Here is a 56,944-nt window from a genome sequence, read left to right as displayed (position 1 = left end):
AGGAAGTGTCCGCCCGGGCGCAGCACCGAAACCGCGAAATCGGCGGCGACCTCGCAGAGATGCGACGTCCTTATATGATCCGTGCGGCGATGGCCGGTGGTCGGCGCCGCCATGTCGGAAATGACGAGATCGGGCTGGCCGCCCAGCGCTTCGATGAGTTTGCCGGGGGCGGCGTCATCGAGAAAATCCATCTCGAGCAGGGTCACGCCCGGCAGAGGGTCGATCGGCAGATAGTCGATGCCGACGACGGTGGGCTCGTCCAGCGGCGATCCGACGATGGAAGCCGCAATCTGGCTCCAGCCGCCCGGCGCCGCGCCAAGATCGATGATGCGCTGCCCTTTCTTCAGGAGCTTGTAGCGGTCATTGATCTCGATCAGCTTGTAGGCGGCCCGCGAGCGATAGCCATCGGCCTTCGAACGCTGCACATAGGGATCGTTGATATGGCGTTCGAGCCAGCGACGCGACGATTCCTTGATCGTGCCGGCCTTTTTCTTGACCTTGGTGTGAAGGCCGCGCGTGCCCGCGCCGCCGCGTCCGCCGGTGGTGGTGGTTTTAGCCATGGGTGCCCCTGTTTTCTCCGCCATTGGGGCGGAACCAGCGATTGCGCCAGGCGCCGTCACGCGACATCAATTCGGTCAATATGCCTTCACGCAGGCCGCGATCGGCCACGCGCAGCTTCTGGCTCGGCCAGACATTGCGTATGGCATCGAGTATGGCGCAGCCCGCAAGAACAAGATCCGCCCTGTCGGCGCCGATGCAGGGATTTGCCACCCGCTCGTCAAAGCTCCAGGACAGCAGCCTGCTCGTCATCTCGGTCACGTCGTCATTCTCCATCCAGATGCCGTCGATCCTGCGCCGATCATAGCGCTCGAGGCCAAGATGGATGCCGGCAAGCGTCGTCACTGTTCCGGAAGTGCCGAGGAGGTGGAAATTGCGGCTCTTCACCAGGTCGCCGAGCTTGTTGCGCTCGCTGAATGCGCTGATGAGTTCGGACACATGCGCCACCATCACCGCGAAATTGTCGGAGGTCACGTCGCGCCCGCCGAAACGCTCGGCAAGCGTGACGACACCGACCGGCAGCGATGTCCAGGCGATGATATGCTCCGCCAATCGTGGCGAACGGCGCTCCGAAACATCGATCAGCGCGATCTCGGACGAACCGCCGCCGATATCGAAGAGGACGACCGCTTCCGTCTCGCGCTCGACCAGCGTGCCGCAGCCGGAAACAGCGAGGCGCGCCTCGGTCTGCCGGTTGATGATCTCGAGGTCGAGCCCCGTTTCCCGCTTCACCCGGTCGAGGAACTCCGCACCATTGGAAGCCTGGCGGCAGGCCTCGGTGGCGATCAAGCGGGCCCTGCGCACATCGTGATTGTGCAACTTGTCGCGGCATATCTTCAGCGCCTCTATGGCGCGGTTCATCGCGTTCTCGTTGAGCCGGCCGGTGGCGCCGAGACCCTCGCCGAGCCTCACGATGCGGGAGAATGCGTCGATGACGCGGAACTGGCCGGGTCTTGTCGGAGAGGCGACGAGCAGGCGGCAATTATTGGTGCCAAGATCGAGCGCCGCATAGAGCGGCGCGCGCGCCGGGCGGTCATCGCTTCGGCGGCGCTCATGATCGAGCCTCTGCGTGAGCGCCTGCTGCTCGGCAGGCTGTGCCGCCGGCTGCGCATGTCCGGCCGCATTGCGGCCACGGCGGCGCGAACGATTGCTGCGGCGCTTCTTCGCTGCTGCCGGCGCTGGATTGGTGGTTTCGGCGGCGACGGCAATGGCCTGTTCAGGCACGCACATGCCAGCGCCGGAAGCCTGTTTCGACTTGCCACGCTTGCGCCTGCGCGCTCGCTTCTTGCGATTTTCCTCGAAGCGTCCTGCTCCGGATTCGGTTGCGCTCGCCTTTGCTGGCTCCATGCCACGGGCCGACCGCTCCAAATCCTTGTCGGCAAGGCCGATCGCGCCGTTTGGCACGCTGCTATTGCCGGACGCCCCATCATGTGGCGCGGAATTCGCGCCGGGCCTGGGGTCTTTCACAACTTCTTCCTTCGGCGCCGCGCGAACCATCCAGGACGCAAGCAAGGCGCTTTCTCAATTAACGTTGTCCTTAATGTAACATGGATTGACGAATATCCAAGCGATCAAATTGACCTGCCGGGAGTCGCCGGGTCAGATGAGATCGGGCGCGATCTCCCGGATGCGGGCGAGCGTGTCCGTCGTGGCCGCCCAGCCCGTGGCCTCGAGGCGCGCCGGGCTCGCGACGAGATCACCGTTCATCGTCTGCCACTGCCTGCTATGTCCCGTTGCCCGCGCCAGGACGTCGAACAGCGCGGGCGGAAGCCGGAAAAGCGCCGGGGCCCTGCCCTGGCCTTCGCGCATCGCTGTCAATATGTCGGCGACGGTGACAGGATTGCGGTCCGAAACCAGGAAAGTCCCGCCATCGGTGCGACCTTCGCCAAGGCAATGCAATATGGCGCGGCAGAGGGCGGAACGATCCAATAGCGAGCGACGGCCCTTGATGGACGCGAAGGGCAGCGGAACGGGGAGCCGCGCCAGCCGCGCCAGAGCCGCGATATTGCCCTTGGCCCCCGAGCCATAGACGACAACGGGGCGCAGAATGGTGTGCTTCCGGGGCAGGAGGGTCCTGACCTCCATTTCCGCCTGGAGCTTGCTCCTGCCGTAATCATCCGTCGGCCTCGGCTCGTCCGATTCGCGCAAGATGCCGTCGCGCGCGCTCGCGGCCTGCGCCCGGACGGATGAGAGAAAGACGAATTTGCCCGGGATCGTCGCGCTGGCGCGCGCCAGTTCCGCCGTCAGCCGGTAATTGGCGGCGTGATAGGCGGCCGCCGCCTCGGCGCCGGGGAGGCTCGTATGGGCGATCGCCGCCAGATGGACGACATGATCGACATCCTGCAACAAGGCCGGGAACGCCCCGGGCGCCGCATCGGGTGCGGGCAGCTGCCGCGCTGGCACATTGCCGGCGGCCAGCATCGCCGGATGGCGCACGGCCGCGATCGGCTCGTAGCCCGCGGCGCGCAGATGCTCGAGCAGTTCTGTTCCGACAAAGCCGGCTGCGCCGGTGACGAGGACGGTTTGTGCCATCATGACCCCATGTTCAAGCCCAACCCCTAAGCGTTCCGGCGCCAATCATCAAGGCTCGTCCCCACGGAACGATATCCGAGCGGCCGCATTCAGTCTGCACATTCCTGCACTCCCGCCAACAGATGTTCCGATTGATAATTCACGTATAAGTTGTATTACACGGACCGAACAATTTTGAGACGAACCAGATGTATCATGACGATCCCCAGCCCAATAAATGGGTGCATCTGTTTGTCCTTGCGGTCTTCGTGATTGTCTTTCTCATCATCGTCTGGCTCGTCGGCGCCACTTTCGGACGCCCTACTCCCCGGCAGGATGCTGCGGAACCCATCGACCTCTCCCGCGTTGAGATGAGCCGCTTCGGCAGGAAGTCTTAATGTTTCGGCCATAGACTGGCCCGATGTTCGAGACCTTGCTGGCGCACAACAGGAGGCCGAAAATGTATTCGAGAACGACGAATTTCTGGATGAACCTGGCCATCTTCGCCGTGTTTCTGACGCTTCTGTTCATGCTGAACCCATAGGCCGCGGCAGCTGGCAGGGCGGCAATGAGCCGTTGCCCATGCCGGCCTGCCGCTTTCAGCCGCCATCATCAAACTAGAACAAAAGTAGAACAAAACTCTTTTCAAGCTTCGCGCGCTATGGCACTCTTATCCCGAAAGGAGAGTCCTGATGAACGCCATATCGAGACAGCCCGAAGACGAGATAGATGAAGCCCTTGCCTATCATCAGGGCGATGCCAGAGCCACGGTCGCAGCCCTTTTGGCAGAGCGGGATTATCTGCTGCGGGAGATCGAATATGCCTCCCTCGCCATGTCCTATGGCTTTGCCCGCGGCTGGAAGCCCGGGCGCGGCGAGCGCAGATAATCGCTTCCCCGGCTTGAAAAGCGCAAGACGCACCCCATATCAGGTTCAACACAGCATCATGCTGAAGTTCTCGTTCCGGCTTTGACCACGGATGTACTGGCACTGCCGAGAATGAAAGGAAGGTCGGGTTTTCCCGGCCTTTTGTTTTATCGGCTGTCGGTCATTTGCGCGCAGTGGCAAGATTGCTCTGGAAAGAAGCCGCGCGCCACTCCAAGATGCTCCCCGACGGCGCCGATGGCAAAGGCCGTTTTCTTTGAAGGAGTCTCCCCCGATGAAGGTTCTGGTTCTGGGTAGTGGCGTCGTTGGCGTTACATCCGCATGGTATTTGACGCAGGCCGGCCATGAGGTCACCGTCGTCGATCGTCAGCCAGGACCCGCACGGGAGACGAGCTTTGCCAATGCGGGGGAGATTTCGCCCGGCTATTCCTCACCCTGGGCCGGACCGGGCATTCCGCTAAAGGCCATCAAGTGGATGTTGATGCATTTCGGTCCCCTGGTGGTGCGGCCGAAGCTCGATCCCTACATGGCGCTGTGGCTCGTCAAGATGCTGCGCAACTGCACCAATGCACGCTATGCGCGCAACAAGGCCCGCATGGTGCCGATCGCCGAATATAGCCGCGATACGCTGAAGGCCCTGCGCGCCGAAACGGGCATTGCCTATGACGAACGGGCGCTCGGCACGCTTCAGCTCTTCCGCGACCAGAAACAGTATGAAGGCACCGCCGGCGACATCAACGTCCTCAAGCAGTTCGGCGTGCCCTATGAGCTTCTCGATGCGGACGGCTGCATCACGGCCGAACCGGCATTGGCCAATGTGAAGGGCAAGTTCGTCGGCGGACTGCGCCTTCCGGGCGACGAAACCGGCGATTGCCAGATATTCACGGAGAAGCTGGCAGCGCGTTGCGCCGAAGCCGGCGTCAAGTTCCTGTTCAATACGACGATCAACTCCATCAACACCAGCGGCAGCCGCATTGCCAGCGTATCGACCGACAATGAAGAACTCACCGCGGATGCCTATGTCATGGCTTTCGGCAGCTATTCGCCGTTCCTGCTGCGCCGGATCGGCGTCTACATCCCTGTCTATCCGGTGAAGGGCTATTCCATCACCGTGCCGATCAGCGATCCGGAAGGCGCGCCCGTCTCCACCGTCATGGACGAGACCTACAAGGTAGCGATCACCCGGCTCGGCGATCGCATCCGCGCGGGCGGCACGGCCGAGATATCGGGCTTCGACCTGACCTTGCGCGAGGCACGGCGCGGCACGCTCGTCCATTCGGTCGGCGATCTGTTCCCCAATGGCGGCGACCTGTCCAAGGCGAGTTTCTGGACCGGTCTTCGCCCGATGACGCCGGACGGCCCGCCCATCATCGGTGGCGGCACCAGATATTCCAACCTCTACCTCAATACGGGACATGGGACGCTCGGCTGGACCATGTCCTGCGGCTCGGCCCGCGTCCTGTCGGACCTCGTCTCCGGCAAATCGCCCGATGTCGATCCCTCGGCGCTGAGCATCGCCCGCTATATGTAACGGCGTTTGGCGGCTGTCCCCGGCAGCCGCTAACTTGCCGGATTCATTACAAATTGTTTAGGTTTTCATTCAGTTTTCGTTCATTTCCCAGGGCCTACAACTTAGGCGTGCTTTGCACCATGGCCTTCCTCCCCGGCCATGCCACCAACGAGGAAACGAAAATGAAGAAAATTGCTCTTGTGGCGATCGCCCTTTCACTGGCCGCGACGCCCGTCGCCTTCGCCCAGCAACGGCACGACAGCGGACGGCATTATGGCCATCAGCAGGAACGCGTAGTCAAGAAGCGGATCGTGACCAAGAAGGTCGTAGTCAAGAAGACGCGCTGGTCGCGCGGGCACAAGCTCCCGTCGCACTACCGCCGCAACGTCGTGCGCGACTATCATCGCCATCACCTGAAGGCACCGCCACGGGGTTACCAGTGGGTTCGCGCCGACAATGATTACGTTCTCATCGGCATTACGTCGGGCCTGATCTCCGCTTTGGTCCAGGCGCGCTGAGAACTGCCGGACAATCGTATGAAAAAGGCGGTGGCCCGAGCGGCCGCCGCCTTGAATTTTCAAAGCCCTGATCAGAGCCCCTGGTCGATGAATACGCGCACGCTCGCCGCACGGCCCGCGGCATCGATGACGGTGATGGTCGAAAAGCCACTGCCGTCCGGCACCCATTGATTGGTGCGGCGGCGCGAGGCCTGCGGCAGCGGCCTGCCATTTGCGAGCCAGCGGAACGGCGCCCTGCCGCCCTGCAATTTCAGCATCAGCGGGCTCGCAGCTTCGCCGCTTGCCGCGCCAAGTTCGACACGGGCACCTTCCGGCGGATAGACGATTTGCGGCGCTGGCTCCCGGGCAATGGCGACCGGCAGCCCGTTCGGGCTGGTGGAAAAGCGCCGCTGGCTGATCGGCAACTGCGCCTGCGACAGGCGCACCGCACCGGCCGGCGCCGATGGCAGCGGCGTTGCCGCCACGCCTGACTTGGCGAAAGCCTCGAACAGGATGGGGGCGGCCGTGCCAAACCCGGTTATGCCCGGGACGGCGCCATTGTCGGCACGCCCGACCCAGACGCCCAGAACATGGGAGCCGTCGAAGCCGACGGACCAGGCATCGCGATAGCCATAGCTCGTGCCCGTCTTGTAGGCCAGCATGCGGCGGCTCGCGCCAAGCGGCGGCATCACGCCAGCGAGAATGTCGGAGACATGCCAGGCCGCCACTTCATCCAGCAGCGGCTGGCCTTCGACGATGCGCGGCTGATCCCTCACGCCATCGCCGAGTTCCACCGCCCTGCCCCTGTTGGCAAGGCCGGCATAGAGCTGCACCAGGTCCTTCAGCGTCATGCCGACGCCGCCAAGGCCGATGGCAAGCCCCGGCGCCTCGTCGCGCGGCAGGACCGGGCGGACTTCCGCGCGCCGGAAACGCATCATCAGCCGGGCCGGGCCCACCGTGTCGAGCAACCGGACCGCCGGCACGTTCAACGACAATTGCAGCGCCTGGCGGACGCTGACATCGCCCTGGTAGCTCATGTCGAAATTCCGTGGCCGATAACCGAAGAAATCCGATGGCCGGTCCTCGATGATCGTCTCCTGGCTCACCATGCCATCCTCGAAGGCTAGGCCATAGATGAACGGTTTCAATGTCGAGCCGGGTGAACGGTTGATGCGTGTCATGTCGATCCAGCCGGACCGGCCCGCATCGAAATAATCGGCCGAGCCGACTTCCCCGACGATCTCGCCGGTGCGGATATCCGCCATGACCATTGCGACGGACACCTTGGGATCGAGGTGCATCGCTGCTTCGCGTGCAACCTGTTCCAGTCCTTGCTGGATGTCCAGGCGGATGGTGGTGCCATGCACGCGGCTGGCCGGCGCGCGCTTCACCGCAGCTTCGGCAAGATGGGCGGCAAGGGCGGGCAACTGCCGGCGAACCGACGCGATGGCGACGCGCCGTGCCCGGTCGGCCTCGTCAGCCTCTATCACGCGCGTTGCCGCAAGCCGGCCGAGCACGCGGTCGCGGGCAGCCTGCGCATTTTCGCGGTTGCGGTCCGGCCGCCGCCTTTCCGGAAGCTGTGGCAAAGCAACGAGAAGCGCGGCATCGGCTGCACTCAGCCGGCGCGGCTCCTTGCCAAGATAGGCAAGGCTCGCGGCGCGGACACCTTCGAGATTGCCGCCATAGGGCGCAAGCGTCAGATAGGCGTCGATGATCTGCGACTTGGACAGTCGCCGCTCGATCTGCAACGCGCGAACCATCTGGCGAAGCTTGGCGCCGATGGAGCGGCCTTCGCGCGGTTCGATCAGCCGCGCCACCTGCATCGACAGCGTGGACCCGCCGGAGACGATGCGGCCATGGCTCGCCAGCTGAAACGCGGCCCGCGCCAGCGCCAGCGGGTCGATGCCGCCATGCTTCCAGAAGCGCCTGTCCTCATAGGCGACAAGCATGTCGATGAACCTCGGATCCACTGCCGCCGCGGTCGTCGCTAGCCGCCAGCGGCCATCGGACGCCGCGAAGGCGCGCAACAGGCGGCCATCCGCATCCTTCACTTCGGTCGATACGTCGCCGGCCTTTTGCAGCGGCGGCGGAAAGGCCCGGTCCGCGGCATCAAGGCCAAAGGCGAGCGTCGCGGCCAGCACGAGATTGGCCGAAACACAGAGGCAGATTTTGCGCATGGACCACATTATCGTGCCGCCGTGACCTCCATGAAGCCGGTTGCCGTCCTTGCCGAGAATTGCGGGCGATACATGTCTTCGACGCTGGCGGCGGGATGGCTGTACCGGCCCGGCGTCACCGCGCGGACGACATAGGCTAGGGTGATGTCGTCATTGTCTTTCGCCACCCGGTCGAACGCGGCCACGAACCGGTCGTTGCGGAATTCCGTATGGGCGGCCTGCACTTCGCCGATCCAGTCGAAATTGGAAAGGTTGGCGCTGTTGACGAGGCCGGGATTGTCGATCTCGAAACCGGCAGGCAGCAGATCGCTCACCAGTACCCGCGACGGCCATTGATTGTTCTCCGTCACCTTGATCACGACCACATAGCGCTCGTTCTGCCGGGCCTCCGTCACGTTCGCTTCCTGGCCGTCGAGCGTGTAATAGGTCCGCTGTATGGTGAAGCCGTCGCCGCCGGCGGGCAGCGGCTGCACCGGCGATGCAACGCTGGTGACGATCGCCGACAGCGGTTCCGCCGTCGTATTGGTGACGGTGACGGGCGATGCCAGCAGTTCGTCTCCCGATACGCGCGAGACGTAGCCGCCGCTATGCGCGGTGCCGTTCACATCGAGCCGGATCGTGTCGTCGCCCTCCTGGATCGCGCGGGCGGCAAGCAGCATCCATGTCTGTTCCTGCGTGCTCGTATAGCGCTTGGCCTGCCATTTCTCCGCGACGATCCTGGAGAGCTGCGGAATGATCGGCGGGACGGGGCGGCTTTCCGCCGCCAGCGCCAGCACCGCTGCATCGTCGCGCAGGGAAGAACCATAATCCGAGCGCACGAGGCTGACATTCTGCACAAGGCTCGATTGCTGCAGCGCATCGGTGAAGATGCTCTGGGCGCGCTGGACATCGCCATAAAGCGACAGGGCCGCCGCCAGATGGGCGCGGGCAAGCGGGGTTGGAAACTCCGCCAGCTTCGTGTCCGTATAGTAGCGCAGGTCGCTGATCGCCGCCTTGCGGTTGCGGGCAAGCACGTAGAGCGCATAGGCGATCTCGTTGCCCTGATCCTTTATGTTCACGTCATAGCCGAGGGCGTTCTGCAGATTCTCCAGTGCCTGGACGAGCGAGGCTTCGGGCACGTCATATTTCTGCTCCCGGGCGCGGGTGAGGAAATCGGTGACATAGGCGTCCAGCCACAAATCTCCGGTGCCCGGCCGCCACAGCCCGAAGCTCCCCGACGAGGACTGGTAGGCGAGCACCCGGTAGATCGCTTCCTGGACGCGCTTTTGCACCTCCCCATCCTCTGCAATGCCGGATTTCTTCGCGAGTTCGCTCATATAGAGCAGCGGCAAGGCGCGGCTCGTCATCTGTTCCGCGCACCCATAGGGATAGCGGTCCAGCGTCATCAGCAGGCCGGGAATATCAAAGGCCACCGACCGCGTGACGTTGAGGCTGACCGACGCCCCTTGCAGGATGCTGCCCGCCAGAAGCTCGCCATCGAGCTTCAGCGCGGTGTTGGGCGCAATGGTGATCAGCTTGCGCTCCGCCATCGGCAAGGTCGCCGGGCGGACGGGGATGTTCAATGTCTGCTCCAGCGACAGGCCGCTGGCATTGGTGAGCTTCACCGAGACCACGCCGTCGCCGGGGATATTGCCGCTGATCGGCAGGACGACATCGGCCTTGCCGCCGACGGGGAGATTGACCGTCCGGGACGAACTGGCCTGATCGACGGACACTGCGGCATTGCCGGCGATCTGCAACTGGTAATCGCCCGCCGGAGCATCGGTATTGGCTATGTCGAAGCGCACCGATGCCTGGTCCTTCGGCGCCAGGAACTTCGGAACGCTGGCGGTGACGACGATCGGATCGCGGACGACGACGTCCTTGACCGCATGACCGACACCGGTCTTCGACCAGGCAACGGCCATCAGCCGGGCGGTGCCGTTGAATTGCGGTACGTCGAAGCTTACCCGCGCCTTGCCTTCCGCATCGAGCTTCACCGGTCCGGAGAAAAAGGCGATCAGCTTCTCCGTCGGCGGATTGCCCTGCATGGGCATCTGGGCGCCGTCACCGCCGGTTCGAAGCTTGCCGGTCGCGCCTTGCGAACCATCGATCAGCCGCCCGTAGAGATCCCGGATCTCCATGCCGAGCTGCCTCTGGCCGAAGTACCAGCCATCAGGATCGGGCGCCTCGTAGCGCGTCAGGTTGAGAATGCCGACATCGACGGCCGCGAGGGTGACATAGGCATCCTCGCCCGCGCCAGCCCCGGTCACCTGCAAGGCGACATCGAGCGGCTTGCGCGGCTCGGTCTTCTGCGGAGCATCGAGCGCAACATTAAGCTTGCGGTCGCCGGCATTGATCGACAGCCATTTGATGCCGATGGCGCGCATGGGCATGCGCGATTCCTGGGCGTCGCCCGGCCGGAACAGCGTCGCAGTGACATAGGCGCCCGCACCCCAATCGCCGGATACGGGCAGTTCCACTTCGCCGCCCTCCGCGCCGATGGTCGCGCGCGTCGTCGCCAACAGCGTCTCGGCGCCCACCGTAACGAGGAGTTCGCCGGCGAAGCGCGACGAGACCTTCAGTTTCGCCGTGTCGCCCGGCGCGTAAACCTCCTTGTCGAGCGCGATTTCGAGCCCGTCAGGAGTTTCGGTAGAGGTAGCGGCGACATAATAGCCCGCATCGAACTCGACGCTGGACGCGGGTCCATCCGCTTGCGATGTCTCGACTTCGAGCCTGAAACGGCCCCAGCCGACGGGAACGGAGATTTCCGCGCCATCGGCCGAAACGTCGATGCTGCCATTGGCGACCTGCTTCGTCGAAACGACCGGCTCATATTTCCACGAACTGCCATCGCGATACCATTGATACCGGCGCTCGAGGCTGATCAGCTTCCAGGAAAGCCCTTTCATCTCCTGCTTCGCCCCGGCGGCGTCGATGCCGATGACATTGAACTTCGCCACCGAGTTCTCGCTCAGATCCCCGGAAAATTCCGGCCTGATGCCGATCATCGACGTTTCGGGCTTCACCGGCAGGGTGAGCGTGCGTTCCACGGCACGGCCGCCAGCCTCCTGCATGCGAATGACGACATTGGCATCGAGGAACTGCGTCGTCGATGGAACCTCGGCAAGCGACACGTCGAACGTGCTCCGGCCCTGTTCGTCGAGATCCTGCAGCGTATCGAGCGGAATACGCGTGTCTTCGCTGGCCTCTTCGTCGGCAAGGCCGAAGAAATAGCCTTTGAAGGCCGGATTCTCGCGCGTCGGCTTCAGCGCGATCTCGCCTTCCAGCGCCAGACCGGCGGCGGGTGCGCCGTAGAGATAGCGGCCGGTCACGGTGACCGGCGTCGCCTGCCCCACCTCCACCGCCTTCGCCTCGCTGGCGAGATCGAACTCGACGCGGTCAGGCACGAAATCCTCGACGAGGAACTGCTTTTCCGCGATCGCCGTGCCTTTGGGATCGGTGAAGATCTGCATCGTCCAGGTGCCGCGCATGGCATTGGGCTGCAAGGCGAGAGCAAGCGCATGCCCGCCAAGGTTCGCGCCATCGCTGACCATGCGCCGGTCCTCGACGCCGTCCGGCCGCTTGAACACGAAGGTCAGCGGCAGTTTTTCGATGGCGTTTGCCGCATTGTCGCGCGCCAGCGCCGAAGCGTGGACCGTTTCGCCTGCGCGGTAGATGCCGCGCTCGGTCCATGCCAATATGTCGATCGCGCCGGGCGCGGCACGTCCCGTCACACCCCGATCCGACAGGTCGAAACCGGCTCTCGTCATGTCGAGGAAAACGTAATCGGCATCGCCATTCTTGGCCGTGATGGCGGCGGGAACCATGGCCGCGGAGCCGCGCAGCAGTCCGGCATTGAAGGTGGCCCTGCCCTCGGTATCCGTTATGGCGGTTCCAAGTATCTCGTTGTTCTTGGCGAGCAGTTGCAATTCCACGCCGATCAGCGGCTGGGCGGAGGCGAGCGAGCGTGCGAAGACATTCAGCCCGTCGGTGCCGGTATAGGTCGAAAGGCCGATGTCGGAGACGACGAACCATTGCGTCGCCTTCGCATCCCACTCTTCGGTCTTTGCCTCCGGCGCGGATGCCGTCAGCACATAGACGCCGGGCTTGCGCTGGGGCAGCGCTTCGTCGACCGGGAAGCTCGTGACCACGTCCTTGTTCAGTTCGGACTGGATGTCGATCTTGCCCTGCCAGACGAGTTCGCCCGCTTCGTCCTGCAATCGCTGCGCGCTGTAGCCATCGACCTGCGTCAGGAATTGCGAACTCGTCAGCAAAGGCGCGATACCGCGATCGCCGATCCGGTAAAGCTTGAGATCGGCGCTCTGCGTATTCACGGAGACGATGGGGATGCCACGCCGCGCCGTGCTCGGCAGCACGAAGCTGTCGCCAGTGAAGCGCACCATCGACGAGCGATCCTTCACGTAGATTTCGAGATCGACCTGCCCCTCAAGCGCCTCGCCCACCGAGGAAGGCAGCCCTGCCCGCAATGCCAGCTTGTAACGCTCGCCATGTTGCAATCCTTCCACGCATATTTCATTGCCCTTGGCTTCCATGGCCCGCGGCGCGGCACCATTCACGGTCACGAAGGGCGCGTAATCGGTTCCCATCTTGACGAGGGGCTCGGAGAACTGGACGCAGGCGCGCGGATTGGCGCTATCGGCATCGATCGTATGATTGGTGACCCGAAAGCCCTGCCGCCCCTTCAAATCCTCATAGGCGACCTTGACGGGGCCGGAATCGACGAGCGCAAGGCTCGCCTTGTAGGCGTTCAGCGCGGCGCGGTAATTGGCCGAGTTTTCCAGCGCTTCCGCCATGACCGCCAATGCGCCGGCGCGGGCTTCGGCGGTGCGGGTCAATTGATAGGCATTGATGGCGGCGAGCGCCGCCTGCCCGGCCATATAGCTGTTCTTGCCGGCGCGGTTGCCCATCTGCGCCATTTCAAGCCAGAGGTCGGCATTGTCGGGAGCGATCGCCAGCGCGCCGATCATGGCTTGCAGCGCCGGTTGCGGATTGTCCACGTTGAACTCGCGCCGGGCGGCGGCCAGCAGGCCGGCCAAGCCGATCGCCTCCTGCTCCCTGGTCACGGCGAGGTTCGCCTTTACCTGCCGCGCATCGCGGAGCATCGCATCGGAGACGAAAGCGAGTTGCGGCGGTGCGCCGATATCCGGCTCGCCCACCGTGGTCTCGACCACCTTGCCGGCGAAGGAACCGGGCGTCTGGCGCAGCTGGCTGAAATCCGATTTCAGGAAACACCATTTGGCCTTGGGATTGTAGGTGAAGGCCTTGCATTGCTGGTCGGCCAGGCAGACCGTCTCGCACTGGTCGAGCGTCAGATCCTCTTCGGTTCTAAGATCGAAGCCGAAATAATCGCCGTCTTTCGTGGTTACGATATCCCTGTTTATCTCGGCGGCGCCGATCGGGCCGGACAATGCAAGATAACCGAGAATAACCGCAGCGAACCGTATAGCTGACCGCATGGACATGTCGTCCTCCCACCGCATCTGACCTGATGGAGGGCACTCTTTAAACTTCGGCCATGATTGTCAACCGACCTCATCCGATGGCTGGGAAAAAGGCCCCTTTCGGGGCCTTTCGCAAGCACTATCGGAAGAGGATGACGGCCTGTTGCAGCGTTACCCAGACGCCCCACAGGATCGGTATGCCCACCGCCGCCCAGGCCAGCGCGGCCTTGGCGTCGAGACCGCCATGGCCGATGCCGAACGAACCCGACGCGCCGGCCTCCGCCGACTTGGTCTTTGCCTGCAGGGCAGCGACCTCGGCATCCGACATGAACCACTTGTCAGCGAGCGGCCGCACCAGCAGGTTGGCGATGAGGCCGAGCGCCAGCATCCCCGCCAGGATATACATGGTGCGGTCGTAGACCTGGTCGCGCGGCACCCCGGCGCTGATCTGGAATTCGCGGATATAGTTGACCACCACGGGGCCGACGATGCCGGCGGTTGCCCAGGCGGTGAGCAGGCGGCCGTGAATGGCGCCGACGAACTGCGTGCCGAATATATCGGCCAGATAGGCCGGTATGGTCGAGAAACCGCCGCCATACATCGACAGGATGATGCAGAAGATGGCGACGAAAAGCGCCTGGCTGCCGATATGGGCCGCTGTCGGCGCCAGGGCATAGAGCGCGATGCCGAGGACGAAGAATGTATAATAGGTCGCCTTGCGGCCGATCCTGTCCGAAAGCGAGGCCCAGAAGAAGCGCCCGCCGATATTGAAGAGCGAAAGCAGGCCGGTGAAGCCGGCGGCGATGGCAGCGACGGCGGTCTTCTGCGAGGCGTCGAGCTGGGTGAAGCCGACATCGGGCGCGCCGATCAGCCGTCCGCCGAAGATCTCCTGCAACATCGGCGACGCCATGCCGATCACGCCGATGCCCGCCGAGACGTTGAGGCAGAGCACGGCCCAGATCAGCCAGAACTGCCTGGTCTTGTGGGCGTCGCGCAGATGCACGTGACGCGTGGTGATCATCGCCTTCTTGCTCTCCGGAGGCGTCCAGCCATCCGGGCGCCAATTGGCAGGGGGAATGCGATAGCCGAAGGCTCCGCTCATCATGAAGATGAAATAGCCCGCGGCCATGACGACCAGCGTCTGCCATACGCCGACGGAATCCGGCGTCCTGAAATAATTCATCAGAAGATTGGCGAGAGGCGCACCGATCATCGCGCCGCCGCCGAAACCCATGATCGCCATGCCCGTGGCCATGCCGCGCCGGTCGGGAAACCATTTGATCAGCGTCGACACGGGCGATATATAGCCGAGCCCGAGGCCTATGCCGCCAATGACGCCGGCGCCGAGCCACATGAGCCAGAGCTGGTGCGTGACGATGCCTATCGCCGCAAGCAGCATGCCGCCGCACCAGCACAGCGCCGAGACGACGCCGGCCTTGCGCGGCCCGGCCCGTTCGAGCCAGCCGCCCCAGATCGCGGCGGAACAGCCGAGGAGAACGAAGAACAGCGTATAAATCCATCCGAGGTCGCTGACCCGCCAGTCGCAACTGGTGGTGAACAGGGCGGTCACCAGATTGAGGTCGGCGCAGGCAACCGATTGTTCCACGCCGATCGCCCGCGACAGGGGAAGCCAGAACACGCTGAAACCATAGGCCATGCCGATGCAAAGGTGGATTGCAAGCGCGGCCGGCGGCACCAACCATCGGTTGAACCCCGGCTTGGCGATTATTCTTTCCCTGTCGAGAATACCCGGATTGGCCAACGAGCCAGCCGTTTGATCAATTGCAGACATGCAACGCCCCTCCCAAGGTTGGCAGAACTGAAATGTGCGATGGGTTCAGGCCGGAACCGGCCCTGGTCTTCGAATATGATGGGCGGCCTGGATCACGAGCGGATCGAGGCCGTTATCTTCCTGCTCCAGGATCGCGAACAATTGCTGCCGCATGCGCGGCTCCCAGAACTGGTTTATGTGGTCGGCAACGGAGTCTGCCGCATGTTCCTGCGGCTGCGAGTGAAAGAAGGTTGCGATCTGGTTTGCCATGTAAACCAGCTTTTCGCCTGTGGTCTTGTGTGCGTCACTAGCCATATTGCACCAGTTTTACCGTTGGACTTTGCACCAGCGTCGAGGCCGCCGGATCAGGATTGTGCTTGTGATTGCCGCCGAGCTGGTCGTGGTCGTCGGGGCGGATCGGCCTGCCGTCGGGCGCGAGGCCAAGGCGGTCGGGCCGCGTGAACACGTCGAACTCGCTGGCGCGCACAAGCGCCACCAGCGTCATTCCGGCCTGCTCTGCCGTCCGTATCGCAAGGGCGGTCGGCGCCGAGACCGCGATGAGGACCGAAGCGCCGATGATCGCCGTCTTCTGCACCATTTCCACTGAAACGCGGCTGGTTATGACGACGGCCCCTGCCCGTCCGTCGATCCTTCCGCGGCAGAGCCCGCCCGCAAGCTTGTCGAGGGCATTGTGCCGCCCGACATCCTCGCGGGCCATGACGATGCCCTTGTCGGGAATGTAGAAGCCGGCGGCATGGGCGGCGCCGGTATCCTTGTGGAGGGGTTGAAAATCGGCCAGGAGGCGCGTGGCCTCGGCGATATTGGCTGCCGTCAGGTGCAGATCGGTTGCCGCGACGGTTGCCACCGGCTTGAGCGCCTGCTCTATCGACTCGATGCCGCAAAGGCCGCAGCCGACCGGACCTGCCATGCGACGGCGGCGGTCGGTGAAATCCTGCCCCGCCTCCCCGGCAAGACGTATCTGCACGTCGATGCCTTCCGCATGGTCCTCGACCTCTATGGTCTCGATTTCGTCCGGCCCACGGATGATGCCTTCCGAAAGGCTGAAACCAACGGCGAAATCCTCGAGATCGGCCGGCGTCGCCATCATGACGGCGTGGGTGGTGCCGCCATAGCTGAAGGCGACCGGCGTTTCCTCCGGCACCAGGCGCTGATTGCCGGCAAAGCCGCCGCCCGCCGCGTCTCGGCGCGTCACGCGCTTCACCGGGACCCGTGTGGGGCGCGATGCCATCGCTATTCGGCCGCGTCCAGCACGGCGATGCGCCGGCTCAGCCGCGCCTGTTCGTCATATTGCACCTGCCAGTCGCTCGGCCCGTTGGACGCGCCGACCTGGACGGCGGTGACCTTGTATTCCGGGCAATTGGTGGCCCAATCGGAGAAATCCGTGGTGATGACGTTGGCTTGCGTCGATGGGTGGTGGAAGGTCGTATAGACGACGCCGGGCGATACGCGATCGGTGATCAACGCCCTCAGCGTCGTTTCGCCGGCGCGGCTCGTGACGCGGACCCAATCGCCGGTCTTGATGCCACGGTTTTCCGCGTCATGCGGATGGATTTCCAGCCGATCTTCCTCATGCCAGACCACATTGTCGGTCCGGCGGGTCTGCGCGCCCACATTGTACTGGGACAATATTCGCCCCGTCGTCAACAGCAGCGGGAAGCGTGGACCGGTGCGCTCGTCGGTCGCCACATATTCCGTGCGGATGAACTTGCCCTTGCCGCGCGCAAATCCGTCGATATGCATGATCGGCGTGCCCAGCGGCGCCTTTTCATTGCAGGGCCACTGCACGGAGCCTTCCTTGTCGAGGAGATCGTAGGTGACGCCGGCGAAGCTTGGCGTCGTCAGCGCGATCTCAGCCATGATCTCGGAAGGATGGGTGTAGTTCCAGTTCAGCCCCATTGCCTTGGCAAGGTTCTGCGTGACCTCCCAGTCGGCGGCGCCGTTCAGCGGCGACATCACCTTGCGGACGCGGTTGATACGGCGCTCGGCATTGGTGAAGGTGCCGTCCTTCTCGAGGAAGGTCGAGCCGGGAAGGAACACATGGGCGTAATTGGCCGTCTCGTTCAGGAAGAGATCGTGCACGACCACGCATTCCATCGCGGCGAGACCTGCCGCCACATGCCTTGTGTCCGGGTCGGACTGCAGAATGTCCTCGCCCTGGATGTAGATGCCCTTGAAGGTGCCGTCGACGGCGGCATCCAGCATGTTGGGGATGCGCAGGCCGGGCTCGTCCTGCAGCTTCACGCCCCAGAGCCGGTCGAATATCTCGCGGGTGGAATCATCGGCGATATGGCGGTATCCCGGCAGTTCGTGCGGGAACGAGCCCATATCGCACGAGCCCTGCACATTGTTCTGGCCCCGGAGCGGATTAACGCCGACGCCCTTGCGGCCGATATTGCCGGTGGCCATTGCGAGGTTGGCAATCGCCATCACCGTCGTGGAGCCCTGGCTGTGCTCGGTCACGCCGAGGCCGTAATAGATCGCGCCATTGCCGCCGGTGGCGAAAAGGCGCGCGGCCTTGCGCAGTTCCTCGGCGGGAACGCCGGAAAGCTCCTCGGTCGCCTCGGGGCTGTGCTCGGGGCTGGAGACGAAGCTCGCCCAATCCTGGAACTCGTCCCAATCGCAACGTTCGCGGATGAAGGCCTCGTCGAACAGGCCTTCGGTGACGACGACATGGGCAAGCGAGGTCAACACGGCGACATTGGTGCCGGGACGCAGCGCAAGATGGTGCGAAGCCTGCACATGCGGCGTCCGCACGAGATCGATGCGGCGCGGGTCGATGACGATGAGCTTCGCGCCCTTGCGCAGGCGCTTCTTCAAGCGCGAGGCGAATACGGGGTGGCCGTCGGTCGGATTGGCGCCGATGACGACGACGACGTCCGTATGCTCGACACTGTCGAAATCCTGCGTCCCGGCCGAAGTGCCGAACGTCTGCTTCAGGCCGTAGCCCGTCGGTGAATGGCAGACGCGTGCGCAGGTATCGACATTGTTGTTGCCGAATCCGGCCCGGACCAGTTTCTGCACGAGGAACGTTTCCTCATTGGTGCAGCGGGAGGAAGTGATGCCGCCGACGGAATTCCGGCCATACTGATATTGCAGGCGGCGGAACTCGCTCGCCACATGCTTGTAGGCCTCGTCCCAGGTCACTTCGCGCCACGGATCGGTGACCTTTTCGCGGATCATCGGGTTGAGGATGCGGTCCTTGTGGGTCGAATAGCCATAGGCGAACCGGCCCTTCACGCAGGAATGACCGCGATTTGCCTTGCCATCCTTGTACGGCACCATGCGCACCAGTTCCTCGCCGCGCATTTCAGCCTTGAACGAGCAACCGACGCCGCAATAGGCGCAGGTCGTGACCTTCGAATGTTCCGGCTGGCCGATGGCGATGACCGACTTTTCGGTGAGGGTCGCCGTCGGGCAGGCCTGCACGCAGGCGCCGCAGGAGACGCATTCGCTCTCGATGAAGCTTTCATGCGCGCCGCTGGCGACACGGCTGCCGAAGCCTCGGCCTTCGATGGTCAGGGCGAATGTGCCCTGCACTTCCTCGCAGGCGCGCACGCAGCGCGAGCAGACGATACATTTCGCCGGGTCATAGGTGAAATAGGGGTTGGATTCGTCCTTCGGCAGCCAGCGATCATTGGCGACGCCATCGGCCTTGGCGAAGACGTGATTGTCGCCCTCATAGCCGTAGCGCACGTCGCGCAGGCCCACCGCCCCGGCCATGTCCTGCAATTCGCAATCGCCATTGGCGGCGCAGGTGAGGCAGTCGAGCGGATGGTCAGAAATGTAGAGTTCCATCACGCCCTTGCGGATGTCTTTCAGCCGCGAGGTCTGCGTATGCACCACCAGCCCGTCCATGGCCGGCGTCGTGCAGGAGGCCGGCGTGCCGTTGCGGCCTTCGATCTCGACGAGGCAGAGGCGGCATGAACCGAAGGCATCCACCATGTCCGTGGCGCATAATTTCGGAACGCTGATGCCGGCCTCCATCGAGGCGCGCATGATCGACGTTCCTTCGGGCACGGTGACTTCCACGCCGTCGATCGTCAGGCTTACCATCTTCTCCGAGCGGGAGGCGGGCGTTCCATAGTCTACTTCGTGAACAAGGGACATCGTTAACTCCTACTCCGCAGCGACGGCGAGCGGCGCCGGGCGAAAATCATCTGGAAAATGCGTCAATGCGCTCATGACCGGATAGGGCGTGAAACCGCCGAGCGCGCACAATGATCCGAACTTCATCGTGTTGCAGAGGTCGGTCAGCACCTCGATCTGCTTTTCCGGCTCCACATTGGCGGCAAGGCGGTCGACCACCTCGACGCCGCGCGTCGACCCGATACGGCACGGCGTGCATTTGCCGCAGGATTCGACGGCACAGAACTCCATGGCGAAGCGTGCCTGCTTCAGCATATCGACACTATCGTCGAAGACCACGAGACCGGCATGGCCGATCAGGCCGTCGCGGGCGGCGAAGGCTTCGTAGTCGAAGGGCGTATCGAACAGCGAGACGGGGAAATAGGCGCCAAGCGGGCCACCGACCTGCACCGCCTTCACCGGGCGGCCACTGGCCGTGCCGCCACCGATATCCTCGACGATCTCGCCGAGCGTCAGCCCGAACGCCGCTTCGAAAAGACCGCCATGCTTCACATTGCCGGCGATCTGCAACGGTATGGTGCCGCGCGAACGGCCCATGCCGAAATTCTTGTAGAACGCCGCGCCCTTGTCGAGGATGATCGGCACGGAAGCCAGCGATATGACGTTGTTGATGACGGTTGGACGGCCGAACAGGCCCTTATGCGCCGGAAGCGGCGGCTTGGCGCGGACGATGCCCCGGCGCCCTTCCAGGCTCTCCAGCAAGGCCGTTTCCTCGCCGCAGACATAGGCGCCGGCTCCAACCCGCACTTCCATGTCGAAGGCCCGGTTCGAGCCGAGCACGGCGGCGCCGAGAACGCCTGCCGCGCGGGCGACGGCGATCGCCTCGTTCATCACGGCGATCGCGTGCGGATATTCCGACCTGATATAGACGTAGCCTTTGGTCGCCTCGACCGCGATGCCGGCGATGACCATGCCTTCGATCAGGACGAAGGGATCGCCTTCCATGATCATCCGGTCGGCAAAAGTGCCGCTGTCGCCTTCATCCGCATTGCAGACGATGTATTTCTGCGGCGAAGCCGTATCGAGCACGGTCTTCCATTTGATGCCGGTGGGAAAGCCAGCGCCGCCGCGACCGCGCAGACCCGACTCCGTGACCTGCGCCACGATGTCGGCGGGGTTCATGGCAAGCGCCGCCTCAAGCCCCGCGAGGCCGCCGAGCCTGCGGTAATCCTCCAGCGAGACCGGATCGGTTATGCCGCAGCGCGCAAAGGTCAGCCGCGTCTGGCGCGCCAGGAATGGCAATTCTTCAGTCAGGCCAAGGGAGAGCGCATGGACGCCGCCCTCGAGCAGGCCGGAATCGAACAGGGCGGCAACGTCGGACGGCTTGACCGGACCATAGGCGACCCTGCCCCGCGGCGTTTCCACCTCGACGAGCGGCTCCAGCCAATACATGCCGCGCGAACCATTGCGCACGATCCGCGCATCGAGACCGCGCTCGCGAATGATCGCTTCGACCTTCTGCGCGACCTTGTCGGCGCCAAGCGCCAGCGCGCCCGAATCCCGTGGAATGAAAATCGTCACGGTCATAGGCGCACCTCGGCCACTATCTCTTCGAGCTTCTCGGCATCGAGACGGCCGATCACCTCGCCGTCGAGCATCGCCGCGGGGGCGCATGCGCACAGGCCGAGACAATAGACGGGCTCGAGCGTGACCGCCTCGTCGGAAGTGGTCTGGTGCCAGTCGATGCCGAGTTGCTGTTTGGCAAGAGCCGCAAGCGCATCGCCGCCCATGGACTGGCAGGCTTCCGCGCGGCAGAGCTTCAGCACATGCCGTCCCGCCGGATGATCGCGATAATCGTGGTAGAAGGTGAAAACGCCATGCACTTCGGCACGCGAAATATTCAGCGCCTGGGCAACGATAGGCAACGACTCGGGAGGCACATAGCCGAATTCCTCCTGCAAACCATGCAGGATGGGCAAAAGCGGACCTTCCAAATTCTTGAATTGATCGATTATACCTATCGCCCTTGCAGCGATTTCGGTACCTGCGCTTTGCATTTTTGCAGCGCCCTCCCTAATTGTCTCTCCCACTCCTTAGAACAGATCAAAAAAGAACCGGCAGATCAATATCGCAGTACCGTCGATCGATAGAAATTTTCTATCAACTCATATCCATGGTGGAAGCGAGCGCCCGGGCCTCGTGCAACAGGGCGGATACGAGCGGCGTATGGGGCTCGCGGTCGGCGGCGACGAGGCCGACGAGGTGCCGCGCATCGGGCGCAACGATGGGGATGGCGCGGATAGGCTCGGCGAAACCGAGGCTTTCGGCGAGGTTCAACGGCATGATGCTCACCCATTTGCCGGTGCGGATATGGGAGAAGAGCACGATCATGGAATTGGATTCGAGCGTCGGCTGCACGTCGACGCCGACCTCCAGCAGATGCTTGTTGATCAGGCGCCGGTTCTGCATGTCCTTGGTCAAAAGGCAGAGCGGCAGGCTGCCGACTTCCGCCCAGGTCACGGATTTCCTGTCCGAATAGGCATTCCCCACCGCCGTGATCAGCTGATAGCGCTCGCTGTAGAGCGGCACCGAGGTCACGCGGCCGAGCGGCTCATTGTCGAGATAGCTGATGCCGACATCGATCTCGAAATTGCTGAGAAGGGTCAGGACTTCGAGCGAGGTGCGCGAGATGATCGAGAAGGTGACATCCGGATGTTTCTCGCGAAAGGGCGTCGTCAGGCGGGACACCATCGCCAGCGCGGTCGGGATGGCGGCAATGCGCAAATGCCCGGCAAGCCCGGAATGCGCGGCGCGGATCTCCTCGCGCATCGTGCGCGCATCGCCGACGATCCGCCGCGCCCATTCCAGCACGCGCTGGCCCTCGGAGGTCAGCCCGTTGAAGCGGGAACCGCGCTGCACCAGGACGGCGCCGAGCGTGTTTTCCAATTGGCGGATGGCGGCCGAAAGGGTCGGCTGGGTGACACCGCATTCCTCGGCAGCGCGGCCGAAATGCTTGTGGTGCGCAAGAGCGATGAAGAACTCCAGCTTGTCGATCATTGTCCACCCTCTGCGCCGCCGCTCCTTGCGCCGGCTAGTCAGCATGCCTTTAAACTGGAAAGCGAAGCAATATGTAGTATGTTGCCTTCAACAATCACATTCCAAGGACAAAAAATGGATATCCGTCAGATCGACGACAATTATGCCGTGACCGGCCAGATCACGCCCGACGACGTTCGCGACATCGCTGCCGCCGGCTACCAGGCCATCATCTGCAACAGACCCGATGGCGAATCCGCCGACCAGCCCGATTTCGCCGAGATCGCGCGGGTTGCCGAAAAGGCGGGCATACCGATCCACTATGTCCCGGTCGTATCCGGCCAGCTGACGCAGGACGACGTCGATGCCATGGCTGCCGCGCTTGAGGAGACCAGCGGCCCGGTGCTCGCCTATTGCCGCTCCGGTGCACGCTCGACCAATATTTACGGCATCGTCCAGCAGCAGAAGGGCTGAGCGATAGCGCCCGGCCTGATGTAAAGGTCAGTCGAGCGGAATTACCAGGCCGTCCCGCCCTATGGTGAGACGGCCGTTCCATTCGTGCCTCAGAGCTTCCGTCCAGTCCTCGAGGCCTATCGCTGCGTCATCCGAAGGAATCAGATGATGCAGGACGAGATGGCCGATATTGGCGGCCGTCGCGATGCGCCCGGCATCGCCCGCCATCGTATGGCTGGCGACAAGATGCTGCCGCAACCGTGCGCCATTGCCGGTGCGGGCGACGAGCCTGTCGATACCCTGCGCCAGCATTGCCTCATGCACGAGGATCGAGGCATTGCGGGCGAAGGCGGCGAGCGGCGGAAAATAGGCCGTATCGCCGGAAAAGACGATGGTTCGGGACCCGGTTTCGATTTTGAGCGCGAAAGCCTCGGCGACGGGCGGATGATCGACACGCAGCGCGCTTATCCTGATCGGCCCGTCCTCAAATATGGTCCCTTCCGCATAGGTCCGGATGTCGACCAGCCGGCGCAGGTCGGGCCGGCCTTCGTCCTCGATGCGCAGGTCGATGTCATAGCGCATGGATTGCAGGAAGCCGGCCCAATAAGCGTCGGTTCCCACCGGGCCAAGCACAGTCACGCGCTGCGAAAGACCGGCGGTCCAGGCGGTGTGCAGAAGCGGCCCGAGCTCCAGGACATGGTCGGAATGGAGGTGCGTCACGAGGATCGTGTCGAGATCCTTCAGCGACATCCCCGCATCCACCAGCCCGCGCGTCACCCCGAGGCCGCAATCGACGACGATCCGCCTGCCGCAGCATTCGAGCAGTGACGACGTGGGCGAAGGACCGCCGGGGCGTATCGCCGGCCCGCCCTTCGTGCCAAGGAGAACGAGCCGTTCCGCCATTCTAGAAGAATGCCTGGATACCGGTCTGGGCGCGGCCGAGGATCAGGGCGTGCACGTCATGCGTGCCTTCATAGGTATTCACGGTCTCGAGATTCTGGGCGTGGCGCATGACGTGATAGCCGATCTGGATGCCGTTGCCGCCATGCATGTCCCGCGCCACGCGGGCAATATCCAGCGCCTTGCCGCAATTGTTGCGCTTGACGAGGCTGATCATCTCCGGCGCCATCCGGTCCTCGTCCATCAGCCGGCCGACGCGCAGCGATGCCTGCAGCCCGAGCGCGATTTCCGTCTGCATGTCGGCGAATTTCTTCTGGAACAGCTGCGTGGCCGCGAGGGGACGGCCGAACTGCTTGCGATCGAGCCCGTACTGCACCGTTCGCTGCCAGCAATCCTCGGCGGCGCCCATCACGCCCCAGGAGATGCCGTAGCGCGCCCGGTTGAGGCAGCCGAAAGGTCCCTTGAGGCCCGATACGTTGGGCAATAGCTGTTCTTCGCCGACGACCACGCCGTCGAGCACGATTTCACCGGTGATGGATGCCCGCAGCGACAGTTTCCCGCCGATCTTCGGCGCCGAAAGCCCGGCCATGCCCTTTTCGAGGACGAAGCCGCGAATCTGGCCGTCATGGGCATCGGATTTCGCCCAGACGACGAATACGTCGGCGATGGGCGAATTGGAAATCCACATTTTCGAACCGGAAAGCCGGTAGCCGTCGGCGACCTTTTCCGCTCGCGTCTTCATGCCGGCAGGATCGGAGCCGGCATCGGGTTCGGTGAGCCCGAAACAGCCGATCCACTCGCCGCTTGCGAGCTTGGGCAGGTATTTCCTGCGCTGCTCCTCCGAGCCATAGGCATAGATCGGATACATCACCAGCGAGGATTGCACGCTCATCATGGAGCGATAGCCGCTGTCGACGCGCTCGACCTCGCGCGCCACCAGCCCGTAGGCCACATAGGATGCGCCGGCAGTGCCATATTCCTCCGGCAGCGTCACGCCGAGGAGCCCGGCCTCGCCCATGAGGCGGAACAGTTCCGGATCGGTCTTCTCCTCCAGATAGGCTTCCTCGATGCGCGGCAGCAGCTCCCCTTGTGCAAACGACCGCGCGCTGTCGCGGATCATCCGCTCGTCTTCGGTCAGTTGATCTTCCAGAAGGAAGGGATCGGTCCACACAAAGGAAGGCTTCGAACTCGACATGTATCTTCTCCTCAATCAGTCAGGGAGAACTATCATCAAACCGCCCGCGATGGCCAGATCATGAGCATGGCAATATTGTTGGGATGTATGGATGCAACCGATTCCGGCGCGGGAGCGAATCCGCTATAGATCGGCAATGGCCATCAGACAGCTCAAAGAGACCATCATCAACCAGATCGCCGCCGGTGAAGTCATCGAGCGGCCGGCCAGCGTCGTCAAGGAACTCGTCGAAAACGCCATCGACGCCGGTGCGACGCGCATCGACATCGCCACCGCCGGCGGCGGCAAGAACCTCATCCGCATCACCGATGACGGGTCGGGCATCGTTCCGGACGAGCTGGCGCTGGCGGTTTCGCGCCATTGCACGTCCAAGCTGACCGACAATGTCCACGACATCAGGGCGTTGGGATTTCGCGGCGAGGCACTGCCATCCATCGGTTCGATTTCGCGCCTGTCGCTGAAATCCCGCACGCCGGATGCCGATACGGGCTTCGAGATCATGGTCGATGGCGGCCGCATGGCGGGGCCGCGCCCGACGGCCATGAATGGCGGCACCATCGCCGAGGTCCGCGACCTGTTCTTCGCGACGCCGGCGCGGCTCAAATTCATGAAGACCGACCGCGCCGAAGCGGCGGCGATCAGCGATGTCGTCAAGCGGATCGCCATCGCCTTCCCGCATATCCGCTTTTCCATCGCCGGCAGCGACCGCACGCCGCTCGAGCTAGCGGCGGCCGGCAGCGGCGCCGAGGGCGTCATGACCCGCATATCGCAGATTCTGGGACGGGAATTTCGCGACAATGCCCTCGCGATCGATGCGATGCGCGAAGATGTGCGGCTGTCCGGCTTCGTCGGCATCCCGTCTTTCAACCGCGCCAACAGCCTGCATCAGTTCGCCTATGTCAACGGGCGGCCGATCCGCGACAAGCAGGTCTGGGGTGCGATCCGCGCCGCCTATTCGGATGTCATGTCGCGCGACCGCCACCCCGTCGTGGTGCTGTTCATCAATATCGAACCGGAACTGGTCGACGTGAACGTGCATCCGGCCAAGGCCGATGTGCGCTTCCGCGATCCCGGCCTCGTGCGCGGCCTGATCATCGGCGCCATCCGCGATGCGCTCGCCCAGTCGGGCATCCGCGCCGCCACCAGCGGCGCCTCGGCCATGCTGCAATCGTTCAAGCTTGGCGGATCGTCGCCTGCACCCCAGCCGCAACAATTCCGGCAGGGTGGCAGCGCTGCGCGGAATGCGAACTACTCGCTCGAAACCTCCCCCTATCGGCCCATGGCGGAGAGCGCAGCGGCGCCGGAGACATTCGGCCTTGCCGAAAGCGCAGCGGAATTCCTCTATCGGCCGTCCGAGGCGCTGGCAGCGGATATGCGCGCCGGTGCCGGCGAGGCTCCGCCCGAATTGACGACGATGCCGCTCGGTGCTGCGCGGGCGCAGGTGCATGCCAATTATATCGTATCCCAGACGGACGACAGCCTGGTCATCGTCGATCAGCACGCAGCGCATGAGCGGCTCGTCTACGAGGCGCTGAAGAATGCGCTGCATTCGCGGCCGCTGCCGGCGCAGATGCTGCTCATCCCGGAGATCGTGGACCTGCCCGAGGAGGATGCCGGGAGGCTCGTCACCCATGCCGAAGCGCTGGCGCGGTTCGGTCTCGGCATCGAGGCCTTCGGCCCCGGCGCGGTGGCGGTGCGCGAGACGCCGTCGATGCTCGGGGAAGTCGATGTCCAGCGCCTGATCCGCGACCTCGCCGACGAGATCGCCGAACATGATACGTCCGACGGGCTCAAGGCCATTCTCGACCATGTGGCGGCGACGATGGCCTGCCATGGATCGGTGCGCGCCGGCCGGCGATTGAAGCCGGAGGAAATGAACGCGCTGCTGCGGCAGATGGAACAGACGCCCGGTTCCGGTACCTGCAATCACGGCCGCCCGACCTATATCGAGCTGAAACTGACCGACATAGAGCGTCTCTTCGGCCGGCGATGAAGCGGGGCCGGCGGCCCGGACTTGACCGTCCCCCGGCACAGGCCATAAATAACTGGAACTTGAACTGGAACGAATTCGATGAACCGATTTGAAGGCCCCGGCTCGCGCGAAGCCAAGATCCGCTACCTCGACGGCGATTTCCAGGTGCTGTCGCCGGGTGCCTATGTGCTTTGCTCCATCACCGCGGAGAAGATCCCGCTCGACGAGCTGAAATATTGGAGCGTTGCGCGGCAGGAAGCCTATGCCGACGCCCGCATCTCCTTTGAGCGCGAGCTGGAGACCAATCCATCGCTGCGCCAGAGGTCGAAAGGATGATACGCCGCGGCGCCATGCTGGCATTGGTGGGCATCGTCGCCGCCGCCTGTACATCGACGGGACCGGCCGAGCCGCCTTCGTTCAGCGGCCCCGCGAAAACCATCAGCGGCGATCTCGTCGGCCCGCCCTATTCCAGACTGTCGGCAAGCTCGGTGATCTTTATCACGGCCTATGACGTGGCCGGCGGCCTTGCCGATCGGGTGATCGCCAGGACGAGCTTTCGCAAGGGCGTCAGCGGGCATTTTCCCGTGCCCTATGAAATCGCCGTTCCGGCCGGTTCGGGCCGGGTAGCGGTCTATGCCGAAATCCGCGATGGCGGCCGGGTACACTTCACCAATGACCGGCAGTACAGCCAGACATCGGCAAGCCGGCTCGATATTCCCATGCGCGAGAGCCCCTTGCGCTACCGCAGCTATCGCGGCGGATTGTAGGCCCGCGTCTTTGCACGCGCGCACGTTTCGCGGATGATGTTCAGCGGCATCTGCGGCTGGCCGAACGAAAGCTCCACCTCCAGCACCAATATCTCATCTGCCAGCTTCTTCGCGGCCGCCCCGCCGCCGAGCAGCCGCACATGATCCTTGGCCGTGGTGACCAATTGCAAGCCCTTCTCCGCCGCCTCCCGCGTCAGTTCGGCGACATCGTCTTCCGTATAAGGGTGGTGATCGGGGAATGACCGGGTGGCGGCAACCGCCGCGCCGCTGTCGCTGAGCGTCGCATAGAACTTGCCGGGGTCGCCGATGCCGGCGAAGGCAAGGAGCGGCCCTTTCACTCCCGACAGCGCCACCGGCTGCAGGATGGCCTCGTGGATGGGCTTTGCCGCCCGCGCGGCGCGGCGCACCACCATGTCGCCGCCCTCGCCGCGGCCGATCTTCAGAACCGCATCGGTGCGCACCAACTGATCGACGAGCGGCGCCCGCAACGGCCCGGCGGGGAGGACATGGCCATTGCCTATGCCGCGCCCTGCATCGACGACCATCAGCGCATAGTCGAAATGCAGGCGGGCACTCTGGAAGCCGTCATCCATGATGATGAAATCGCACTGCGCCGCCTGCAATTGCTGCGCGCCGGCGAAACGGTCGGCCGAAACGACAACGGGCGCATGCCTGGCGAGGAGCAATGGCTCATCGCCCACCAGATGGGCTGAATCATGATCGGGATCGACCCGGTGCGCGCCCGAATAGGCGCCGCCATAGCCGCGCGAGACGATGCCCGGGCGCAGGCCGGATGCGGCTGCGGCCTTGGCGAAGGCTATCGCAGTGGGGGTCTTGCCCGCGCCGCCGACGGTGAAATTGCCGATGCACAGGACCGGCGCCGAAATCGCTGGCGGATGCGCCCGCCGGATACGGCGTCCGGCAACCGCACCGTAAATGCTGGCAAGGGGGCTGAGGGCAAGAGCGCGCCAGTCCGGCTTTTCCCACCAGAACGGCGGCGCTTCACTGACCATGGCGCCCCGCCTCCATCATTTCCAGGCGCCTTCGCGATTGCCGAGCCGGGCCTGCAGCACCAGCGGCTGGATGAAGGGCTCAAGCGCGGTCATCGTCCGCGCCAGGGCGCCGCGCATATCCTCGACGGTCTTGACGCCGGCCTCGATCATGACGCGGCGCTCGTCGGGATTGTTGAAGAGGTAGTTGACCGCCCCGGCCAGCATGTCGCGGTCGCGCACCAGCTTCGCCGCACCGTTCTTGATGAGGCGCTGGTAGGACTCGCGGAAATTCTGCACGTTCCGGCCCGAAAGGATCGCCGATTGCAGCATGGCCGGCTCCAGCGGGTTCTGCCCGCCCTGCGCCGTGAGGGAGCGGCCGACGAACGAAATCTCGGCCAGCCGAAGGTAAAGACCCATGTCGCCGATCGTATCGCCGAGATAGATGTCCGTATCCGGCCGAATGGCATCTCCCCGGCTGCGCAAGGCGATGTTCAGCCCGAGTTTCTCGATTTCGGCGACGATCTCGGGCGCGCGGTCCGGATGGCGCGGCACCAGTATCGTCAACAGGTCGCGGTGGCGCGCCTTCAGCATCTGGTGCACCTGCGCCACGATCTCCTCCTCGCCCTGATGGGTGGAGATGGCGGCCCAGGTCTTGCGTGGCCCGATCATGTCCCGCAGCGCTTCGAGTTCGGCTTCGTTGACCGGCGGAATGGCCGTGTCGACCTTGAGATTGCCCGAAACTGTGACGGGCCGTGCCCCGAGCGCGCGGAAACGCTCGCCATCCACATCCGACTGGGCAACGACATGCGCCAGGTTCTCGAACAGCGCTTCGGCGATCGAGGCGCGCTTGTGCCACGCCGCAAAGGACTTGTCCGACAGGCGGCCATTGACCAGCACCTGCGGAACACGGCGCTTGCCGAGTTCGAGGATCGTCATCGGCCAGATTTCGGATTCGCAGATGACCGCGAGATCCGGCTGCCAATGGCTGAGGAAGCGGTCCACCGCCGGTTTCAGGTCGAGCGGCACATATTGATGGATGACGCGGTCGCCCAGCCGCTCCTGCACCATTTTCGCCGAGGTTACCGTCGCCGTCGTCAGGACGACATGGATGCCCATGTCGGCGATGGTTTCGACCAGCGGCGTGACCGCCGACGTCTCGCCGACGCTGGCCGCATGCACCCAGACAAGCGGACCCTGCGGACGCGCCACGCTGGCGACGCCATAGCGTTCGCCTTGCCGTCCGCGCTCCTCCTTGCCCTTGCTCGCGCGGAAGGCGATGTAGGGACCGACCACGGGAAATGCGAGCGCACCGGCCCAACGATATGTGCCCAGCGCGATACGTGCCCATCTCTCACTCATGCGCACCATCCACCAGCTCATGGACTCTGGCCGTATTGGCATTCAAACTATTGGTCAATTCGATCCTTTTTGCTTCAAGCACGGCGTCATCGGCATCCTGGGGTACGAAGATCGGATCGCCCACGATCAGGCCTGACTTGCCGAACGGCAATGGAATTGTCGTCTTGTCCCAGCTCTTTTCCAGAACTTTTCGCCGTGACGTCAGATAGCAGATAGGAATGATCGGTCGGCCGGACAATTTAGCCAGCAACACGACGCCGATACCGGAATCGCGCGGCGTCCCATGGGGAATATCGGCGATCATCGCTGCTGTCTTGCCCTCCTTGAGGGCGTTTTTCAAGGCAAGCAGCGCCCGCGCGCCACCCTTCTTCGTCCCGCTGCTCCTGTCCCTGCCGCCCGATCCACGGATGATGTCCACGCCGAACCGTTCGGCAACGCGTGCATTCAGTTCCGCATCCTTGCTACGCGAGAACATGGCGGCGAAGCGCACGCCGTCCGGCATGAGGAAGGGCGCCATCAGGTGCTGGCCGTGCCAGGCGACGGCGATGAAGGGCTCGCCGCCGCGCTTCATGTCATCGAGTTGTGAAGATCCCGGCAATCGCGGATTGGTTGCGTTCACCAGCCGGAAGAACTGGGTGATCAGCCACACGATCATGGTGCGCACCAGCGGCGAGTTGGCAAGCGGGCCGCGTATGGACCGCCAGAACCGCTTGAGCAGTCCCGGCTTCTTGCGCCGCTTGCTGGTCACGACCGCGTCGTTGTCGATCATATGGCTTTCGGGTTTCACGCGTCAGCTCGGCTTGCCCGTTTCCGGGTCGAGCAGCCTGTGCATGTGGACGATGAAATAGCGCATATGGGCATTGTCCACGGTCTGCTGGGCCTTGGCCTTCCAGGCGCGGTGGGCGCTGTCGAAATTGGGATAAATGCCGACGATGTCGAGATCGTCGAGGTCGCGGAACTCCACCTCTCCGAGTTTCTTCAACTCGCCGCCGAAAACCAGATGGAGCAGCTGCTTGGGAGCCGATGTATCACTCATTTTTACCTATCCAAATAGTTGGTGAATTCAGTGCACTTTCTAGCCGAAGGTCGTCGCGGCGGCAACTTTCAACATGTCGTCCATGAACGAGGCGCCGGAAGCGACCAGCGCCCCGTGCCGATAATCGCCACGCTCCGCATCGTGCCGCCCGTAGGTGAGTGCTTCTCCCGCCGCTGTCAAGACGCGCCCGCCCGCCTCCGAAAGTATGAGATCGGCCGCCGCCAGATCCCAGTCATGCGAGTTGGGCCGCACGAAAGTGCCCGCCAGATCGCCCCGCGCCACCATGGCCAGACGATAGGCCAGCGACGCGATATGAGGCGCATGCTCGATGGCGTCCTGGAACTCGCGCGGCAGCTTCTTCAGGTACTGGCCCGGCGCCGCCACGCGAAACGGACGCGTCTGCGGCCGCGAACGGATGATGCCGCCATTGAGGCATGCGCCTTTCCCCGGCAGCGCCGTCATGACTTCCTCCCGCGCCGGGCAGTCGAGCACGCCGGCGACGGGGCGGCCATTTTCGATCACCGCGATACTGATGCACCAGACATTGCCGCCGCCGATGAAATCCCGCGTTCCATCGATGGGATCGACGACGAACAGGCGCTGCCAGGGCGAGGAAGAGCGCTCGTCCACCGTCTCCTCGGAAATCCAGCCATAATCGGGGCGCGCCGCCAGAAGCATGTCCTTCAGGTAGCGGTCTACCGCCAGATCGGCCTCGGTGACCGGCGAGTTGCCGGATTTCAGCCAGGTCTGCGGCGACTGCTGGAAGAACGACATGGCGATGCGGCCGGCGCCCATCGCCGCTTCGCGGATCAGTTCGAGATCCAGTCTGTTTTGTTCACTTTCCGGCAAGTGTCATGCCTTCGATGACGAGTGTCGGGCTGGCGATACCGAAATTGCGGTCGATATCGTTGGCGGCGACGAGGTTGAGGAACATGTCCTTGAGATTGGAGGCGATGGTGACCTCGCTCACCGGATGGGTGATTTCGCCGTTCTCGATCCAGTACCCGGAGGCGCCGCGGCTATATTCGCCGGTCACCATATCGACGCCCTGGCCGAAAAGCTCGGTGCAATAGAAGCCGGTGCCCACGTCCCTGATCAATTCCCCGGGAGATTTCTCCCCGGGCTCGATGGCGAAATTCGTTGCGGACGGTACGACGGAAGAGCCGGAACGGACGCCGCGGCCATTGCCCTGCAGGCCGAGTTCGCGCGCCGTGGAGCCCGAAAGCAGCCAGTGCCGGAGCACACCGTCCTCGACCATCGCCAGCGGGACGCCTTCGACGCCTTCGCCATCGAAGGGCCGGGAGTTCGGCCCCCGGACCCGCAGCGGATCGTCCGTGACATGGATGGAACTGCTCAATATCTGCGTGCCCATGCGGTCTTTCAGGAAGCTGGTCTTGCGCGCGACCGAGCTGCCATTGATGGCGCTGGCGATATGGCTGGCAATGCCGCGGGCGACGCGCGGATCGTAGACGACCGTCACCCTGCCCGTGGCGGCCTGGCGGGCGTTCAGCCTCCTCACGGCCCGCTCGCCGGCGGAACGGCCTATGGCGGCGGGGTCTTCGAGTTCGCCGAAATAGAGGCGCGAGGAGAAGTCGTAGTCGCGCTCCATGCCCGTGCCGCTGCCGGCGATGGCGCTGACGGAACGCGAGAAACGCGAGCCCATATAATGGCCGGAAAAGCCGCCGGAGGTGACGAGGACGAGGCCGCCCATGCCGGCCGAGGCGGAACTGCCGCCCGAATTGGTAACGCCTTCCACCGCGAGCGCTGCCTCTTCGGCCGCGAGCGCGGCCTGCGTCAATTGCGCCGCATCGACCGTGGCCGGATCATAAAGCTCGAGATCGCGATATTGCCGCGCCAGCTCCTCCGCCGCCGCGAGGCCCTCGAAAGCATCTTCCGGGGCGACTTTCGCCATGGCGACGGCGCGCGCGGCCAATGTTTCGGGGTCGGCGCCGCCATTGGCGGAAATGCTGGCGATGCGGCGGCCGACGAAGACGCGCAGCGCAAATTCGTCGCTTTCGGATGCGTCGGTCGATTCGACCTTGCCGAGCCGGACGCTGACGCTCGTCGAGCGCGAACGCACCACCACCGCATCGGCGGCATCGGCGCCGGCGCGCCTTGCAGCTTCGACCAACGCTGTGGCATTGTCTATGAATTCGCGCGAATTGACCGGCTCGACCATTATCATCCCTATGGTTGATTGCATGATAGGATACGAGGACTTATCTGACGAAGATCAGACCACTTCCTCCCCCTATATGGTGCAAATCGGGGTCTATCAAGGCAAACGAGCCCAACGAGCGCCAGAACTTGTCAGATACCGGATTCATATCGGATGCTTTCAGAAAGCGGCAATCTCTATTTCCAGGCCCTGGCCCTTCTGGCCGGCGCGATCATTGCGGCGCCGCTTTTCAAGCGGCTCGGCCTCGGAACCGTGCTGGGCTACCTGGCTGCCGGGCTGCTGATCGGGCCGGTCGCCAATCTGATCACCGATGGTGAACAGGTCCTGCATTTCTCCGAGCTCGGCGTCGTCTTCCTGCTGTTCGTCATCGGGCTAGAACTCAAGCCGTCGCGGCTGTGGACCCTGCGCCACGCGATCTTCGGCCTTGGCGCGGCGCAGGTTCTCGTCACCGGCGCGGCATTGACCGGACTGATCGTCGCGCTGGCGCTGATGAGCTGGCAGGCGGCGGTGATCACCGGCTTCGGCCTCGCCCTGTCTTCCACCGCCTTCGCCATGCAGATCCTGGAGGAGCGCGGCGAAACCACCATGCCCCACGGCCAGGTGTCGTTCGCCATCCTGCTGTTCCAGGATCTGGCGATCGTGCCGCTGCTGGCCATGGTCCCGGTCCTCGCACCCGGCTCGGCGACGCAGCAGGCGGACCCGCTCGGCAATTTTCTCATCGCGGTGATCTGCATCGGCGCGATCATCGCCGTCGGCCGCTACCTGCTCAATCCGCTGTTCCGCTTCATCGCCAATACCGGCGCCCGCGAAGTGATGATCGCGGCCGCGCTCTTCGTCGTGCTCGGCGCCGCGACGCTGATGCAGTTTGCCGGCCTCTCGATGGCCATGGGTGCATTCATCGCCGGCGTGCTGCTTGCCGAATCCTCCTACCGGCACGAACTCGAAGCCGATATCGAGCCGTTTCGCGGCGTCTTCCTCGGCCTGTTCTTCATGGCCGTCGGCCTCTCGCTCGATCTCGGCGTGATCCTGAACAATTGGCTGAGCATCTTTCTCGCCGTGCCGATCTTCATGGCGGTCAAGGCGCTGCTGGTCTATGTCCTCGCCCGCCTCTTCGGCAGCAATCACAATGACGCGATCCGCGTGGCGTTCTTCCTGCCGCAGGGCGGTGAATTTGGTTTCGTGCTGTTTTCCGCCGCCGCCGCGGCCGGGCTGATGGGCGAGGATCTCGCATCCGAACTCGTCGCCATCACCACGCTTTCCATGGCCGTGATGCCGCTATCGGTAGCGCTGGGCAACAGGTTCCTCGTCAACAGGGACAGCGGCGACGAGATCGAAGAGAATTTCGACGGCGCCGGCGCCGATGTGATGATGATCGGCTTCTCGCGCTACGGCCAGATAGCGGCGCAGATCCTGCTGGCAGGCGGATCGGCCGTCACCGTCATCGACGCCTCCGCCGACCGCATCCGCTCTGCCGAGAAATTCGGCTTCCGCATCTATTTCGGCGATGGCACGCGCAAGGAAGTGCTGGAGGCGGCGGGCATAAGGCAGGCGAAGATCGTCGCCGTCTGCACCCACAGGAAGGAGACGACCGACAGGATCGTCGAGCTCATCCAGGCCGAATATCCCGATATCAAGCTCTTCGTGCGCTCGTATGATCGTGTCCACACCTTGAAGCTGCGCAGCCGCGGCGTGCATTATGAACTGCGCGAAACCTTCGAGTCCGGCCTTGTCTTCGGCAGGCGTGCGCTGGAAGAACTGGGCGTGCGGGAAGAGCTCGCCCATGAGATCATGGAGGACATCCGCCGCCGTGACGAGGACCGCCTGCACATACAGGCATCGCAAGGGCTTGCCGCCGGCAATGACCTGCTGCTGACGCGTCCGGTCACGCCCGAGCCCTTGATCAAGCCGCTGCGGGAATCGAAACGCATCGATCTCGCCGAAGGCGCCGCCGCCGAACCGGCGTCGGAGCCAGCCGAATGATCAGGCGCTGACGATCAGGCCCCCGATGATTGGACCCTGGCGGAACGAATCTGACATTCGCATCCCGGTCGACATCAGCCACCATAGCGAATGGCAAATTCAAAGTTGCACCAGGATCAGGTTTGCGGCTGGCCGACGATGAGAATGGCAGGATCGGTCGTGAGCAGCTTGCCCGCCACCGCCTTGACCTCGTCGAGCGTCACCGCATCGATCAATCCGGCGCGCTTGTCGATATAGTCGATGCCGAGTTTCTCGTCCTGCATCATGACCAGCGTATTGGCGACCGCCGACGACGAATCGAGGTTCGTCACCGCGAAGGAGCCGGCGAGGTATTTCTTGGCCTCGGCCAGTTCCTCCGCCGTCGGCCCGTCCTTCGCCATGCGGGCAACCTCATCCTTGATCAGTTGCAGCGTCTCTTCGGCTCGATCGCTGCGTGTAGCAGTCGAGATGATCAATGCTGCCGCATGGTCGCTGGACTGCAGGCCCGAACTGACCGAATAGGCGAGGCCGCGTTTTTCGCGCACCTCATTGGTCAGGCGCGAGGTGAAGGTGCCGCCGCCCAATATGTGGTTCATGATATAGGAGGCGAAGAAATCCGGCGCATCGCGGCGGGTGCCGGGATAGACCAGGGACATGGTGGTCTGCGGCAGGGGATAATCGACGCGCGTCGTCTCGCCGAGCGCAGTCCTGGCGGCATCGACCGGCGCGAGTTCGGCTTTTTCCGGCAGGTCGCCGAACACCTTGTCGAGCAGGACCGATAGTTCTTCCGGGCTGATGGCTCCGACGACGCCGATGACGAGATTGTCGCGCGCGAACATGCGGCGGTGAAGCCCCGAAAGGTCGGCTTTCGAGATGCCGGCGAGACTTTCCGGCGTGCCATAGACCGGCCGGGCATAGGGATGGGCGCCATAGAGCGCCTCGGTGAATTTTCTCTCGGCGATGGTTTCGGGATCGCGCTCGGCGCCCTTGATACCAGCCACGATCTGCTGGCGCATCCGGTCGATCGGCGCCTGGTCGAAGCGCGGCCGCTGAACGGCCATTGCGACCAGATCGGTCACCTGATCGCGCTTCTCCGCCAACATCCTGACCGAGCCCATGAGATTGTCCATGTCGGCCGTGAACCCCATTTCCCCACCGGCTTCGTCCAGCTTCACCTGGAACGTTTCCGAATCGAGATCGCCGGCGCCCTCGTCGAACAGCGAGGTCATGAGGTTTGCGAGACCGGCCTTGCCGGCCGGGTCCTGCGCGGCGCCGCCCTTGAACGCGAACCGCATGGAGATCAACGGGACGAAATCGTCCTGTACGAGCCAGGCGCGAACGCCCCTGGGCGAAACGACTTCCTTGATCTCGACCGCATGGCTGGCGACGATCGTCGCGAACAGGATGAGCAATGCGGCGATGGAACGCTGGAACAGCGGCCTGATCATTGGACGGTTCCTTCTGCTGGCAGGACTTCGGAAGGTCCGGCGCCACCGCCGCCCTGGTCCTTGGCTTTCTTGTCGGGTGCGCCCGCCTCGGGCATGAGATAGGCGGTGACGGACCGGCCATCGACGAGATAGCGGCGGGCAACCTCCTGGATGTCCTCCTTCTTCACCGCCTTGATGCGGTCCGGCCATTCCTGGATGTCCTTGATCGTCTGCCCGACCGATAGCGTCGAGCCATAGATCCTGGCCATGCCCGTCTGGCTGTCGCGGGCGAAGATGATGCTCTTCAGGAAGCGGTTCCGCGCCGCGTCCAGTTCCTCCTGCGTCACGCCGTTCTTGATGATGTTCTCGACCTGCGCGTCGACGCCGCGCTCGACATCTTCGAGCGAGGCCTCGCCCCTCGGCGAGCCATGCAGGGCGAAACTGCCGGAATCGAGGCCGTTGCCATCGAAGAAGGCTCCGGCCGCGGCGGCGACACCCTCGGATACGACCAGCGTCTGGTAGAGCCGGCCGCGCGGCGAGCCTCCGAGTATCTCGCTCAGAAGATCCAGCGCCTCGGCCTCCCCCGGCCTGGCATTGGCGTAGGAAGGCGCGACCCAGCGCTTCTGGAAACTTGGCCGCGATACGCGCGGATCGGCGAGCGAAACGATACGCTTGGTATTCTGTTCCGGCTCCTGCGGCCGTTCGCGCTTGCCGGGTTCGGCCCGGCGCGGCACCTTGCCATAGGTCTTTTCCGCCAGCGTCTTGACAAGGTCCGCCGTCACGTCGCCGGAAATGACGAGCGTCGCATTGTTCGGCGTATAATATTTCTCGTAGAAGGCCAAGGCATCGTCCAGGCCGAGCTTTTCCATCTCGTGCAGCCAGCCGATGACCGGCAGCCGATAGGGGTGGTTCTGGTAGAGGGTGGCGTTGACCTCCTCCGCCAGAAGACCGCTCGGGCTATTGTCGACGCGCGAGCGGCGCTCCTCCAATATGACCTGCCGTTCCGTGGCGACCACTTCGTCGGTCAGCACGAGGTTTTCCATGCGGTCGGCCTCGTAGGTCATCGCCATTTCGAGCGCCTGCGGCGCCAGCTGCTGGTAATAGGCGGTGTAATCATTGGAGGTGAAGGCATTTTCCTGCCCGCCGATCTCCGCCACCTTGCGGCCGAACTCGCCGGCCGGATAGTTCTTCGTCGCCTTGAACATCAGATGTTCGAGAAAATGCGCAATGCCGGATTTCCCCGGCAGTTCGTCGGCGGAACCCACATGATACCAGATCATATGGGTGACGACCGGGGCGCGATGATCCGGGATCACCACGACCTCCAGCCCATTGCCGAGCGTGAAGGAGGTTATCTCATTATTGTCCGCATCGGTCTTGGTCGCAGCCGGCGGCTCGGCCACGGCCTGCGGCGCGGGCGCCGTATCGGCATTGGCGGCCCCGATGGCAACCGGTGCAATGGTGGAGAGAAGCGCGGCAAGGCTGATCGAAACGATGGAACGCAGAAAGCTGGTGGGCATCAAATCAGATCCATTCTGGAAGCGGCATGTAGGGGTGGTCCGGGTGGTCCGGGACCAGCCTATCACGTCAATTTCACAAACCGAATTGTACTATTGGCGTAGACACGCTCCTCGACGACGGCGAAGCGCGGGTCCAGATCAATGATCACCCCGGTCTCCTCTTCCAAGACAAGAAGTGTGTCGGTTTTAAGCCAGCCGCCATCGAGCGCCGATCTGAAGGCCGTTTCACCGAGGCCGCGGCCATAGGGCGGATCGGCGAAAACCAGATCGAACGGCTCTATCGTGCCCGCGGGCCCGAGGCGCGTCGCATCGCGCCGGAATATCTTGGTATTGCCGAGAAGGCCGAGCTCCTCGACATTCGTCCGCACCAGGCCGCGCCCTTCCGCCGATTCCTCGATGAACACGCCGTAGCGGGCGCCGCGCGAAAGAGCCTCCAGCCCCAGCGCACCCGTGCCGGCGAAAAGATCGAGGACCCGCGTCGCCTCGAACTTTTCGGGATAGGCGTGGGTCAGGATGTTGAACAGGCTTTCCCGCGTCCGATCCGTCGTCGGACGAATGGCATTGGTCTGGGGGCTGGCCAGACTGCGCCCACGGAAGGTTCCGCCGACAATACGCATGTCGTCAGCCTCAGGGTCTCGGCTTGCGTGGCGGACGGCTTCCGCCGCCAGAGCTTCCGCCACGGGGGCTTCCGCCGCCCGAGCTTCCACCACGAGGCCCGCCGCCGGTCCTGCCGGCCGGCTTTGGCCCGCCAAAGGGCCGCTCGCTCTTGCCCGAGGCAGGTCCACGCGATGGCTTGCCGCTGGCGCCATAGGGACGTTCCGAACGCGAACGCTCTCCCTGCGTGCCGTAATTGCCCTGCGCCTCGCGCTCCTTCAGCTCCGCCCGTTCGCGCTTGCCGACACGCGGCGGACGGGGTCCATCGCGTTTCGTGCCCGCGGACGGGCCGCGCTCGGCGGCATCATTGTCGCGCCTCGGCCGGTCACCATTGGGCCGATCGCCATGGGGCCGATCGCCATAAGGTCGGCCGCCAAAGCTGCGCTTCGGCTCGTCGCCTTCCGGCTTGCGGGCGCGCGGCGGCCTGTCGCCATAGGGCCGGTCTTCGCGGTCGGAGCGGCGGTTTTCATCGCGGAAACGCTCCTTGCGCGCTTCGGCTTCCTTCACGCGCGTCGGATTGAGCGGCCGTGCGCCGGGCGCCATCCAGACATTGGTCGAACGGCTCTTGCGCGTCGTCGCCTCGGCCGGCTTGGCACCGGCGTCGCGGTCGCGCCTCGGCGCCGCGCCGCGGCTGTCGGTTCTGCTGTCGGATCGGCTATCCGACCGGGCCGGTCTTTCACGCGGCCGCTCGAATGCGCTTTCGGCGGACCGGTCCGCATCGTCCGGGCGCGGTTCCCTCGGCTCGCCCTTCGGCTTGCGCGGTCCGCGTCCCCGCGCCACCGGCGAGCTCGATATCCATTCCGCCTGGCGTCGTTGCCTCGGCCGCGCCTCGCCTTCCGGCTGTGCCGGCTCGCTGCGCACCACTTCATTGCTGAATTCGTTGAGAACCGGCGCGTCGAAATCGGCGCCGGATTCCTCGATCAGGCGATCGCCGAGCTGGTCGCGCAGGGTGCGGCCCTTCATCTCGCGCACCGCCCCTTCGGGCAGGTCGCCGAGCTGGAACGGTCCATAGGAGATGCGGATCAGCCGGTTGACCGACAGGCCGAGCGCGCCGAGCACGTTCTTGACCTCGCGGTTCTTGCCCTCGCGCAGGCCGACCATGATCCAGACATTGGAGCCCTGCTCGCGCTCCAGCGTCGCCTCTATGGCGCCGTAGAACACGCCCTCGACGGCAATTCCGTCCTTCAAGGTGTCGAGCTTTTCCTGCGTCACGCTGCCATGGGCGCGCACGCGGTAGCGGCGCAGCCAGCCGGTCGAAGGCAGTTCCAGCGCGCGCGACAGGCCGCCATCATTGGTGAGCAGCAACAGGCCCTCGGTATTGATGTCGAGCCGTCCGACCGACAGCACGCGCGGCATTTCGGCGGGCAGGGATTCGAACACGGTCGGGCGCCCCTCCGGGTCGCGGTTGGTCGTCACGAGCCCGGCCGGCTTGTGGTAGAGCCAGAGCCGGGTGCGCTCCTTCTGCGGCAGCGGCTTGCCGTCGACCTCGATGCGATCGGTGCGCATGACATTGAGCGCCGGGCTGTCCAGCCGCTTGCCATTGACCGAGACGCGGCCGGCGGCGATCATCGTTTCGGCTTCGCGCCGCGATGCTATGCCGGCGCGCGCCAGGCGCTTGGCGATGCGCTCGCCCTCTTCCGGCTGCGCCTCGTCCGGCGCGCGGCGCCTTGTAGCGTCGCTGCGGGGGCGGCTTGCTTCAGCCTTGCCGAAACTGCGCTTCTCGCCGTATGGTTTGCCGCCTTTGCGGCCGTCGTTCGAACTAGTCATGGATTGGTTGCCTTTCAGCAGGCCTCATAGAGCATCGGACGGCAAATAAGACGTCATTCTGTTTCGTGGATGGCGAGACGCTTCACGCGGAAGGTAGCAAGGCCGATGGTTGCGCATCGGACGAAACTGCCTGACAAAACGGCTGTCCGCAAGGCGGAGACCCGCAGCACCGGGTGAATTCAGGCCATTTCCAGGAATTGACCGCGCCCGATACATCGCATCGGTGACATCAATTCCCTGGCCTTCGTCCACACATCCCTCCGGCAGAATACGTCTTATTTGCCGCCCGATGCTCTAACAGCTATGAGGTGTGCATGCGAGTGATTTTTGGATGATAGGCCGCCGTGACCGAAAAAATTGATCCGATGACCATGGCGCTGGCCGAAGCCCGCCTCGCCGGCGAGCGCGGGGAAGTGCCGGTCGGCGCCGTCCTCGTCAAGGACCGCGCCGTGATCGCCGCTGCCGGAAACCGCACGCGCGAGCGCAACGACCCCACCGCCCATGCGGAAATCCTCGTCATCCGCGAAGCCTGCGAGAAACTGGCGACGGAAAGGCTCATCGGCTGCGATCTCTACGTGACGCTCGAGCCATGCACGATGTGCGCGGCGGCGATATCGTTCGCGCGCCTCCGCCGGCTCTATTACGGCACGCAGGACCTGAAGGGCGGCGGCGTCGACAATGGCGCGCGCTTCTTCACCCAACCCACCTGCCATCACGTGCCGGAAGTCTATTCCGGCTTCCGGGCGAGCGAGGCCGAGGGCCTGCTCAAATCCTTCTTCCAGGCCAGGCGGCTCTAGTCTTCGCGTATCCTCGCCGAAAACGCGGGATCGGTATCGGCGGCGATTGCCTTGCGGTTGACGAGCGCGGCCGCTTCGATCTCCTCCAGCGGCTTCTGCCGATCGATCGCACCGAGATCGTGGAGATAGCCGGGCAGGTAGCCCGACAGCACCACCCGGTAGTCCAGCGGCAGGTCCGGTGTTATCGCCCGCATCATGTCGAAGATGACGGTGGTGCAATTGGCCGTCACGGTATTGTAGAAGCTTGCTTCCCGCGCAAGATGATTTGCCTTGTCCACATAGGACAGGAACAGCGCCTGGCGCATCTCCGGCTTCATCTCGATCCGGTAGCGGTAGACGTCCTCGCCGCGAATATTGGTGCGAAGCCGGATGATGTCGCGCTCGTCGGCAGCGATCATCGCCAGCTCGAACTGCTTGAAGAAACCGCCGATCTCGGAGAATTCCTCGCCCCTTTCCTTGCGGATTTCGGCCGAAAACACGATGAATTCGCCATTGCGGAAGCCGAAACTGACGAGCGTATGGGCGATTGCGGGATTGGACCAGTAGGACAGGAACAGGTCGACCGAGGCGAGTTCCCCGAGATCGTAGCTCCGGCTTTCCCAGCGCGGCGTGAAATCGTCACGCGAACGCCACTCGAAGTCGCGGACGTTCAGCAGCGTCACCTCCTGCCCGCTCAGGGTGCCAGTCACGGTCTGCGCCACGTCGTCGGCCCAGATCCGGTTCAGCGATGGCGTGATCGTCGCCCACCAGACCAGCAGGCCCGCCATCAGCGGCACGAGCACGGTCAGCGCCCTGCCCGACCTTCTATGCGCCGCGAGCCAGAGCACGGCAAAGCCGGCAGCCATCCACACGATGAGGCAGAGGAAGCGAGGGAAGAAACCCAACGGCAGCTGATACCAGAGCGCGAAGGCGCCCCAGAGAAACATGCCGAGAGCAAAAATGACGAGGAGAACACGGCCAAGAAATCTCAGAATGAACACCCGGTAGCACCCTCATTGGTCAGATCAGTTGACTATCCCACGTAGCTGGCCCACGTAGCTGGCCCACATAGCTGGCCCACGTAGCTGGCAACGGCGAAAAACAAAAACGGTTCCGTTTTTTAACGAAACCGTTTGCTTCATGAACCGATATTCGATGGACACCGTGGCGTCTCGCGATCATTCCCAGGGGATCAGATCGCGGAAGCTGAAGCCCTTGTCCTTGCGGGCCGCCGCCTTGCGCTGGCGTTCCTTGCGGGCCTCGTCCTCGCCGAGTTCGGTTGTGGAGGCCGTCGGCGCCGGGGCGCGATATTCGAGCGGCGGTTCGCTGAGATAGCGCCGCGTCGTCGGCGAACCGGCGGTGGAGGCGAGCCGGCGCGCGCGGAACTCGGCACCCTTGTTATTCGTGGCGCCGGCCGGCACGACAGGCGGCGTCCGGTCGTTATTCGCACCATATTCGGACGAATCGACCACCTTGCGGCCGCCCATGTCGTTCTCGACCTCGGGAACGAAGTTCGGATTGTTCTGGTTGGCCGTCGCCGTATCGCGGATGCGCCTGCGGCGCTGTTCCGGCGATTCCGGCCAGTTGTCCTTGTTCTGCGCCACGACGTCGTCCTGCGGCGCCGGCAATTGCGCGGCCTGGCCGGATGCCGGACGAACCAGCTCGGGGCGCGGATTATAGGCAACCGGGGCATTCTTCCTCGGGCCGAACGAAGCGATGTTGGAAACGTCATCCAGCAACTGGGCGCCGGCGGTCTTGTCCGTGCCGTAGCGCGGCGAGGACATGCAGCCGCCGAGGGCCATCGCCCCGACAAGCACGCTGAGTATTGTGATGCTTCCGTTCAAGTTCATACTCGCCACTTTCAACCCAAGCCTGGGCAATGCCCGCTGATTTCCCGCCGATCCTTATGCCCTGCCTTGAGAATAGGGCAACTCAATGGCAGCCTTTTACATGAGGCCCATGGCATTAAGCAAGCCGAGCCCCGAGAATGTGGAGAAAAGCCGGCCGGTCAGCGAGCGGCCGGCTTTCCGATCATGCGGCCAGCTTGCCGAGCCTGGCCAGTTCGGCGAGGGCCGCGGCATCCCGCGCCGACACGTCCGGATAGGCAGGATCCGAGCCGACATCATGGGTATAACGCCATGAGCGCGCGCATTTGGTGCCGCTCGCCTTTTGCGGCACGACCGCGACGCCGGCGACCTCGCCTGTGGTGAAGGCGCCGGCCGGCGCCTCGCCGGAGGTGATGGAGATCGCGCTGGTGATGCAGATCTCGGCCATGTCCAGCCCCTCGATGGCGGCAAGCAGTTCCTTGTCGGCAATGTGGACCACGGGCGCGGCTTCCAGCGAAGAACCGATGGTCTTCTGCGCCCGTTCGAGCTCCAGCGCTCCGGTCACGACGCGGCGCACATCCTTGACCCGCCGCCATTTGGCCGCGAGCGCATCATTGCGCCATTCCGCCGGCGTCTCGCGGAACTGCTCGAGATGGATCGATTGCGCGTCCTTGTGCAGGTCGAGCCAGGCTTCCTCGGTCGTGAACGGCAGCATCGGAGCGAGCCATGTGACGATCCGGTCGAAGAGGTGCCGCACGACCTGCAGCGCCGCCTTGCGCTTCACGCTGGAAGGCGCGTCGCAGTAAAGCGCATCCTTGCGGATGTCGAAATAGAACGCGGACAGCTCCACATTCATGAAATCGACCAGGGCGCGGGTAATGCGCTTGAACTCGAAACCGTCATAGGCCGAGCGGACCAGCTCGTCGAGTTCCGCAAGGCGGTGCAGCATCAACTGTTCGAGTTCGGGCATTTCGGCATAGGGAACCACCTCGCCCTCGTCATGGGCGAGCGTCCCGAGCATCCAGCGGATCGTGTTCCGCAGCTTGCGATAGCTGTCTATGTTGGTCTGGATGATATTCTTGCCGAGCCGCTGGTCTTCCCAATAGTCGGTCGTCATCACCCAGAGGCGCAGGATATCCGCGCCGGAATCCTTGATCACGTCCTGCGGCGTCACGGTATTGCCGAGGGATTTCGACATTTTGCGCCCTTCTTCATCCATGGTGAAGCCATGGGTGACGAGCGTCTTGTAGGGCGCTACCCCCCGCGTCCCGCAGCTTTCGAGCAGCGAGGAATGGAACCAGCCGCGGTGCTGGTCGGACCCTTCGAGATAGACGTCGGCCGGCCATTTCAGGTCCGGACGGTCTTCGAGGGTGAAGACATGGGTGGAGCCGGAATCGAACCACACGTCGAGAATATCGCGGACCTGCTTCCAGGGCTCGCCGGCCCTTTCGCCGAGGAACCGCTCGCGGGCGCCATCGGCAAACCAGGCATCGGCGCCCTCCTGCTCGAATGCTTCGAGGATGCGGGCATTGACGGCTTCATCCATGAGGATATTGCCATCCTCGTCGGCAAAGACGCAGATCGGAACGCCCCATGCGCGCTGGCGCGAAAGAACCCAGTCCGGGCGATCCTCGATCATCGCGCGCAGGCGGTTCTGGCCGGCGGCCGGCACGAAGCGGGTCTCGTCGATGGCCGCCAGCGCCCGCGAACGCAGCGTCGTCCGGTCGCCGAGGTCCTTGTCCATATAGACGAACCATTGCGGCGTATTGCGGAAGATGACCGGCTTCTTCGAGCGCCAGGAATGCGGGTAGGAATGCTTCAGGCGGCCGCGGGCAAACAGCGCATCGCGCTGGATGAGCTCGTCGATGACCGCCTTGTTGGCATTGCCCTTCTTGCCATTGTCGTCGATGACGCGCGCGGCACCGCCTTCGCGGTCCGGACCGAAGCCCGGCGCGTCCTTGGTGTAATAGCCGGCATCGTCGACGGTGAACGGAATGGCGGAGGAGATTCCCATCGCCTCGATCGCCTGGCGCGAATCCATCCAGGCGTCGAAATCCTCGCGGCCATGGCCCGGCGCGGTGTGGACGAAGCCCGTTCCGGCATCGTCGGTGACATGATCGCCGGGGAGCAGCGGCACCTTGAATTCATAGCCGCCGCCAAGGCCCTTGAACGGATGGGCAAGCGTCGTCTGCGGCAGGTCGTCGGCGGTGACGGCCGACAGGCGTTTGAGCGAAAGCCTGGCCTTGGCCGCAAGCTCCTCGAGCAGGGCATCGGCGAAGACGAACCGGTCGCCGGGGCGCGGGCCGAAGTCGTTTTCCGCCGTTTCCACTTCATAGAGACCGTACTGGACCCGCGGCGAATAGGTGACGGCGCGGTTGCCCGGGATCGTCCACGGGGTGGTGGTCCAGATGACCACGCTGGCGCCACGCAGATGTTCCGGACCAGCCTCGACCGGGAACTTCGCCCAGATCGTGTCGCTCTCGTAGTCCTGGTACTCCACCTCGGCTTCGGCCAGCGCGGTCCGTTCGACGACGGACCACATGACCGGCTTGGAGCCGCGATAGAGCTGGCCCGACATCGCGAATTTCAGCAGTTCGCCGGCGATGCGGCTTTCCGCATGGAAGGCCATGGTCGTATAGGGATTGGCGAAATCGCCCTCGATGCCGAGCCGCTTGAACTCCTCCGTCTGGACTTTTATCCAGTTGGCGGCGAAATCGCGGCATTCCTTGCGGAATTCATTGATCGGGACCTCGTTCTTGTCCTTGCCGCGCGCGCGATACTGCTCTTCGATCTTCCACTCGATCGGCAGGCCATGGCAGTCCCAGCCGGGGACGTAATTGGAGTCGAAACCGCGCATCTGGAACGAGCGGGTGATGACGTCCTTGAGGATCTTGTTCAGCGCATGGCCGATATGGATATTGCCATTGGCATAGGGCGGACCGTCATGCAGCACGTAGAGCGGGCGGCCCTTGCCGTCCTCGCGCAGCTTGCGGTAAAGGTCCATCTCCTGCCAGCGCCTGACCATTTCCGGCTCCTTGGCGGGCAGGCCCGCGCGCATGGGAAAATCGGTCTGGGGCAGATAGAGGGTCTTCGAGTAGTCGATCGGCTTCGGAGTATCGGTCATTTTTTCAGCTTGTCATGGGCTCGCGCGGTACGCTGCGGGCAGGTTTTCAGAGAATGTTCAAAAAAGAGCGCCAGGGCGCCATTCCCGACCTTCCACACCACAAAGCTCCTGGCTTCAGGCACGCGGTAAGGCCGGGCCGGTAATTCGTATCGTCTGAATGGGTATGGACCGTGCTGCAGCCCGGAAAGCAGTTTTCATGGGGGCGCTTTTAGCAATCACTGCGGCCAGAATAAAGAGGCCGCCGCAAGAAACTTCAGCGCCGGCCCTGCCGGGCGCAAAGCGGCAAGCCGAAGAACGATCCGGGAAGGCAGGCATTCGGCAAGCTGGGCTTCAGGCGAAGTTGAGCGCCGCATCCAGTGGCGACAGCGGCCGCACGCCCTGCAGCAGCGCCCGCGCCTCCTCCTCGTCGCGCCGGATCTGCTGCATCAGCGGCTCCAGACCGTCGAACTTCTCCTCGCCGCGCAGATAGGCGAAAAAGGAGACGGCGCAGACCTCGCCATAGAGATTGCCGCTGAAGTCGAACACATAGGTTTCAAGCAGCGGCTCGCCCTCCGCATCGACCGTGGGCCGGCGGCCAAAGCTCGCCACGCCATCATGCAGCGAGCCGTCGGCCCGGCGAAACCGCACGGCGTAGATGCCGTGCTTGAGGTGCGTTTCCGGCGGCAGCGCCATATTGGCCGTGGGGAAGCCGAGCGTCCTGCCGAGCTGCTTGCCCTGGATGACCGGCGCCCTTACCCGGTGGCGGTAACCGAGAAGACCGGCGGCCTCGACCACTTCGCCCTCGCCGAAGAGCGAGCGGATGCGGCTCGAGGAGACCGCCTGCCCGCCTTCGTCGCGGAACGCATCGACGAGGGTGACATCGAAGCCACGCCCCTGCCCCGCATCCATCAGGAAGGCCGGACCGCCCTGGCGGCCCCTGCCGAAATGAAAGTCGAAGCCGGCGACGATCCGGCTGGCCCCGAGCGCCTCGACAAGAATCCGATCGACGAAATCATCCGCCGTCAGCTGCGAGAATTCGCGGGTGAAGGGGCATTCGACCACGGCGTCGAAGCCGAGGGCGCCCAGTATCTCGGCCTTTTCCGCTGCCGGGGTCAGCCGGTCCACCGGCTGGTCGGGGACGAAGACGCTTCGCGGATGGGGCTCGAATGTCAGCACCAGGCTGGCCCGGCCGCTGGCCCCGGCCGCTTCCAGCGCCTTTTCCAGCACCGCCTGATGGCCGCGATGCACGCCGTCGAAATTGCCGATGGCCACGACCGCGTTGCGCAGATGGCCGGGCAGATGATTGGGATCGCTCAGGCGCAGGATAGCCATGGCAGCCGTCACCTCACGCAAGGCCCGGCATGGTCGCCACCGGATTGCTGCCATGCTTTTCAAGGAAGGCGGTGAGCTTTTCGACGTCATGCACGCCGCCCATGACATAGTCGCCCGCATGGATGCCGCCCGATATATAAAGGACGTCGAGGCCGAAGAGGTCGGCGCCCTTCACATCGGTCAGCATGCCGTCGCCGATGGCCAGCACCCGGTCATGGGCGACGGCGGCGCCTCTCGCCTCCCCGGCGGCGGCAATCGCCGCCTCGTAGATCGGACGGTGCGGCTTTCCCGCGATGAGCGTCCTGCCGCCCAATTGCCCGTAATCGCGCGCCAGGGCGCCCGCGCACCAGATGAGCCTGTCGCCGCGCTCCACCACTATGTCGGGATTGGCGCAGATGAACGGCAGGTCGCGCGAGCGAAAGCGCGTCAGCATCTCCGCATAGTCTTCCGGCGTCTCCGTCTCGTCATCGTAAAAGCCGGTGCAGACGACACCGTTGGCCTCGCGCTCCTCGACGAGTTCGACGTCGAGCCCGTCATAAAGCGTCAGGTCGCGGTCAGGGCCGAGATGGAACAGCTGGCGCGGCGCCTTGCGGATCAGTTCGCGCGTGACGTCGCCGGATGTGACGATGCGGTCATAGGCGGCTTCCGGCACGCCCAGGGCGTGGATCTGTGCCGCCACACTGTCGAATCGGCGTGGCGCATTGGTGATCAGAACCACTGTCAGGCCGGCCTCGCGCGCCCGCTGCAAGGCGGCGTTCGCCGGTGCGAAGGAAGCAACCCCATTGTGCAATACGCCCCAGACATCGCAAAGGAGCACGTCATAGCGGTCCATTACATCATCGATACGTTGCAGATGTATCATGCCGCTCATGCTGATCCTTTCAGAGAATGCAAAACCCGCCATCGCTTAGCCGATTGCGCCGGGGCTGTCACCACTCAACCGGATTTCGAACGAGGATGTTGACCATCAACATATAAACAACTATTCATATGTTGCAGATGAAAGGATACGAGATGGCGCATTCCGACGCAGATCATGGCCCGGACCATGGTCATTCCCACAGCCATGATCACAGCCATGACCACAGTCATTCCCATGGTCATTCTCATGGTCCGGGCCACAGCCACGTCCCGAAGGTTGGCGCCGGCAATGAGCGGAAAGTGCTTCTCGCCTTCCTGATCACCTTCACTTTCATGGTGGTCGAGGTCGCGGGCGGCCTCATCTCGGGTTCGCTCGCCCTGATCGCCGATGCCGGCCACATGCTGACCGATGCCGCCGCGCTCGCTTTGTCCTATGGCGCATTCCGCTTCGGCAGGCGCGCGGCCGACCGGAAGCGGACCTTCGGCTATCTGCGATTCGAGGTGATCGCCGGCCTCATCAACGCGCTGGCGCTGTTCGCCATCCTGATCTGGATTTCCTACGAGGCCTTCGAGCGTTTCCGCAGCCCCTCCGAGATATTGGCGGGGCCGATGCTCATCGTCGCCATCATCGGCCTCGTGGTCAATCTCGGCGTGTTCTGGATCCTCAGCCGCGGCGACAGCGAACATGTCAACATCAAGGGCGCCCTGCTGCATGTGCTCGGCGACCTGCTCGGTTCAGTCGCCGCCATCGTCGCGGCGATCATCATCTATTTCACCGGCTGGACGCCCATCGACCCGATCCTCTCCGTGCTGGTCTGCCTGCTGATCCTGCGCAGCGCCTGGTCGCTCCTGCGCAACTCGCTGCATATATTGCTGGAGGGAGCGCCGGAAAATGCTGCGCCGGAAGAGCTGGAGCGGCATTTGCTGCAGGCCGTTCCGGAGCTTGCCGGCGTTCGCCATGTCCATGTCTGGCTGATAACCTCGGGCAAGCCGCTTGCGACGCTGCATGTCAGGCCGAGGGACGGCGCCGATCCGCGCCTGCTGGTGCAGAGGGTCGAAAATGAACTGAGGGAAAAGTTCGGCATCGACCATGCAACGATCGCCATCGACTGGCCGGACATGGCAGCCGACGATTGCCGCCTGCAGGCAGGGGACGGCGCGCACGCGGATCATGAGCATGCCGAACACGAGCATGGGGTTCACGACCATGCCGGCAGGGACCAGGCCAGCAGGGACCAGGCCGGCAAGGACCACGGAGGACACGGGCATTGACCGCCATACCCTCGCAGCTCGATACGACGATCCTGGCCGAGACCTTCCGCCTGCTCGGCGATCCGACCCGGCTGCGCATACTCTTCTACTGCCTCGAGGCGCCGCGACCTGTCGGCGACATCGCCGCCAGTCTCGGCCTCTCCCAATCGCTGGTCAGCCACCACCTTCGCCTGTTGCGCGGCGCGCGGCTGGTGCGGGGCAACCGGCAGGCCAAGCAGATCTTCTACGAGCTGGCCGACAGCCATGTCAGCGGCATGCTCGTCGACATGGCGCACCATGTCTGCGAGGAATCCGCCGACGACTGAGGGGAGTCCTCACGCTGGGCCCTACCTCGCTCCGAAACAAGAGAGGCAATAATGTACCGCGTGCTTCGACAGGCTCAGCATGAGGGAGATTGGGTGTTTGGCAAGGTGGTGATTCTGAGATGTTGGCGGTATTGAGAGCTCGCAGAACCAGAACCATGCAATCAATCCAATTTCCTCATCCTGAGCCTGTCGAAGGGCGCAGCAACGTTTGTGCAATCCCTTTCTTTGCTTGCATCAAAATAGTGCGTGCTTCGACAAGCTCAGCATGAGGGAGGTTGGGTGTTTGGCAGGGGGATAATTCTGCGAGGTTTCAGACCCTGGCTCCCTGCTTTTCTGCAATCAAATCAATCATCCTCATCCTGAGCCTGTCGAAAGCCCCCCAACAGTAATGCAACACACGGCCCTCCTTGGGGGATAAGTGGAAACTTATCCCACCACTTTGAAACCGGGTTATTCTGCACAAATCCTTTCCAGTGGGGGAGCAGCTTCCGGTGCTGTTTCGAAAGCTGGGAAAGGATGGCGTTGCCGGACAGTCGGAAGTGACAACCCCGATTATCCAGCAAACTGCAGAAGGAAACGGAGGTGGCGCTTCGTTTTCCGGGTTGTTGCGTCTGACAAGCGCAGCAACAGCAGGCAAAGACGTCGCGGGCGGTCTTCGGACCTCGACCCTGATACCATTACGACGCGCTGAAGACCGCCCGTCTCCCCCCTTTTCAATGACCAGACGCGATTGCGCGGGCGTGGTGATGATTTTCCGTATTTAATCCACCTCGCCTATGCCGATCTCCACCACCCTCATGCTGAGCCAACCTCCCTCATGCTGAGCTTGTCGAAGCACGCACGATGCTTTTTGCAGCTTCCCAAAAAAGGGATTGCACAAACGTTGCTGCGTGCTTCGACAGGCTCAGCATGAGGAAATTGGATTGATTGCATGGTTCTGGTTCTGCGAGCTCTCAATACCGCCAACATCTCAGAATCACCCCTCTGCCATCCACCCACCCCTCTCGGCATGAGGGAGGGTGGCTAACCATGAGGAAAGTGAGCGCGGGAAATCTGGATCGATCGTGGAAACGGAGGTTGCGGGGATTGCCCGGCAGGGGCTGGCATGGCGGCACGAATATTTACCCCGCGTTCAGGAACATCCTGGATTTCCCCTGTGGTTTCCCTTGACTCTCGCAGCGCCTCCTACTATCTCCGAACCCAGTTAGCACTCACCCGCAACGAGTGCTAATAGTGCGGATGTTGCATCATCCGTCGATCGTTTTGTCACCAACTCAAGGGTTCTAACCATGGCCAAAACCAAGTTCCGCCCGCTTCACGACCGCGTTGTCGTGCGCCGCGTCGAATCCGAGGCGAAGACCGCCGGCGGCATCATCATTCCAGACACCGCCAAGGAAAAGCCGCAGGAAGGCGAAGTCATCGCAGTCGGCACCGGCGCTCGTGACGAAGCCGGCAAGCTCGTACCGCTGGATGTCAAGGCTGGCGACCGTATCCTGTTCGGCAAGTGGTCCGGCACGGAAGTGAAGATCAGCGGCGAAGATCTGCTGATCATGAAGGAATCCGACATTCTGGGCATCATCGGCTGATTGCCGGTACCCATCCACAACAACTTTAAATCAAACCGGGTTTGATCCCAGGAGAGATGAAAATGGCTGCCAAAGACGTAAAATTCAGCCGCGACGCGCGTGAGCGCATGCTGCGCGGTGTCAATATCCTTGCCGACGCCGTCAAGGTGACGCTGGGCCCGAAGGGTCGCAACGTCGTCATCGACAAGTCGTTCGGCGCTCCCCGCATCACCAAGGACGGTGTGACTGTCGCCAAGGAAATCGAGCTTGAAGACAAGTTCGAGAACATGGGCGCACAGATGGTCCGTGAAGTCGCTTCGAAGACGAACGACATTGCCGGCGACGGCACCACGACCGCTACCGTTCTCGCCCAGGCCATCGTTCAGGAAGGCGGCAAGGCTGTTGCTGCCGGCATGAACCCGATGGACCTGAAGCGCGGCATCGATCTCGCCGTCGCCGAAGTCGTCAAGGAACTGGTCAAGAAGGCCAAGAAGATCAAGACCTCGGAAGAAGTCGCCCAGGTCGGCACGATCTCCGCCAATGGCGAGACCGAGATCGGCGAAATGATCGCCAAGGCGATGCAGAAGGTCGGTAATGAAGGCGTCATCACGGTTGAAGAAGCCAAGACCGCCGAGACCGAGCTCGAAGTCGTCGAAGGCATGCAGTTCGACCGCGGCTACCTGTCGCCCTACTTCGTGACCAATCCCGAGAAGATGGTTGCCGACCTCGAGGACGCCTACATCCTTCTCCACGAGAAGAAGCTGTCGAACCTCCAGGCACTGCTGCCGGTTCTCGAAGCTGTCGTCCAGACCTCCAAGCCGCTCGTCATCATCTCCGAAGACGTTGAAGGCGAGGCTCTTGCCACGCTCGTCGTGAACAAGCTGCGCGGCGGCCTCAAGATTGCTGCCGTCAAGGCACCGGGCTTCGGCGATCGCCGCAAGGCCATGCTGGAAGACATCGCCATCCTCACGGGCGGCCAGGTCATTTCCGAAGATCTCGGCATCAAGCTCGAAAGCGTCACGCTCGACATGCTCGGCCGCGCCAAGAAGGTGTCGATCAGCAAGGAAAACACCACGATCGTCGACGGCAATGGCAAGAAGGGCGAAATCACCGCTCGCGTCGGCCAGATCAAGCAGCAGATCGAAGAGACCACTTCGGACTATGACCGCGAGAAGCTGCAGGAACGTCTTGCCAAGCTCGCTGGCGGCGTTGCCGTCATCCGCGTCGGCGGTGCGACGGAAGTCGAAGTGAAGGAAAAGAAGGACCGCGTCGACGACGCTCTCAATGCAACGCGCGCTGCCGTTGAAGAGGGTATCGTTCCCGGCGGCGGCACCGCTCTGCTGCGCGCTTCGGCCGGCCTGACGATCAAGGGCATCAATGCCGATCAGGATGCAGGCATCAACATCGTTCGTCGCGCCCTGCAGGCTCCGGCCCGCCAGATCGCTACCAATGCTGGCGATGAAGCATCGATCGTCATCGGCAAGATCCTTGACAACAAGAAGGACACCTATGGCTACAATGCGGCCAATGGCGAGTATGGCGATCTGATCGCCCTCGGCATCGTCGATCCGGTCAAGGTCGTTCGTACTGCCCTTCAGGACGCTGCATCGGTAGCTGGTCTTCTGGTCACCACCGAAGCCATGATCGCCGAAACGCCGAAGAAGGAATCCGCTGCACCGGCAATGCCAGGCGGCGGCATGGGCGGCATGGGCGGCATGGACTTCTAATCAGTCCAGTCAGAAATGCGGAAAAGGCGGGCCACGAGCCCGCCTTTTTTGTTTGTTCCGAACCTATGCCGATTGGTGCCTGTTCGGCACCCTGTTTTGGCGCCTATTCGGCGGCCTCGGGAAAACTCTCCACCAGTCCGTTTCTCGCGTCGAAACGGGCCCGCGCCGTCCGCACGCGCGCCTCGTTGGCGACGGCCCAGTCACCCAGCGCCCGCACCGGCACCAGCAGGTTGCGGCCAAGATCGGTCAGCTCGTAATCCACCCGCGGCGGCACCGTCGGAAACACGGTCCGCGTGACGAAGCCGTCGCGTTCCAGCCCGCGCAGGGTGCTCGTCAGCATCTTTTGCGATATTCCGGGGATCGTCCGTTTCAGCTCGTTGAAGCGCATCGGCCGCTTGCCGAGGAAGCTGACGACGAGGACCGTCCATTTGTCGCCGACGCGCTGCAGGATATTGTGCACGGTGGCGCATGCGCTGGTTACTTCGAAGTGATTCGGTTTCAAAAAAGTGCCTCCTTGCCACGTCTCGAGATGGTCACTTATATAGCGCCGGTCACCAATCGTTACCACCCCCAAGCACAAAGGATTCACCGAGCATGGCAAAACTGAAGATCGGGATCATCGTCGGCAGCACGCGCATGGGCCGCTTCGCCGAATATCCGGCCAAATGGGCCTCCGAACTCGCCGCTGGCCGCAGCGACGTCGAGACCGAAATCGTCGATCTCCTCGACTATCCGATGCACTTCTTCGGCGAAGAGCGCAGCACGACGGCGGAAACCGAAACGGCCGAGCGCTGGAAGAAGAAGCTGCGTACGTTCGACGCCTATATCATCACCGTCGCCGAATATAATCATGCCCCGACCGCCGTGCTGAAAAACGCCATCGATCTTGGCGATTTCATCCACAAGCCGGTCGGCTTCGTCGGCTATGGCGGCGTCGGCGGTGCCCGCGCCGTGGAACATCTGCGCGGCATCTTCGTCGAGATGAGCGCCGCTTCGGTCAAGGCCGGCGTGCATATTTCCTATCCGGAATATCTGACCGTCGTCAAAGGCGAGAAGAAGCTCGGCGACTATCCGCATCTGAACGAGGCGCTGACCGCCCAGATCGACCAGCTTGCCTGGTGGGGCAATGCCCTGAAAGCTGCCCGCGAAAAGGCCTGAAGCATCGGGCGGCCGGTCCTGGCCGCCCCCTCACGCCCATTCGGCCCAGCGGCCGTGGAAATCGGCGCGGCCGAGCTTCATCGACTGTTCGCCCGGCCACAGAGTAAGGCCAATGCCCGCCGAGCCCGGCACATCATCCGGCTCGATGGCGAGCCAGGCAAACGGCGTATCCTCCGTCGCCGCATCGCCGGCCTCGAAGATCGCCGACACAAGGCCGGCCTTGGTATCCTCATCCAGATATTGCCAGACGATCGTATGGAACAGCAGCCGCGTGCGGCCGCGCTCGCGCGGCATACGCAGCTTTTCCACGAGCCAGGCGGCGGCACCCTGGCGCTCCACCCGGTACCTGGCCTCCGCCGCCAGCGACAGCGCCTGGCTTATCCGCCGCAACCGTTCCTCCTGGTCGGCCCAGACATAGGACAGCAGCCGCTCGCGGTCCCTCGCCGAGGCCGGATCAAGCGGATTGAGGTCGCAGCCCTGGCGCGAGCCAATCAGCAGCTCCTGGCTGGTATCGGGCGCATTGCCACGCCATTGCGAGCGGATTTCAACGCTTGAATCGCCATTCCAGGCGGCCGCGCCGAAATCGAATCGATAGCGGTCGAATGCAAGGTTGAGGCCGGCGCTCGACCCGATCTCGTAGACGTCGATCGGCAGTCCCGTTCGCCCCGCCAGATGCAGGCAGGCGCCGAGAATGGCGCCGGAACGGGCCACCTCGTTCGTTTGTGGCGCACTGTCGAGATAGCCCGCCAGAAAAGCATCGTGATTGCGAATCGCGCCCTCGATGGCGGCCCAGAGCCTGTCTTTGTCGCTGGCGTCGGGCGGATAGACTGCCTGCAATTGCGGCGAGGCGCCGGAGCGAGCGAGGGCATGCAAGCCCCCTGCCGCACGCAATGGCAGCGCCGCATGCACCGGATCGCCCTGCCAATCGAGGATGCGGCTGCCAAAGCGGCTCGTTCCGTCGAGCCTCTCGGCCAGGACCTCGCAAAGCCGGGCGGTGAAGGGGGAACCGAGCGAAAGGCAGGCCTGCGCCTGCCGGACAAAACTGTCTCTCACGCTCATCAGCGCTCGGACCAGACGGCGCGTTCGACATAATCGATGCGCAAATTGCGGGATTCGGCCATGGCCCTCGCATCCTACAGGACGAGTTGCGTTTCCAGAATATCCTTGAGCTTGCGCAGGTCGCGCATCACCCAGGCGGCGTCGGCGGTGAATTTCTCGTCGTCCATGCCGGGCAGCCGGAAAAGCGTGAAGCTGAGTTCCGAGCATTCGCCATTGGCGACGACGCGCAGCGGTATGTAGACTTCCTCGCCCGTTTCCGTCCGCACCCAATGGTCGAGCACGCCCAGATCGTTGGGCGGCACGAATCGCAGGCGCAGCTTGCCGGCGGGACCATCCGCCAGCCATTCATCGCCGAGCTTCTGCAGGCCGGACGTCAGCCCCGACGCCCATTCCGGCAGATTGTCCGGTACGCAGGCGTAGTCATAGACATCCTTCCAGTTGCGTTGAATGGAGATTTGAAGTGTCCGCGCTTCATGCATCGCAAGACTGGCCTCCCCAGCAGATCTATAATCGATTTTATCCCGGTGCCCCGAATCTGAAGTTCACTACATGGTTGCAGCAGCGTCCCCTGCTGCCATAGTGAGGCATATACCACACTAGCAGCTTATGGTCCGGGGACCAACATCTGCAACGGCAAACCTTGCCTCCCGCCCTGCTTCGCAGTAGTGATTTCGCCAACTTTCACAGGAAAACGCACCATGACTTCTACCCGTACCGAAACCGATACGTTTGGCCCGATCGAGGTTGCTGCCGACAGATACTGGGGAGCCCAGACGGAACGGTCGCTTCACAATTTCAAGATCGGCGGCGAGCGCCAGCCGATACCGCTGGTGCACGCGCTGGGCATCGTGAAGCGGGCGGCCGCGGAGACGAACATGGCCCTCGGCAAGCTGGACGAGGTCATTGGCCGCGCGATCACCGTCGCTGCCGAAGAGGTCATCGAGGGCAAGCTGGACGATCATTTTCCGCTCGTCGTCTGGCAGACGGGCTCGGGCACCCAGTCCAACATGAATGCCAATGAGGTCATCTCCAACCGCGCCATCGAAATGCTGGGCGGAACGAAGGGTTCGAAGAAGCCGGTCCATCCCAACGACCATGTCAATATGAGCCAGTCGTCCAACGACACGTTCCCGACGGCAATCCATATCGCCACCGCCATCGAGGCGACGAAGCGGCTCTACCCGGCGCTCGATCACCTGACCGATGCGCTGGCCAGGAAGGAAAAGGCCTTCGCCGACATCATCAAGATCGGCCGCACCCATACGCAGGACGCCACCCCCGTGAC

General features: G+C 63.5%; 48 protein-coding genes (2 of these 48 only partly in view). 16 read left to right on the top strand and 32 right to left on the bottom strand.

The genetic code is table 11. From position 1 onward, the window contains the following. From OSJ75_RS13150 to OSJ75_RS13140, 3 genes are all read right to left on the bottom strand, one after another. A protein-coding gene (locus OSJ75_RS13150; RefSeq protein WP_250015102.1) for an RlmE family RNA methyltransferase crosses the window boundary here: on the bottom strand, window positions 1-560 show its 5' portion. It extends 145 nt beyond the left edge of the window; only the first 560 of its 705 coding nucleotides appear in the window; the start codon lies at window positions 558-560; its stop codon lies beyond the left edge, outside the window. Then, a complete protein-coding gene (locus tag OSJ75_RS13145; protein WP_267228383.1) occupies window positions 553-2,025 on the bottom strand; it encodes a Ppx/GppA phosphatase family protein in 1,473 nt (490 codons plus the stop codon). Before OSJ75_RS13145 ends, OSJ75_RS13150 begins: the two co-directional genes overlap by 8 nt. A 132-nt stretch (window positions 2,026-2,157) precedes the next feature. Further along, window positions 2,158-3,090, bottom strand: coding sequence for an NAD-dependent epimerase/dehydratase family protein (locus tag OSJ75_RS13140; protein ID WP_267228382.1), 933 nt, complete (start codon window positions 3,088-3,090; stop codon window positions 2,158-2,160). Between the two features lie 188 nt (window positions 3,091-3,278). On the opposite strand from OSJ75_RS13140, the gene OSJ75_RS13135 reads away from it, so the two are divergent. From OSJ75_RS13135 to OSJ75_RS13120, 4 genes are all read left to right on the top strand, one after another. After that, complete coding sequence (locus tag OSJ75_RS13135) at window positions 3,279-3,467, top strand: hypothetical protein (RefSeq protein ID WP_250015109.1); 189 nt, start codon at window positions 3,279-3,281, stop codon at window positions 3,465-3,467. A 294-nt stretch (window positions 3,468-3,761) separates the two neighbouring features. Then, window positions 3,762-3,956, top strand: a complete 195-nt coding sequence (locus OSJ75_RS13130) for a hypothetical protein (protein ID WP_250015111.1) — start codon at window positions 3,762-3,764, stop codon at window positions 3,954-3,956. A gap of 271 nt (window positions 3,957-4,227) precedes the next feature. Continuing rightward, a complete protein-coding gene (locus OSJ75_RS13125; protein WP_250015113.1) occupies window positions 4,228-5,484 on the top strand; it encodes a D-amino acid dehydrogenase in 1,257 nt (418 codons plus the stop codon). Between the two features lie 161 nt (window positions 5,485-5,645). After that, a complete protein-coding gene (locus OSJ75_RS13120; RefSeq protein ID WP_250015114.1) occupies window positions 5,646-5,981 on the top strand; it encodes an RcnB family protein in 336 nt (111 codons plus the stop codon). Between the two features lie 71 nt (window positions 5,982-6,052). On the opposite strand, the gene pbpC is transcribed toward OSJ75_RS13120, so the two are convergent. The 9 genes from pbpC to OSJ75_RS13075 form a co-directional block, all read right to left on the bottom strand. After that, window positions 6,053-8,137, bottom strand: coding sequence for a penicillin-binding protein 1C (gene pbpC / locus OSJ75_RS13115; RefSeq protein WP_416362562.1), 2,085 nt, complete (start codon window positions 8,135-8,137; stop codon window positions 6,053-6,055). Window positions 8,138-8,145: 8 nt separating this feature from the next. Further along, window positions 8,146-13,596 carry an alpha-2-macroglobulin family protein gene (locus OSJ75_RS13110; protein ID WP_267228465.1) on the bottom strand — a complete coding sequence of 1,817 codons (5,451 nt, stop codon included), beginning with the start codon at window positions 13,594-13,596 and terminating at the stop codon, window positions 8,146-8,148. 124 nt (window positions 13,597-13,720) lie between these two features. Beyond that, window positions 13,721-15,373, bottom strand: coding sequence for an OFA family MFS transporter (locus tag OSJ75_RS13105; RefSeq protein WP_250015116.1), 1,653 nt, complete (start codon window positions 15,371-15,373; stop codon window positions 13,721-13,723). 45 nt (window positions 15,374-15,418) lie between these two features. Then, complete coding sequence (locus OSJ75_RS13100; protein ID WP_267228380.1) at window positions 15,419-15,667, bottom strand: formate dehydrogenase subunit delta; 249 nt, start codon at window positions 15,665-15,667, stop codon at window positions 15,419-15,421. Beyond that, window positions 15,660-16,601, bottom strand: coding sequence for a formate dehydrogenase accessory sulfurtransferase FdhD (gene fdhD, locus OSJ75_RS13095; RefSeq protein ID WP_267228379.1), 942 nt, complete (start codon window positions 16,599-16,601; stop codon window positions 15,660-15,662). The genes OSJ75_RS13100 and fdhD overlap by 8 nt, the downstream gene beginning before the upstream one ends. 2 nt (window positions 16,602-16,603) lie before the next feature. Then, the gene (gene fdhF, locus OSJ75_RS13090; protein ID WP_250015119.1) at window positions 16,604-19,480 is read right to left on the bottom strand and encodes a formate dehydrogenase subunit alpha; all 2,877 of its coding nucleotides are present in this window, start codon (window positions 19,478-19,480) and stop codon (window positions 16,604-16,606) included. Between the two features lie 9 nt (window positions 19,481-19,489). Further along, window positions 19,490-21,046: a formate dehydrogenase beta subunit gene (locus OSJ75_RS13085; protein WP_250015121.1), complete on the bottom strand. Its 1,557-nt coding sequence runs from the start codon at window positions 21,044-21,046 to the stop codon at window positions 19,490-19,492. Next, entirely contained in the window at window positions 21,043-21,516 is a 474-nt protein-coding gene (locus OSJ75_RS13080; RefSeq protein ID WP_267228378.1) for a formate dehydrogenase subunit gamma, read from the bottom strand. Before OSJ75_RS13080 ends, OSJ75_RS13085 begins: the two co-directional genes overlap by 4 nt. 103 nt (window positions 21,517-21,619) lie before the next feature. Beyond that, complete coding sequence (locus tag OSJ75_RS13075; RefSeq protein ID WP_250015125.1) at window positions 21,620-22,516, bottom strand: LysR family transcriptional regulator; 897 nt, start codon at window positions 22,514-22,516, stop codon at window positions 21,620-21,622. 114 nt (window positions 22,517-22,630) lie between these two features. Between OSJ75_RS13075 and OSJ75_RS13070 the strand changes: the two genes are divergently transcribed. Further along, window positions 22,631-22,969 carry a TIGR01244 family sulfur transferase gene (locus tag OSJ75_RS13070; protein WP_267228377.1) on the top strand — a complete coding sequence of 113 codons (339 nt, stop codon included), beginning with the start codon at window positions 22,631-22,633 and terminating at the stop codon, window positions 22,967-22,969. Window positions 22,970-22,996: 27 nt separating this feature from the next. Here the strand turns inward: OSJ75_RS13070 and OSJ75_RS13065 are convergent, their stop codons facing one another. Both OSJ75_RS13065 and OSJ75_RS13060 read right to left on the bottom strand, forming a co-directional pair. Next, on the bottom strand, window positions 22,997-23,851 hold the full coding sequence (locus OSJ75_RS13065) for an MBL fold metallo-hydrolase (RefSeq protein ID WP_267228376.1): 855 nt from the start codon (window positions 23,849-23,851) through the stop codon (window positions 22,997-22,999). A gap of 1 nt (window position 23,852) precedes the next feature. Continuing rightward, a complete protein-coding gene (locus OSJ75_RS13060; RefSeq protein ID WP_250015131.1) occupies window positions 23,853-25,043 on the bottom strand; it encodes an acyl-CoA dehydrogenase in 1,191 nt (396 codons plus the stop codon). A 136-nt stretch (window positions 25,044-25,179) separates the two neighbouring features. On the opposite strand from OSJ75_RS13060, the gene mutL reads away from it, so the two are divergent. The 3 genes from mutL to OSJ75_RS13045 all read left to right on the top strand — a co-directional run bounded on the left by mutL (window position 25,180) and on the right by OSJ75_RS13045 (window position 27,782). Then, a complete protein-coding gene (gene mutL, locus OSJ75_RS13055; RefSeq protein ID WP_267228375.1) occupies window positions 25,180-27,036 on the top strand; it encodes a DNA mismatch repair endonuclease MutL in 1,857 nt (618 codons plus the stop codon). Window positions 27,037-27,114: 78 nt separating this feature from the next. After that, window positions 27,115-27,351 (top strand): DUF2093 domain-containing protein, encoded by a 237-nt coding sequence (locus OSJ75_RS13050; protein ID WP_250015136.1) that lies wholly within the window; start codon window positions 27,115-27,117, stop codon window positions 27,349-27,351. Next, window positions 27,348-27,782, top strand: a complete 435-nt coding sequence (locus OSJ75_RS13045) for a hypothetical protein (protein WP_267228374.1) — start codon at window positions 27,348-27,350, stop codon at window positions 27,780-27,782. Before OSJ75_RS13050 ends, OSJ75_RS13045 begins: the two co-directional genes overlap by 4 nt. Here OSJ75_RS13045 and lpxK read toward each other — a convergent pair. The 6 genes from lpxK to OSJ75_RS13015 are packed head-to-tail and all read right to left on the bottom strand — an operon-like array spanning window position 27,764 to window position 33,348. Beyond that, window positions 27,764-28,795, bottom strand: coding sequence for a tetraacyldisaccharide 4'-kinase (gene lpxK / locus OSJ75_RS13040; RefSeq protein WP_267228373.1), 1,032 nt, complete (start codon window positions 28,793-28,795; stop codon window positions 27,764-27,766). The two genes, OSJ75_RS13045 and lpxK, sit on opposite strands and share 19 nt — an antisense overlap. A gap of 15 nt (window positions 28,796-28,810) precedes the next feature. Beyond that, complete coding sequence (gene waaA, locus OSJ75_RS13035; RefSeq protein WP_267228372.1) at window positions 28,811-30,133, bottom strand: lipid IV(A) 3-deoxy-D-manno-octulosonic acid transferase; 1,323 nt, start codon at window positions 30,131-30,133, stop codon at window positions 28,811-28,813. After that, a complete protein-coding gene (locus OSJ75_RS13030) occupies window positions 30,126-30,902 on the bottom strand; it encodes a lysophospholipid acyltransferase family protein (RefSeq protein ID WP_250015144.1) in 777 nt (258 codons plus the stop codon). The genes waaA and OSJ75_RS13030 overlap by 8 nt, the downstream gene beginning before the upstream one ends. A 21-nt stretch (window positions 30,903-30,923) precedes the next feature. Beyond that, window positions 30,924-31,169, bottom strand: coding sequence for a DUF4170 domain-containing protein (locus tag OSJ75_RS13025; RefSeq protein WP_250015146.1), 246 nt, complete (start codon window positions 31,167-31,169; stop codon window positions 30,924-30,926). Between the two features lie 39 nt (window positions 31,170-31,208). Continuing rightward, window positions 31,209-32,018, bottom strand: a complete 810-nt coding sequence (locus OSJ75_RS13020) for a 3'(2'),5'-bisphosphate nucleotidase CysQ (protein ID WP_267228371.1) — start codon at window positions 32,016-32,018, stop codon at window positions 31,209-31,211. Next, complete coding sequence (locus OSJ75_RS13015; RefSeq protein WP_267228370.1) at window positions 32,005-33,348, bottom strand: TldD/PmbA family protein; 1,344 nt, start codon at window positions 33,346-33,348, stop codon at window positions 32,005-32,007. The genes OSJ75_RS13020 and OSJ75_RS13015 overlap by 14 nt, the downstream gene beginning before the upstream one ends. Window positions 33,349-33,501: 153 nt before the next feature. Here OSJ75_RS13015 and OSJ75_RS13010 point away from each other — a divergent pair, with 153 nt between their 5' ends. Next, window positions 33,502-35,328 carry a monovalent cation:proton antiporter-2 (CPA2) family protein gene (locus OSJ75_RS13010; protein WP_250015154.1) on the top strand — a complete coding sequence of 609 codons (1,827 nt, stop codon included), beginning with the start codon at window positions 33,502-33,504 and terminating at the stop codon, window positions 35,326-35,328. A gap of 116 nt (window positions 35,329-35,444) precedes the next feature. Here the strand turns inward: OSJ75_RS13010 and OSJ75_RS13005 are convergent, their stop codons facing one another. From OSJ75_RS13005 to OSJ75_RS12990, 4 genes are all read right to left on the bottom strand, one after another. Then, a complete protein-coding gene (locus OSJ75_RS13005; protein ID WP_267228369.1) occupies window positions 35,445-36,755 on the bottom strand; it encodes a M16 family metallopeptidase in 1,311 nt (436 codons plus the stop codon). Continuing rightward, window positions 36,752-38,254, bottom strand: a complete 1,503-nt coding sequence (locus OSJ75_RS13000) for a M16 family metallopeptidase (RefSeq protein ID WP_267228368.1) — start codon at window positions 38,252-38,254, stop codon at window positions 36,752-36,754. The genes OSJ75_RS13005 and OSJ75_RS13000 overlap by 4 nt, the downstream gene beginning before the upstream one ends. 62 nt (window positions 38,255-38,316) lie before the next feature. Continuing rightward, window positions 38,317-38,871, bottom strand: a complete 555-nt coding sequence (gene rsmD, locus OSJ75_RS12995; protein WP_250015160.1) for a 16S rRNA (guanine(966)-N(2))-methyltransferase RsmD — start codon at window positions 38,869-38,871, stop codon at window positions 38,317-38,319. Window positions 38,872-38,881: 10 nt separating this feature from the next. Then, window positions 38,882-40,675, bottom strand: a complete 1,794-nt coding sequence (locus OSJ75_RS12990) for a pseudouridine synthase (RefSeq protein ID WP_267228367.1) — start codon at window positions 40,673-40,675, stop codon at window positions 38,882-38,884. Between the two features lie 365 nt (window positions 40,676-41,040). Between OSJ75_RS12990 and OSJ75_RS12985 the strand changes: the two genes are divergently transcribed. Further along, window positions 41,041-41,472 (top strand): nucleoside deaminase, encoded by a 432-nt coding sequence (locus OSJ75_RS12985; RefSeq protein WP_250015459.1) that lies wholly within the window; start codon window positions 41,041-41,043, stop codon window positions 41,470-41,472. Here the strand turns inward: OSJ75_RS12985 and OSJ75_RS12980 are convergent. From OSJ75_RS12980 to OSJ75_RS12960, 5 genes are all read right to left on the bottom strand, one after another. Further along, window positions 41,469-42,398, bottom strand: a complete 930-nt coding sequence (locus OSJ75_RS12980; protein WP_256473351.1) for a DUF4105 domain-containing protein — start codon at window positions 42,396-42,398, stop codon at window positions 41,469-41,471. The genes OSJ75_RS12985 and OSJ75_RS12980 overlap by 4 nt on opposite strands. Before the next feature lie 231 nt (window positions 42,399-42,629). Further along, window positions 42,630-43,301, bottom strand: coding sequence for a hypothetical protein (locus OSJ75_RS12975; RefSeq protein WP_267228366.1), 672 nt, complete (start codon window positions 43,299-43,301; stop codon window positions 42,630-42,632). Window positions 43,302-43,482: 181 nt separating this feature from the next. After that, on the bottom strand, window positions 43,483-46,401 hold the full coding sequence (ileS, locus tag OSJ75_RS12970) for an isoleucine--tRNA ligase (RefSeq protein WP_267228365.1): 2,919 nt from the start codon (window positions 46,399-46,401) through the stop codon (window positions 43,483-43,485). Between the two features lie 330 nt (window positions 46,402-46,731). Next, window positions 46,732-47,712, bottom strand: a complete 981-nt coding sequence (locus tag OSJ75_RS12965) for a bifunctional riboflavin kinase/FAD synthetase (protein ID WP_250015171.1) — start codon at window positions 47,710-47,712, stop codon at window positions 46,732-46,734. Window positions 47,713-47,725: 13 nt separating this feature from the next. Next, a complete protein-coding gene (locus tag OSJ75_RS12960; RefSeq protein WP_250015462.1) occupies window positions 47,726-48,574 on the bottom strand; it encodes a TIGR01459 family HAD-type hydrolase in 849 nt (282 codons plus the stop codon). A 152-nt stretch (window positions 48,575-48,726) separates the two neighbouring features. Here OSJ75_RS12960 and OSJ75_RS12955 point away from each other — a divergent pair, with 152 nt between their 5' ends. The 4 genes from OSJ75_RS12955 (at window position 48,727) to groL (ending at window position 53,442) form a co-directional block, all read left to right on the top strand. Further along, entirely contained in the window at window positions 48,727-49,845 is a 1,119-nt protein-coding gene (locus OSJ75_RS12955; RefSeq protein WP_267228364.1) for a cation diffusion facilitator family transporter, read from the top strand. After that, entirely contained in the window at window positions 49,842-50,150 is a 309-nt protein-coding gene (locus tag OSJ75_RS12950) for an ArsR/SmtB family transcription factor (protein ID WP_250015175.1), read from the top strand. Before OSJ75_RS12955 ends, OSJ75_RS12950 begins: the two co-directional genes overlap by 4 nt. Window positions 50,151-51,439: 1,289 nt before the next feature. After that, a complete protein-coding gene (groES, locus tag OSJ75_RS12945) occupies window positions 51,440-51,736 on the top strand; it encodes a co-chaperone GroES (protein WP_250015178.1) in 297 nt (98 codons plus the stop codon). 62 nt (window positions 51,737-51,798) lie between these two features. After that, window positions 51,799-53,442 (top strand): chaperonin GroEL, encoded by a 1,644-nt coding sequence (gene groL, locus OSJ75_RS12940; protein WP_250015180.1) that lies wholly within the window; start codon window positions 51,799-51,801, stop codon window positions 53,440-53,442. Between the two features lie 103 nt (window positions 53,443-53,545). Here groL and OSJ75_RS12935 read toward each other — a convergent pair whose 3' ends face one another. After that, window positions 53,546-53,944 (bottom strand): winged helix-turn-helix transcriptional regulator, encoded by a 399-nt coding sequence (locus tag OSJ75_RS12935; RefSeq protein ID WP_250015182.1) that lies wholly within the window; start codon window positions 53,942-53,944, stop codon window positions 53,546-53,548. A 92-nt stretch (window positions 53,945-54,036) separates the two neighbouring features. Between OSJ75_RS12935 and OSJ75_RS12930 the strand changes: the two genes are divergently transcribed. Next, window positions 54,037-54,600, top strand: coding sequence for an NADPH-dependent FMN reductase (locus OSJ75_RS12930; protein WP_250015184.1), 564 nt, complete (start codon window positions 54,037-54,039; stop codon window positions 54,598-54,600). Window positions 54,601-54,630: 30 nt separating this feature from the next. Here the strand turns inward: OSJ75_RS12930 and OSJ75_RS12925 are convergent, their stop codons facing one another. Continuing rightward, window positions 54,631-55,659 (bottom strand): DUF2332 domain-containing protein, encoded by a 1,029-nt coding sequence (locus OSJ75_RS12925; RefSeq protein WP_267228363.1) that lies wholly within the window; start codon window positions 55,657-55,659, stop codon window positions 54,631-54,633. A gap of 74 nt (window positions 55,660-55,733) precedes the next feature. Further along, a complete protein-coding gene (locus OSJ75_RS12920) occupies window positions 55,734-56,138 on the bottom strand; it encodes an SRPBCC family protein (protein WP_250015187.1) in 405 nt (134 codons plus the stop codon). 219 nt (window positions 56,139-56,357) lie between these two features. Between OSJ75_RS12920 and fumC the strand changes: the two genes are divergently transcribed. Then, window positions 56,358-56,944: the 5' end (the start) of a class II fumarate hydratase gene (gene fumC / locus OSJ75_RS12915; protein ID WP_267228362.1), read on the top strand. The gene runs 805 nt beyond the window's last position; only the first 587 of its 1,392 coding nucleotides appear in the window; its start codon is at window positions 56,358-56,360; its stop codon lies off the right edge, out of view.

This window comes from Phyllobacterium sp. 0TCS1.6A, from assembly GCF_026420825.1.
Taxonomy (GTDB): domain Bacteria; phylum Pseudomonadota; class Alphaproteobacteria; order Rhizobiales; family Rhizobiaceae; genus Phyllobacterium.
The sequence above is the reverse complement of the archived record's forward strand: the minus strand, read 5'-3'. Positions and strand labels throughout refer to the sequence as shown.

Excerpts from the sequence above, each read along its gene's own strand:
- OSJ75_RS13140 (WP_267228382.1), bottom strand. The coding sequence starts at position 3,090 with ATGGCACAAACCGTCCTCGTCACCGGCGCAGCCGGCTTTGTCGGAACA.
- OSJ75_RS13135 (WP_250015109.1), top strand. The coding sequence starts at position 3,279 with ATGTATCATGACGATCCCCAGCCCAATAAATGGGTGCATCTGTTTGTC.
- OSJ75_RS13130 (WP_250015111.1), top strand. The coding sequence starts at position 3,762 with ATGAACGCCATATCGAGACAGCCCGAAGACGAGATAGATGAAGCCCTT.
- OSJ75_RS13125 (WP_250015113.1), top strand. The coding sequence starts at position 4,228 with ATGAAGGTTCTGGTTCTGGGTAGTGGCGTCGTTGGCGTTACATCCGCA.
- OSJ75_RS13120 (WP_250015114.1), top strand. The coding sequence starts at position 5,646 with ATGAAGAAAATTGCTCTTGTGGCGATCGCCCTTTCACTGGCCGCGACG.
- pbpC (WP_416362562.1), bottom strand. The coding sequence starts at position 8,137 with ATGCGCAAAATCTGCCTCTGTGTTTCGGCCAATCTCGTGCTGGCCGCG.
- OSJ75_RS13110 (WP_267228465.1), bottom strand. The coding sequence starts at position 13,596 with ATGCGGTCAGCTATACGGTTCGCTGCGGTTATTCTCGGTTATCTTGCA.
- OSJ75_RS13105 (WP_250015116.1), bottom strand. The coding sequence starts at position 15,373 with ATGTCTGCAATTGATCAAACGGCTGGCTCGTTGGCCAATCCGGGTATT.
- OSJ75_RS13100 (WP_267228380.1), bottom strand. The coding sequence starts at position 15,667 with ATGGCTAGTGACGCACACAAGACCACAGGCGAAAAGCTGGTTTACATG.
- fdhD (WP_267228379.1), bottom strand. The coding sequence starts at position 16,601 with ATGGCATCGCGCCCCACACGGGTCCCGGTGAAGCGCGTGACGCGCCGA.
- fdhF (WP_250015119.1), bottom strand. The coding sequence starts at position 19,480 with ATGTCCCTTGTTCACGAAGTAGACTATGGAACGCCCGCCTCCCGCTCG.
- OSJ75_RS13085 (WP_250015121.1), bottom strand. The coding sequence starts at position 21,046 with ATGACCGTGACGATTTTCATTCCACGGGATTCGGGCGCGCTGGCGCTT.
- OSJ75_RS13080 (WP_267228378.1), bottom strand. The coding sequence starts at position 21,516 with ATGCAAAGCGCAGGTACCGAAATCGCTGCAAGGGCGATAGGTATAATC.
- OSJ75_RS13075 (WP_250015125.1), bottom strand. The coding sequence starts at position 22,516 with ATGATCGACAAGCTGGAGTTCTTCATCGCTCTTGCGCACCACAAGCAT.
- OSJ75_RS13070 (WP_267228377.1), top strand. The coding sequence starts at position 22,631 with ATGGATATCCGTCAGATCGACGACAATTATGCCGTGACCGGCCAGATC.
- OSJ75_RS13065 (WP_267228376.1), bottom strand. The coding sequence starts at position 23,851 with ATGGCGGAACGGCTCGTTCTCCTTGGCACGAAGGGCGGGCCGGCGATA.
- OSJ75_RS13060 (WP_250015131.1), bottom strand. The coding sequence starts at position 25,043 with ATGTCGAGTTCGAAGCCTTCCTTTGTGTGGACCGATCCCTTCCTTCTG.
- mutL (WP_267228375.1), top strand. The coding sequence starts at position 25,180 with ATGGCCATCAGACAGCTCAAAGAGACCATCATCAACCAGATCGCCGCC.
- OSJ75_RS13050 (WP_250015136.1), top strand. The coding sequence starts at position 27,115 with ATGAACCGATTTGAAGGCCCCGGCTCGCGCGAAGCCAAGATCCGCTAC.
- OSJ75_RS13045 (WP_267228374.1), top strand. The coding sequence starts at position 27,348 with ATGATACGCCGCGGCGCCATGCTGGCATTGGTGGGCATCGTCGCCGCC.
- lpxK (WP_267228373.1), bottom strand. The coding sequence starts at position 28,795 with ATGGTCAGTGAAGCGCCGCCGTTCTGGTGGGAAAAGCCGGACTGGCGC.
- waaA (WP_267228372.1), bottom strand. The coding sequence starts at position 30,133 with ATGAGTGAGAGATGGGCACGTATCGCGCTGGGCACATATCGTTGGGCC.
- OSJ75_RS13030 (WP_250015144.1), bottom strand. The coding sequence starts at position 30,902 with ATGATCGACAACGACGCGGTCGTGACCAGCAAGCGGCGCAAGAAGCCG.
- OSJ75_RS13025 (WP_250015146.1), bottom strand. The coding sequence starts at position 31,169 with ATGAGTGATACATCGGCTCCCAAGCAGCTGCTCCATCTGGTTTTCGGC.
- OSJ75_RS13015 (WP_267228370.1), bottom strand. The coding sequence starts at position 33,348 with ATGGTCGAGCCGGTCAATTCGCGCGAATTCATAGACAATGCCACAGCG.
- OSJ75_RS13010 (WP_250015154.1), top strand. The coding sequence starts at position 33,502 with ATGCTTTCAGAAAGCGGCAATCTCTATTTCCAGGCCCTGGCCCTTCTG.
- OSJ75_RS13005 (WP_267228369.1), bottom strand. The coding sequence starts at position 36,755 with ATGATCAGGCCGCTGTTCCAGCGTTCCATCGCCGCATTGCTCATCCTG.
- OSJ75_RS13000 (WP_267228368.1), bottom strand. The coding sequence starts at position 38,254 with ATGCCCACCAGCTTTCTGCGTTCCATCGTTTCGATCAGCCTTGCCGCG.
- rsmD (WP_250015160.1), bottom strand. The coding sequence starts at position 38,871 with ATGCGTATTGTCGGCGGAACCTTCCGTGGGCGCAGTCTGGCCAGCCCC.
- OSJ75_RS12990 (WP_267228367.1), bottom strand. The coding sequence starts at position 40,675 with ATGACTAGTTCGAACGACGGCCGCAAAGGCGGCAAACCATACGGCGAG.
- OSJ75_RS12985 (WP_250015459.1), top strand. The coding sequence starts at position 41,041 with ATGACCATGGCGCTGGCCGAAGCCCGCCTCGCCGGCGAGCGCGGGGAA.
- OSJ75_RS12980 (WP_256473351.1), bottom strand. The coding sequence starts at position 42,398 with ATGTTTCTCTGGGGCGCCTTCGCGCTCTGGTATCAGCTGCCGTTGGGT.
- OSJ75_RS12975 (WP_267228366.1), bottom strand. The coding sequence starts at position 43,301 with ATGAACTTGAACGGAAGCATCACAATACTCAGCGTGCTTGTCGGGGCG.
- ileS (WP_267228365.1), bottom strand. The coding sequence starts at position 46,401 with ATGACCGATACTCCGAAGCCGATCGACTACTCGAAGACCCTCTATCTG.
- OSJ75_RS12965 (WP_250015171.1), bottom strand. The coding sequence starts at position 47,712 with ATGGCTATCCTGCGCCTGAGCGATCCCAATCATCTGCCCGGCCATCTG.
- OSJ75_RS12960 (WP_250015462.1), bottom strand. The coding sequence starts at position 48,574 with ATGATACATCTGCAACGTATCGATGATGTAATGGACCGCTATGACGTG.
- OSJ75_RS12955 (WP_267228364.1), top strand. The coding sequence starts at position 48,727 with ATGGCGCATTCCGACGCAGATCATGGCCCGGACCATGGTCATTCCCAC.
- groES (WP_250015178.1), top strand. The coding sequence starts at position 51,440 with ATGGCCAAAACCAAGTTCCGCCCGCTTCACGACCGCGTTGTCGTGCGC.
- groL (WP_250015180.1), top strand. The coding sequence starts at position 51,799 with ATGGCTGCCAAAGACGTAAAATTCAGCCGCGACGCGCGTGAGCGCATG.
- OSJ75_RS12930 (WP_250015184.1), top strand. The coding sequence starts at position 54,037 with ATGGCAAAACTGAAGATCGGGATCATCGTCGGCAGCACGCGCATGGGC.
- OSJ75_RS12925 (WP_267228363.1), bottom strand. The coding sequence starts at position 55,659 with ATGAGCGTGAGAGACAGTTTTGTCCGGCAGGCGCAGGCCTGCCTTTCG.
- OSJ75_RS12920 (WP_250015187.1), bottom strand. The coding sequence starts at position 56,138 with ATGCATGAAGCGCGGACACTTCAAATCTCCATTCAACGCAACTGGAAG.